Genomic DNA, 56931 nt, shown 5'->3' on the forward strand with positions numbered 1-56931 from the left:
GTGATGATGCCGGGATTCGACGGCCTCGAAGTCTGCCGCCGCATCCAGGCCGTGCGCCCGGTGCCCGTGCTGATGTTGACCGCTCGTGCCGATGAAACCGACATGCTGATAGGTCTCGGCGTCGGGGCCGACGATTATTTGAGCAAGCCGTTCAGCATGCGTGTCCTCGTCGCCCGTGTTCAGGCATTGCTTCGGCGCGCTGATCGTGCGGAGCACGCTGCTCGCCCAGTGGCCGACTTGCTCGAGTTCGGCGACGTCGTGATCGACCTGACCGAACGTCGAGTGCGTCGTGATACGCAGGAAGTCCACCTGACTCGCACCGAATTCGATCTCATCGCCTACCTGGCGGAGCGGCCGCGAGCGGCGATCCCGCGGGAGTCGCTGCTCGAGGAGATCTGGGGCTGGGGTGAGGGAGCGGGTAGTCGGACCGTCGACAGCCACGTCAAGGCTCTACGACGCAAGCTCGGACCTTCCGTGATCCGGACCGTTCACGGCGTCGGGTACGCCTGGGACGTGCCGCGATGAGCGGCGTCGACCGACTCTTTGCACGGTGGCCGCGGCCGCTGGACCCGATGCGATCGTTCAAAGTGAAGGTCGGCCTCCTGGTTGTCGCAGCGCTGTTGTTCGCCGCGGGCGGTTTCTGGCTGACGTCGCAACAACCATTTCGTTTTGCTCTCCTGACGGCGTTGGTTGTCGCTCTCGGAGTTACACAAGTGCTCGCACACGGAATGACGTCACCGCTTCGCGAGATGACAGCCGCGGCGAAGGCGATGGCGCGCGGCGATTATTCGCGGCGGGTACGAGCGACTTCCCGCGACGAAGTAGGCGAACTCGCCCATGCGTTCAATCGGATGGCCGAGGACCTCGGGGCCGACGACCGGTACCGCCGCGAGTTGATCGGCAACGTCTCCCACGAATTACGGACGCCCATCACCGCTTTGCAAGCCATGCTCGAAAACGTCGTCGACGGTGTCGAAGAACCGGATCCGGCGATGATGAAATCGGCGTTGCGGCAGACGGAACGACTGGGAGCGCTGGTGGCCGACCTTCTCGACCTCTCGAAACTCGAGGGCGGCGCTATGCCGTTGAAGCGCCGCCGTTTCGAGGTCGAGCCGTTCCTACGTGAGCTGTCGAGTGTGAGTGCGGGCGACATCGAGATAGACGTCAAGCCTCCGAAATTGTCCGTGGTAGCCGATCCGGATCGCCTCCATCAGGTGGTGACCAACCTGGTGGACAACGCGGTTCAGCACGGGAACGTCGACACGAAAGTTGTCATCCGAGTACGTACCGGCAGTGCAGGGGAGTTGGTGCTCGATGTCCACGACGACGGCCCCGGCATCGAGCCACAAGCCCGTGAGCGAGTGTTCGACCGCTTCATCCGCGGCGGATCGACCGACGGGGGTACCGGGCTCGGCCTCGCGATCGCGAAGTGGGCGGTCGAATTACATGACGGCAGGATCGCCGTCGTCGATGCCCAGTCGGGCTGCTGCATTCGAGTAGTGCTGCCGCAGAGCTGAATCAAAGTTTCCAACGAGATCGAGAGATCTCGCGATGGCGCATGCCTTCATCAGGCATTCGCCCGTAGTTCCGAACCCGAAATTTGAACCCGAAACATGGGAGATCACATGAGCGCTCCAATAGTCATTCCGCCGAAAGCGCCGATACCGGTTGCAAAACCCAAGCGACCCAGCCGGTTCTGGCGTCCCGATCGCACGTCGATGGCCACCCGCTCGATGCTCGTCGGCGCGAGCGGCGTTGGGGCGCTGGCGGCCCTGATCCTCGATCCAGGTTTCGTGAGTATCGCGTACGTCATCGTCGGTGTCGGCGTGGTGATCGTGTTCGGGATTCTGACGCCGCCGCGGATGTCTGCGACGCAGTGGGCCGCCGCGATGGGGATGCTCGCACTTCTGGGCGTTGCCGCCGTTCGCGGTGCGGAGTGGTTGGTGTTCCTCTGCGTCGTAGCTGCGTGGGTTCTGTTCACGTGGACTCTGATCGGCGGGCGGACGTGGACCGGAATACTTCTGGGAATGTTCGCTCCCTGGCGGGCACCCCACCGTACGGTCAACTTCGTTCGTCGTCGAAAACTTGCTACCCGCTCTGCTCCGCGGGTGCCGGCGGCGCGAGTTGTCGTCGTGAGCGCAGTGTCGATTCTTCTCCTGCTGATTTTCGGATCTTTGTTCGTGAGTGCGGATCCGGAGTTCGCGAAGATCTTCGGCGGCTTCGCTCCTGCCATCTCCGTGTCGAACCCGGGAGCACGGATCTTTGCCGGCGTCGTGATGGCGTTCGGCACGCTGGTTGCGGTGTACCTGCGTCGCAGAACGCCGACGGTGGACGCGTTTGCACCTGCGCCGGCGACGCCGTTGCCGATGTGGGAGTGGGCGGTCCCGCTCGGAGTGCTCAACGTGCTGTTCCTCGGTTTTGTTGCAGTACAGACGAAGACGCTGTTCGGGGGAGACGAGCACGTGCAGGTGACCGATGGACTGACCTACGCGGACTACGCGCGTGAGGGTTTCTGGCAGCTCATGGCGGTTACCGTGCTGACGCTGCTCGTCATCGCCGTTGCAGTGCGGTACATCGACCGCCGCGACGCTGGATCGAGGCGTCTTGCCCGTGGACTGTTGGGTGCCCTGTGTGTCTTCAGCCTGGTGATCGTGGCGTCCGCTGTGCACCGGATGTGGTTGTACGAGAATCAGTACGGTTTCACGGTGCTCCGGGTCAGCGTCTTCGCGACAGAGTTGCTTCTTGGCTTCGTGTTCGTGTTGTTGCTCGTCGCAGGTATTCGGATGTCCGGGAAGTGGCTGCCCACAGCTGTTCTCGCCACTTCGGCCGTCGCGCTGCTTGCCTTCGCGGTGTTCAACCCCGATGCGTACATCGCGCAAAAGAACGTGGAGCGGTTCGAGGGCGGCAAGAGCATAGACGTTTCCTACTTGCACGGGCTCTCCGTCGACGCGGTACCTGCCTTGGATCGTCTACCGGAACCGCAGCGTTCATGTGCCTTGAGCAGATATCGATTCGGAGTGCCGGGTACCACTGCGCCCTGGGAGTTCAACGCAGCGCGTGAGAAGGCGCGCGACATCCTGGAAGCTCGCCCGGTCGGGCCGTGCCTGCAGATGTACACGGTCGGATAGACGCAGGGCGATTGTGCAGCCGCACGGCAGATATCGCGCGCGGCTGCACAATCGGCGAGCGTCGCCTGTTCGATCAGTGCACGGCGAGTGAGATTTTCTCCCGTTCCTCCGCGGACACCACGTCGCGGGTGGAGCGTAAGTCGATCGTCACGCTGTTGAGTTTGCCGCCGTAGCGGAACGTGCCCTTGTCCGCGAACTCTTCCGCGACCGGGCTTCCCCGGTTGATGCCGACGTCGAGCTGTTCGTTCATGCTGAAGATCGCCCGAGTGGTCTTCTCGATCCGGCCCTCGGAGACCACCTCGTCGTCGACGCTCAGGGTTGCGGTTCCACCCTTGCCGATTCCGCCGCCGTCGTACTCGAAGTGGACGGACACCTCGCGCGCATCGGGTGCCAGCGGGTTGCACCCACGCACGAAGGTCCGACCACCGCCGCTGAAGTTGTAGCAGTAGACGGGGACGGAATCGAGTATGTACAAAGCGAATCCGCCGAACCGGCCACCGAGGCTGACCAGCATGCCGTCGGCGACGCTACCCAGACTTGCGGTCAGCGTGTACGAGCGGTTGAAGAACGTCGGCGCGGCTTTCTCGACCAGGCCGTTCATGTGTGGGTACAGCGTGAGGGTCTTGCGGCCCATCATCGGATGCGGGGGTCGTGATTCCGCGGTGGCGTGGCGACCGACCGTTCTGTCGTCCAGCGGCAACACCTGATATTTGGCCGCCTCGACGAGGAACTTTTCCTTGAGCCGGGCCAGGATCTCGGGATGCTCGTCCGCGAGATCGCGGGCCTGCGACCAGTCGACCGAGGTGTCGTACAGCTCCCAGCGGTCTTCGCTCATCGGTGTGAGCTCGAGGCCGTGAGTGGCCATCAGCCAGGGTGCGCGGTGGGCCGTGACTGCGGTCCAACCGTGATCGTAGATTCCGCGGTTGCCGAAGATCTCGAAATACTGTGTGGTGTGGCGCTCTTCGGCGTCGGGCTCGGCGAAGGTGTAGTTCATCGCCACGCCTTCCATCGGTTTCTGGGTGACCCCGTCGACGCTGGTCGGTGCCGGAATCCCGGCAGCTTCCAGGATTGTCGGCGTGATGTCGACGCAGTGATGCCACTGCTCCCTGATTCCTGACTTGTCGATCCCCTTGGGCCAGTGGGCGATCAGACCGTTTCGGGTACCGCCGTAGTGGGACGCAACCTGCTTGGCCCACTGGTACGGGGTGTCGAGAGCCAGAGCCCACGACGCCGGATAGTGCGGGTAGCTGGTTTCGGTCCCCAACTCGTCGTAGCGCGCCAGTACGTCGGATGTCGCACTCTTGTAACCGTTGAGGCCGGCGAGGTAATTGAACGAGCCCTCCATGCCGCCCTCGGCGGAGGCGCCGTTGTCACCCAGCATGTAGAGCACCAGAGTGTTGTCGAGTACACCCATTTCCTGCAACCGGTCGACGAGCCTGCCTACCTCGTCGTCGGTGTGCTCGAGAAATGCCGCGTACAACTCCATCAAACGGGCCGAGACCTTCTTCTGGTCGTCGTCGAGTTCGTCCCAGTGCGGGAGCCCCGGAGCCCAGGGGGCCAACTCGGTGTCAGGAGCGACGACGCCCAGTTCCTTCTGCTTTTGGAGGGTGATCTCACGTTGGCGATCCCACCCGTGATCGAATTCGCCGACGTACTTGTCCAGGTAGCGGTCCGGGACCTGGAGTGGAGCGTGGCACGCGCCGAAGGGGAGGTAGCAGAACCACGGCTTGTCCGGGTCCATCGTGTTGACGCCCTCGACCCATTCGATCGCGTGGTCGACGAGATCTTCGGACAGGTGGTAGCCCTCCTGTGGCGTCTTGGGTAAGTCGACCATCGTGAAGTCCTCGTAGAGAACCGGGGTGAACTGATCGGACTCGGCACCGAGAAAACCGTAGAACTTGTCGAAACCCTCACGGACCGGCCACCGATCGAACGGCCCGGCAGCGGTGGTCTCCCACGTCGGGGTCTGGTGCATCTTGCCGAAAGCGCCCGTCGCATAGCCGTTTCCCTGCAGGACGCGTGCGACCGTGGCGGCAGAGGCAGGGCGGGTACCGTTGTATCCCGGTGCCGCGTTGGCCATTTCGGAGATGACACCCATACCGACACTGTGGTGGTTGCGCCCGGTCAGTGTGGCGGCACGCGTCGGCGAGCACAGAGCCGTGGTGTGGAATCGGCTGTATTTCACGCCGGTTTCGGCCAAACGCTCGGCGGTGGGCGTGCGGCACGGGCCACCGAACGCGGAGGGTGCGCCGAATCCGACGTCGTCGATCATGATCAGCAGCACGTTCGGGGCCCCGGCCGGCGGGCGAAGCGGTTCCGGGCGGGTGTACGGGGGATTCTGATCGGGGTAGTACACGGCGGCCGCGACGTTCGGCGTCTCGGGAATGATCGGGATGGAATGGCGATTCACCAGCAGGCTCCTTGGCGTATGCAAAACCGGGTCGATTAAGCAGTCGTCTTAATCTGGAGCGTAACGGTCACGACTTCACTAGCAGTCTCGGTCTCGCTGACTGGGACAATCACCCCTGTGAGTGGTTAAGGAGTCCCTGCACTCCCAAACCGCGCACAGGGGGTGGGTCTTGCGGAATTAAGACAGTGACTTATATGGTCGGTATATGCCCGCCTCGTTGGATGCCAAGAACGCCATGATCGCCGTCGCCGAGCGGATGTTCGCCGAGCACGGTATTCACGAAGTGTCCATGCGGGACGTGGCGACTGCGGCCGGGCAGCGCAACAACTCTGCAGTTCAGTATCACTTCGGCGGGCGAGACGGTCTGGTGCTGGCCGTATTCCGGCATCGGATGGATCAGATCAATGCAGCGCGACTGACGTATCTCGACGACGTCGACGCCAGTGGGCGGACCGATCTGGTCCGTGCTTTGGTCGAAGCCTTCCTGTACCCGCTGGCCGATTTCATGGCGACGGTCGACGGGTCCAACTATGCGCGGTTCATCGCGAGAATTTCACCGTCAGTAGATACACAAAGTGCTGAGTTTCGCGAGGTCAGTGAAGGAATCAACGAGGTAGTCGGCAGGTTGACGCGGGCGTTGCCGCATCTGCCCCGCCGCGTCGCGGTTGAACGGATCGATCTGACGTTCAACATGAGCGTCTCTGCTCTGGCCATCTTCGAGCAGCGCCGCGAAGACGAAAACCCCGTTGTGCAGGCAGATTTCGATACGACGGTGGATCATCTGGTCGATCTCGCGGTAGGAGCACTGACCGCGCCCCAAAGCGCACACAAACGCACACGAGCAAAGCGGGTGCACGCGTCGACTGACGTGTGACCCCGCGACACGACACGACAGGACGGAGTCATTCGATGGCTACCCTTACATCATCACGAACAGTCCAAATCGGCAATCACACAATCGAATTCGGACCACGCGGAATGAGGCGAAATCCGGAAGGCGTTGAATCGCGGCCGTACGAGCGGTTCACTCTGACACCCGTCACACCGTTCATCGGTGCCGAGATCAGCGATATCGACTTGCGTGATCCGTCGGAGGAGCAGATCGAGGACGTGCGTCGGGCCCTCCTCGAATGGAAGGTCGTGTTCTTTCGGGACCAGCCGATTTCGAGCTTGAATCATCGTGACTTCGCGGCCCATTGGGGTGAACTGGAGGTTCATCCACTTCTCCCGCAGGGAGAGGTCCCGGCAGTCGTCAGATTCGAACGCGGAGAGGACAGTCCAGGAACGGAGAACATCTGGCACGTCGACGTCACCTGGACGAAGACGCCGCCGCTCGGTTCAGTACTTCGGGCGATCGACGTACCGCCTGCCGGTGGTGACACGCTCTGGGCCGATATGGGTAACGCCTTCGACTGCCTCCCCGACGAGATCAAGGACTTGATCGACGGCAAGGACGCCATCCACGATTTTGTGCCGTCCTTCGGACGCGGCATGAGCCCGGAGAAGTTGGAGCAGATGAAGGAGCAGTACCCGCCGGTTCTGCATCCGATGGTGCGTAAGCATCCGGAGACCGGGCGTAAGACTCTGTTCGTCAACAGCCTCTTCACCACCCACATTCCGGATATGGATCCTGTCGAAGGCAACGATCTGCTCAACCTGCTGTTCGCGCAGGTCAAGGTCCCGGACTTCCAGTGCCGCTTCAAGTGGGCGCCGAATTCCATTGCCTTCTGGGACAACCGGGCCACCCAGCACTACGCTGCGAGCGACTACTTCCCGCATCGCCGGGTCATGGAGCGGGTGGCCATCCTGGGGGACGTGCCCTTCTGATCTACTCCTGCGGAATGCGGATGATGCACCGGAAGCCGACGTGGCAGGTCGAGGACTCCTCGGATTCGCCCTGCCGCGCGGCGGGGCGATATCGCAAGCAGTAGTTCGGTGCACACAGATGTGAGCCGCCTTTGATCACCCGTCGTGCGTAGGGTTCGCCGGCCAAGGCCTCGGTGGCGAACTCCGCGCGGGGATTGCGAGGAATGCAGCACGACGAGGCCGGCGCGACGTTCTTGGAACTGTGGGCGTGGTCGGACGTGTAATGATCGGCCGTCCATTCCCACACGTTCCCGGCCATGTCGAGCAGTCCGTAGCCGTTGGGCCGGAACTTTCCGACCGGAGCGGTGCGCTCGTACCCGTCCTCGAGCAGGTTCTCCCAGGGGAACTGGCCCTGCCATACGTTGCCACCGGGCCGCCCGCCCGGAGAGTCGTGATCGCCCCACACGTAGGCCTGGCGATCGAGTCCGCCGCGGGCGGCAAACTCCCACTCGGCCTCGGTCGGGAGTTCCTTGCCGGCCCACGCGGCGTAGGCCTGGGCGTCGAAGTACGACACGTGGGTGACGGGGTGCCGTTCACGTCCCCCGATGTTGCTGTCGGAGCCCTCGGGATGGCGCCAATCGGCGCCGGGAGTGAACGACCACCACCGGGTGTAGTCGTCGAGTGAAACCGGGCCGGGTGGCGAATTGAAGACCAACGATCCCGGGACGAGGAGGGCTGGATCGGCGTCGGGATAGTCGGCGGCATCCGGGGCGATTTCAGCAGTGGTGACGTGGCCGGTTGCCTTCACGAAGCGTCGGAACTCGGCGACTGTCACCGCCGTCGTGTCCATCCAGAATCCGTCGACGGTGACCTGGTGAACTGGGCGTTCTTCCGGATAGAAGTCTTCGGAGCCCATCCAGTACGTCCCACCCGGGATCAAAGACATGTTCTTCGGGGGAGTTGCCGTGGAGTGAGGCGTCGTCATGAATTCAAGAATGGCACGTTGGTCACGCCGATGTGGGGAGAGTCCCACCTGGTGCCCTCGGCAGGATTCGAACCTGCGACCCTTCCTTTAGGAGAGGAATGCTCTATCCCCTGAGCTACGAGGGCGGGGAGCGTACCGACAAGCGCTGAAAACCGTGTGCTGCCGGGGTTTTCGCTTCCCGATACTACTTTTGCATCCGCTCGACCTGTCGGCACGAAGCCTCGGGCGTCACAGCTGCGCTAGTCAGTGTAGCGGCCCGCCGACGAGGTCGCGAAGTCGACGGTATCGCCGGGTGCAAGCAGGAGCCGAACCGATCGCACTGATCGCAATGGTGGTCACCGAGGAGCAGGCACGGCATGGTGCGGGAATGACCCGCAGAATCCGCTTCAACGCCTTTGCCATGAACTGCGTCGCCCACCAATCGCCAGGTCTGTGGCGTCACCCGGAGGACCAGTCGTCCAGGTACACGGATCTGAGGTACTGGACGGAATTGGCGAAACTCCTCGAGCGTGGACGATTCGACGGGCTGTTCCTGGCCGATGTGTTGGGAACATACGACGTGTACGGCGGCAATCACGACGCAGCGCTGCGGCAGGGCGCGCAGGTACCGGTCTCGGACCCGCTACTGCTGGCGTCGGCGATGGCGGCCGTGACCGAGCACTTGGGCTTCGGTATCACCGCAGGTACAGCTTTCGAGCATCCGTACCCGTTTGCTCGGCGCTTGAGCACCCTCGACCACCTGACGAACGGGCGAATCGGGTGGAACGTGGTCACCGGATACCTCCCGTCGGCTGCACGGAACATGGGCGAGGACGACCAACTCCAGCACGACGATCGCTACGACCACGCGGACGAGTACCTCGAAGTTCTCTACAAGTTGTGGGAAACGTCGTGGGAAGACGACGCGGTGGTGCGTGACAGAACTACCGGGGTCTACACGGACCCCGCCAAAGTTCACCCGATCGAGCACGAAGGCAAGCACTTCACGGTTCCGGGCATCCACATCTCCGAACCTTCTCCGCAGCGGACGCCGGTCATCTTCCAGGCCGGCGCGTCGCCACGCGGGGTTCGGTTCGCCGCGGAGAATGCGGAGGCGATCTTTGTGGGTGCACCGACAAAGGCGATTCTCAAAGACACCGTTGCCCGAATCCGAAACGAACTGACGAAGGTCGGGCGCGATCCGTACTCGGCCCGCATCTACACACTGTTGACGATCATCACCGACCGAACCCCCGAGTTGGCCCAGGCGAAGCTCGAGGACTACCGCAGCTACGCGAGTAGAGAAGGTGCACTCGTTTTCACCTCGGGGTGGATGGGAATTGATCTCTCCGGATACCGGGCGGACGAGCCGATCGGGAACGTCGAGAGCAACGCCATTCAATCCGCGGTCGCATCGTTTCGTCAGGCCGACGAGAAGGGCGGCGAATGGACGGTGGGAGACATCGCGGAGTGGGCGGGTATCGGCGGGCTCGGCCCGATCGTTGTCGGTTCCGGCGCGGAGGTCGCCGACGAGTTGCAGGAGTGGGTTGCCGAGACCGACGTCGACGGCTTCAATCTCGCGTACGCGGTGACTCCTGGAACCTTCGAAGACATTGTGGAGCATGTGATTCCGGAGCTGACGAGGAGGGGTGCCTACCAGAGCGACTACGAAGCGGGGACGCTGCGCAACAAATTGTTCGGGCGAGGGGACAGGCTGCCGCTCGAACACCGAGGCCGGAGCTTCGACCGGATCCGCACTGCCGGCTGAGTGGGGATCTCAGGACCAGCCGGACCCCGGCACGTGCACCGAGGTGGTGAGGTCGATCGCCTCGATGTCCGAAGACCTCAGTTCCTCACCACACGCACTACAACCCAGCCTTGCTTCGAACCGCTTTCCACACGCCTTGTGATGGAGAACGATGTCCGGACCGTCCGCGGATCTGAACCAGCGCTGACCCCACGAGATCATGCACATCACGACGGGGAAGTACGCGGTTCCCTTGTCGGTGAGTCGATACTCCGACCACTGTGGGCGATCCGGAAGCGGCCGCGTTTCCATCACACCGATCTCGGTGAGGTGCTTCAACCGATCGGCGACGATTGCCGGCGGCGCACCGGTGATCTCGGCGAACTCTCCGTAACGACGGGCACCTCGGAAAGCTGCCCCGATGATCGCTGCCGACCAGCGATTGCCGACGAGTTCCATCGTGTGAGCCAGGATTTCCGGTCGGCGTTCGGACTTGGTGGAGCGGCGCCTCGACGTTGCTTCGGGCACACTGCGTGAGAAGTCCCCACTCGGCCCCATTTGGGAGTCCAGGGATCGCACGTCGACGTCCTCGCCGCACTCCTTGCAACGCAGGATCGGAGTGAAGTCGTTTCCGCAGGTGCTGTGCCGTAGTGGCGGTAGTGGCGCGGTTTCATTCGGTGCCCACTGCTTCTCCCACGACCACATGGTGATGAGGACCGGCCAGATCGACTGGCCTTTGCGAGTGACCGAGTATTCGTGCCTCGGCGGGTTCTGCTGGTACTCCCGGCGCTCGAGCATTCCGCCGGCCGTCAGGACTGCCAACCGTGAGGACAGCACGGAGTTGGAGATTCCCCCGAGAGCCAGCCAGTCGTTGTATCGACGCGACCCCAAAAGGGCGAACCGCAGAATCCAGAGGTTCCACTCGTCTCCCAGTAGCCCGAGCGTGACCGCCAGTGCGTTGGGTCCGCCCGCAGGCAACTCGGTGACGCCCACCGACGGCGTGGGTGTCGGAGATCCGGCCGACGCCGAAGATCCGGTTGCATTCACTCGTACCACCCCGAAATCATAGGCCGCGAACCCTGCGGCACCGCGAGACCGTACCGAGTGGTCTGCAGAAAGAGTCGGGAATCACTCGATACGGGCAATGAGTAACGCTTCCTGGGTGATCTGGCAGATCTGGAGTCCGGACTGATCGAAGACCGCGGCATTCACGACTGCTCTGCCGGCATGAGCAGTGGGTGTCGAATGCTCGAAGAGGAGCCACTCGTCCGCTCGCACGGGACGCTGAAACCACATCGTGTGATCGAGGGACACGCCCGTCCAATCCGTATCGAGCGAGTGCTCCTGCCCGATGTCGTAGCCGTGCGGAGTCAGCGCGGTTGCCATCAGCATCAGATCACTGGCATAGGCGAGAGCAGCGACGTGAATCAGCGGATCGTCGCTCAGTCGCTGAGCCGAACGCATCCAGATGTTGCGCGGAGGCGCCGCCGAATGCGTCGTGGGGGACTGCGAATCGAGGGGGGACACACGAATCTCGATGGCGGAGAACTCCTCCCACACCTCACCCAGCCCACCGTCTGCCTCGGCCAACTCCTGCAACGTCACGCACTCAGCGGGCGGGAGTGCGGCGGGTACGGCGCGACTGTGAGTGATGCCCTCGTCGATCGAGGAAGCAGAGACCGTCGAACGGCAGACGAGTCGTCCGTCCTGGTGGACGTCGACGCCTCTGGTGGACAGGCGTTTTCCGTCCCGAAGGCGATCTACCGAGAACTCGGTCGCGCGATTCGTCGACCCCGGGCGAAGGAAGTGCGTGTGGACGGAACTGATCGCTTTGCCGTCGGTAACCGTGTGCCCGGCTGCGAGAATCGACTGGGCGACCAGTTGGCCGCCGAACAACTGAGGTAGCCGAACACCGTCGTTCGACCCTTGCCACCGGTCCGGGCCGGTCGATTCCAGATCGAAGACGTCAGCGAGACCACTCGTGGGGGCGCTCACGACGCGTGGTTTCGTGCCGGACGGGGTGGACGGGGAAAGAAGCCACTGGTCCGGGCGACGTAGTCGTCGTAGGCCTGCCCCTTGCTCTTGCGCATGCCGCGTTCGAGAAGGGCCTTACCGCTGTAGCTCACCAGCAGTTTGATCATGACGATCGGCGAGACGATCGTGATCAGCGCCAATGGATCACCAAGTGCGAGGATGAACAGTCCGACCCAGACACATGCGTCACCGAAGTAGTTGGGATGCCGGGTCCAGGCCCAGAGTCCACGATCCATCACCATTCCTGAATTGGCCGGATCTGCCTTGAAGCGGGAAAGTTGGTAGTCACCAACCGATTCGAAGACGAAGCCGACGGTCCAGACTGCGATGCCGATCGCGCCGAGGACTCCGAGGGCGCGAAACTCGTACATCGCGAACTGGACCGGCAGCGACACCACGAGAATGAGAACGCCCTGGAGGCCGTAGATTTTGCGAATCAGGAACGGAACCAGCGGTCCCTGTTGATGTTTGAGCAGGGCAGTGTAGCGCTTGTCCTGCCCGTGCCCACGGTTTCGGAAACCGATGTAGAGGCCGAGTCGCATTCCCCACACCACGGTCAGTGCCAGCACCACGAGGCGACGCAGATCGTTGCCGTCCGATCCGATGGACGTCAGGTACGAGACGACGGCGACGACGGCGAAGCCAGGCCCCCAACAGATGTCGATGATCGAGTGATTGTTCATCCGGATGGCTACGGCCATCACGACTGCGATGAAGACGAGTACGGCGAGTGCGCTCACACCGAAGTTCAGTGCAAGGTCGCCCAATGGGATGTCGGTCATGCGCGCGCTTTCTGATTGTGGTGGTCGAGCAGTTCGGAAGCGAAGTCCGCGAAGGCTTCCTGTGCGCTCGGATAGGTGTGAGGAGTGCCGAGCCGGCTGGTCACGAGCAGTGCGTCGAGCGCTTTGGCATCGAGTTCTGTGGTGGTGGGCAAGAATTCGGTCGAGCCCTCGACGGCGTCGGCCGAACGCACTCCGTTACCTGCGGTGACGATCACCTGCCCGTTGGTCGTGGACTCGGGATCGACGAGAGCAGTGACCACCGGGGCTACCAGGTCGGCCCCCATGATGTCGATGAATCGTGGGTCCATTCCGGACTCGGTCATCTGCGTAGTGGCGTAGGGCAGTACGACATTGGTGAACACATTGCGACTCGCGCCTTCGCCGGCCGCGGTGCGGCCCAGTGCGATGACGGCACCCTTACTGGCGGCGTAGGCGGATACGGTGGGTTCGCCGTGCAGTCCTGCGGTCGAGGCAATCATCACGATGCGCCCGAATCCGGCTTCGCGCATCACTCGGGAGGCTTCAGCGGCAACCAGCGCGGTCCCGACGACGTTTGTCGTGATGACGGTGCTGAGGTTCTCGGCGGTGGTGCGATGGAGCATCTGTGGACCGCTGACCGCGGCACTGGTGATGCAGAAATCGAGTCGTCCGAACCGAGTGAGAGCGTCGTCCACCAACTTTCGACCGACCTCGGGGTCGGTGACGTCGTCGTGGTTGGCGACGGCGTGGCCACCGGCTTCGAGGATTTCGTCGACAACCTGATCTGCAGGACCCCGGCCGCTCGCGTCGACGGTGCGATTTCGATTGTTGACGATCACCGTGACCCCTCGGCTCGCGAGATGCAGTGCGACGGAACGGCCGAGGCCCTTACCCCCTCCCGTGACGACGGCAACGCGGCTCGAGAGTGAACTGGCGGTCACGAGCCGATCCGTTCGACGAGCACCGCGACTCCGACACCGGCGGCGCCGCTGACCGCGGCCACACCGTAGCGTCCGTCGCTCCGTACCAGTTCGTCGACACACGCGCCGACGAGAATTGCTCCGGTGGCGCCGAATGCATGGCCCATCGCCATCGTGCCTCCGTTGGGGTTCATGCGGTCCGGCCCGGCGTCAAGATCGCGGCGGAACCGTAGGCAGAGCGCGGAGAAGGCCTCTGCGAACTCGAACACGTCGATGTCCTGTGGACGAAGCCCGGCTCGAGCGATGACTGCCTCCACGGCGCTCTGGCCCGCCGTGAGCATGAGAACCGGATTCACCGAAGTCGAGGCGGATCCGATGATCCGTGCGCGAGGGGTCAGGCCGGCTCTGGCCGCGGCTTTCTCGGATCCGAGGAGTAGTAGTGCTGCGCCGTCGGCCATGGCGGGAGAGGATCCGACGGTGTGCAGGTGTTCGATCTTGCCGACCTCAGGGTAGGCGGCGAGCGCGAGTGCATCCTGACCGGCGGCGCCGAGCCCTTCGAAGGCCGGAGGCAGCGCGGCGAGTCCCTCTGCCGTCGTCTCTGCCCTGACCAGTTCGTCGTGCGCGATTCCGGCTTCACCATTTCTGCCGGGAACGGGCACAACGGACCGCTCGAATGCGCCGTTGCGCCAGGCCTCGGCAGCCTTGTGCTGGGTTTCGACGCCGTACGCATCCAACTCGTCGCGGGAGTACCCCTCGATCGTGGCATTCAAGTCGGCGGCAACACCCATATGGATGGAGCCGATCTGCGCGATGGTTGCCGGGTCGGTCCACAGCGGTCCGCGATCACTGAACATCGGAGTGCGGGAGACGCTTTCGACGCCACCGGCCACGACGAGGGAGACGTCGTCGCTGCGAATGCGGGCTGCGCTCTGGCCGACTGCGTCGACGCCGGATGCGCAGAAACGATTGAGGGTCGCGCCGGGAACGGAATCGCCCCAACCGGCAAGGAGTGCGGCAGTTCTCGCGATGTTCGCGCCCTGCTCGTCCACCTGCGATGCGCAACCGAGAACGACGTCGTCGATCTGTTCTGCGGCGAGGTTCGTTCGACCCTGCAAAGCCTTGGCCAGGTGGACGACAAGATCGACTGGGCTGTGTTCGTGGAGGGCACCTCGCGTCGATGCTCGGCCGCGCGGTGTGCGCACGTAGTCGAGGACAAAAGCATCAGTCATTTTCAACCCTTCAATTAGTAGAGTTACTCTGCTAGTTGTAGTACGGTTGCGATGAAATTACAACCGCCGATGCACGGGTATCTCGGTGACGTCACCGATGCCGGATCGGCAAGGGGAGAGGTCATGACTGTTTCGAACATTTGGATTCTCGGCGGGTACCAATCCGACTTCGCACGGAACTTCGCCCGTGAGGAACTCGATTTCGCGAACCTTGCCGAAGAGGTGGTGAACCACACCCTGGCCGCGGCGAAGGTTCCTGCCGCCGACATCGAGGTGATCCACGTCGGTAATGCCTTCGGTCAATTGTTTGCCGGCCAAGGTCAGCTGGGTGCGATGCCCGCCACCGTGCATCCAGATCTATGGGGTGTGCCCTCGTCCCGGCACGAGGCGGCGTGCGCATCGGGCAGTATCGCCGTACTCGCCGCGATGGCAGACCTGCGCGCCGGCAACTACGACGCGGCTCTGGTGATGGGTATCGAACTGGAGAAGACGGTTCCGGGTGATGACGCGGCCGGACATCTGGGCGCTGCAGCCTGGGTCGGACACGAAGGTCAGGAAGCAAAATTCATGTGGCCGTACATGTTCGATCGTGTGTCGAAGGAGTACGGGCGGCGCTACGGGATCGACGAATCTCATCTTCGCGCGATCTCGCAGATCAATTTCGCGAACGCGAAGAACAACCCCAATGCACAGACACGCGGTTGGGCGGTACCCGATCTGCTCGGGAATGCAGGCGGCGACGACGCCACCAATCCTGTTGTGGAAGGTGGTGTTCGACGATTCGATTGCAGCCAGGTGACCGACGGTGGCGCCGGGGTTGTGCTGGTGACGGACAAGTACCTCCGTGAGCACCCGGGTGCTGCGGCGACTCCGCTGGCCCAGATCGCGGGCTGGGGTCACCGGACTGTTGGTTTAGGTCTCGAGCAGAAGCTGGCCCGCGACGCCGATAATCCCTACGTGATGCCACACGTTCGGGATGCGGTGATGGGTGCCTTCTCCCGGGCCGGAGTCGACCTGGCCGGGATAGACGGGATCGAAACACATGATTGTTTCACGGCGAGTGAGTATCTCGCGATCGACCACATCGGTCTGACCGCGCCCGGCGAGTCGTGGAAAGCCATCGAGAGTGGTGACATCGCAATGGGCGGCAAGCTACCGATCAACCCCAGCGGCGGTCTGATCGGCGGTGGTCATCCGGTGGGTGCCAGTGGTGTTCGAATGCTTCTCGACGCGGCCCATCAGGTGACGGGAACGGCCGGCGGTTTCCAAGTCGAGGGTGCGAGCCGCTTTGCGACGCTCAACTTCGGTGGAAGCACGGCCACCACCGTCAGTTTTGTCGTCGACGCAGTTTCCTGAAAGTGCAGCCCAGCCTTTCCCCATCAGTCGAAAAGAGAATTCCATGGACGTCGAAATCGTAGGCAAGTTGTTGTCCACCCTTCCCGCCGATGACGATCACCCGTATCGCACCGGCCCGTGGCAACCCCAGACCACCGAGTTCAAAGCGGACAACCTCGAAGTCGTATTCGGTGAGGTTCCGAAAGACCTCGACGGTGTCTACCTGCGCAACACCGAGAATCCGCTCCATCCCTCGATGAAGGCTTATCATCCCTTCGACGGCGACGGAATGATTCACATCGTGGGCTTTCGTGACGGAGAGTCGTTCTACCGCAATCGATTCGTACGGACTGACGGGTTGGCGGCCGAGCAGGATGCCGGCGGCGCCTTGTGGGCCGGACTCGCCGAGTCTCCCAAACTCAGTCGCCCCGAGGGCGGCAAGGGTGCGCGCACTCGGATGAAGGACGCGTCCAGCACCGACGTCGTCGTTCACCGGGGGACTGCTCTCACCAGCTTCTACCAGTGCGGAGATCTGTATCGTCTCGATCCGATGTCGGCGGAGACACTCGGAAAGGAAAGCTGGAACGGCAAGTTCCCCTTCGAATGGGGTGTGTCCGCGCATCCGAAGGTGGACGACAAGACCGGAGAAATGCTGTTCTTCAACTACAGCAAGGAAGCGCCGTACATGCACTACGGCGTCGTGGACTCGGCCAACGAGTTGGTCCACTACGTCGACGTCCCGCTTCCCGGTCCGCGGTTGCCACACGACATGGCCTTCACGGAGAACTACGCGATCCTCAACGACTGCCCCTTGTTCTGGGATCCGGTTCTACTGGAGAAGGGCGCGCACGTCGCGAATTTCCATCCCGATATCCCGCTCCGTCTCGGAGTCATCCCACGCCGCGGAAACACCGCTGACATCAAGTGGTTCGAGGCCGATCCGACCTACGTCCTGCACTTCGTGAACGCCTACGAAGAGGGGGACGAGATTGTTCTGGACGGTTTCTACCAGGGTGATCCGGAGCCGTCGGACAACGGTATGGGCAATCAGTGGGAGCGCGCCTTCCGTTTCCTCGCTCTCGATCGCATGCAGACGCGGCTTCACCGCTGGCGTTTGAACCTGGTCACCGGAGCCACGCGTGAAGAGCAACTCAGTGACTCGATCACCGAATTCGGCATGATGAACGGCAATTTCGCGGGTGAGAAGTACCGATACGCCTATGCGGCTTCTGGTAAGCCGTCGTGGTTCCTGTTCGACGGCTTGGTCAAACACGACCTGCTGACGGGGAACGAGGAACGATTCTCCTTCGGTGACGGCGTGTATGGAAGCGAGACCTCGATGGCACCACGCGTGGGTGGTACCGCCGAAGACGACGGCTATCTCATCACGTTGACCACCGACATGAACGAGGACGCGTCCTTCTGCCTGATCTTCGACGCTGCCCGCGTCGGAGACGGACCATTGTGCAAACTTCGCCTTCCCGAACGGATTTCGAGTGGCACCCACTCGACGTGGGCGCCGGGTGCCGAGCTCCGACGCTGGCAGAGTGCCGACACCGCAGCCGAAGCGGTCGGACTGTGACGGGCACGCACGACGCGGGCACGTGGGAGATCCTGCGGCAGGTGGTGATCGGTGCACGAGACCTGGACAAGACCGGTCAACAATTACGTGAAGCGTTGAATCTGGCACCAGGATTCGCAGATCCACTGCTCGAAGACATCGGTTTGGCCGACGAGACCTTGGCCGTCGGGCCGCAGGCATTTCTCGAGATCGTCGCACCGCTCGACGAGACGGTCTCGCTGGCGAGATGGATCCGCAAGGGCGGAGGGGAGGGCGGCTATGCACTCTCGATCCAGGTTTCGAACATCGAGCCCTATCTGGAACGTGCAGCTGCGGCCGATGTTCGGACGGTGGCCGATCTGGAGGCCTACGGTCACCGGATCGTCCAACTTCATCCCGGTGATCTCGGACTGCTCGTAGAACTCGACGAGATTCCCGACGCCGACGAGTGGTTCTGGGACCAGACGGAGAAGGAGGTTTCCCTCGATCCACGGGTCGACGACATTCTCGGCGTCGACGTGTCCTCTCCCGATCCGGCCAAGACGGCGGCGCTGTGGGCCGAAGTGTTCGGCAAGAAACTGGATTCGGCGCAATCACTCTCGATTGCGCTGGGGTCGCGCGCCGTGTCGTTCGTTCCGGGCGAGCGGTCGATGCTCAGTGCGGTCGATCTGGCGGCGTCGATCGGAGCGAACACCGTCGAGCCCGGCCTGATCGTCGGCGGCGTCGAATTCCGGATTCACCCAGGCTGAGCCAGCTTCACATCGAACGACAGAAATCGGGGCCGATCGCTCAAAGCGACCGGCCCCGAATTCTTGTCATGGACTCAAGCGAAGTCCTGTCGCAGACGAGTCTTGAGAAGCTTCCCACTCGCGTTGCGTGGCAGTTCCTCGATGAACTGAACTGCACTGGGGCACTTGAAGTGCGCCAGTCGCTCGCGTGACCACTCGATGATCTCAGCTTCGGTGACAGCCGAATCGCCCGAACGAACGACCACCGCAATGGGAGTCTCACCCCACCGATCGGAGTGAACGCCGACTACCGCGACCTCCCGGATGCCGGGGTGGCCGGAGAGAACGCTCTCCACCTCGGCGGGATAGACGTTCTCACCGCCGGAGACGATCATGTCCTTGAGGCGGTCGTGGAGGTAGAGATACCCGTCCTCGTCGAACGATCCGCCGTCTGCTGTTCGGAGCCAGTCGCCGTCCAACATGGTGGCCGCAGTGGCTACCTCGTTGCGCCAGTAGCGCCTCATGACGTGAGCGCCGCCGATGACCACCTCGCCGCGGGTACCGACCGGGACGTCTTCGAGCGTCACGGGATCGACGATGCGGATGGGTACGCCGAACATCGGTTGCCCGACGGACTTCAACCGATGCGCGGTCGACTCGTCGGTCGCCCGATGATCTTCGGGGGTCAGCATGGTGACGCCGCCAGTCGACTCGGTGAGTCCGTAGGCCTGCAGGAAACTGCATCCGAAAACCTTGGTGGCGTCCTGTAACAGGGGTAGCGGCATGGGCGCCGCTCCGTAGACCAGGAACTGCAGGGCACTCCAATCCGCCTCGCGTACAGCAGGAAGGGAGGTGAGGACGCTGATCACCGCGGGAACAGCGACCGCATGAGTCACCCGGTACTCCTGCATCAGCGCCACCAGCTCCAGCGGACCGGCGATGGTCTTGAGAAGTAGAGCGCCACCGCCGAGCGTCGTGACGAGAGCGAGACCCAGCCCCGCCACATGGAAGAACGGGACCGGGCACATGGCCACGGAATCGGTGTCGAGATCGAGCAGGTGATACATGGTCGCGAGGGCGCGGCCGAGGTTCGCGCCGGTGAGTTCGATTCCCTTGGGGTGGCCGGTGGTTCCCGACGAGTAGAAGATCAGCGCGGTATCGTCGGGAAGGCGTGACACTCCTGGGTCGTCGTCCCCTGCACCGGAGAGCCAGTCGTTCCACGAGACCGAGTTTGCGGAACCGTCCACCGTGACGACGGTCCGGACGCTACCGACCGCCGCGGCGACGTCGGAGAGGCCCTCATCGCCTGCTCCGAGTACGACGACGGTCGGCTCGCTGTTGCTCAGGATGTAGTCGACCTCGCCCGGTGCCAGCCGATTGTTGACGGCCGTCAGAATCGAGCCCATCTTCGAAGATCCGTACAGGACGGAGAGGAAAGACGGTGCATTGGCGCCGATGTACGCCACCCGGTCACCTGTTCGAACACCATCGCGCAGAAGTGCATTCGCGACACGATTTGCTTCGATGTCCAGCTCGCGGAAACTGGTACGGCCGTCATCGGAGATGACGGCGGTGCTCTCCGGACTGGCAATCGCCCGGCTGCGCAGCAAGTCTTCGAGATTCTGCACGGGGCGACCATCGGGTAGGAGCGCGTTCACAGAAGGTTCGCGGGTGGCGGGTTCACGGGTGGCAGTCGAACCTACGGCCGTCGGCTGAGTGGTCATGCTGAATGCTCCAATCTGAAGGGGGCAAAGACAGGGGGTTCGAAAATGCCGGTGGGAGCAGCGAGTACATGCTCGACGGCGCGTAGTGCCGGGCCCGCAGTGATGAACTGACCGGCGGTTGTCCGGCTGTTCGGATCTTGTGGTTCGACGAGATTGACGGTCATCACGATCTCGGGTTTGCCGTACAGGTGGACTTCCCACTGATCGCGCCCCGCGTATTCCTCACGATCGGGTTCCATGGTCCAGATGATGGCCAGAGTGAGGAACTGCTTTCCGTCGACCATTGCGTGCCAGCGCCATTCGGTGGTTCCGACGGTTCCGGCGGCGATGCGTCCAGCGGCCACGTCGAGATCCGTTCGCGCCGCAACGACCCTGTGATCGGATACGACCTCGTCGTAGGTGATCCCCAGACGTTCGCACATGAACGCGATGGTCTCCAGATACAGCGACGCGTACAGCGAGGGCAACGGCCCGGTTCCGTCCAGTTCCTCCGGGGGCGAGCCCATTCCCATGACGGTGAACGCGAAGTCGGGGTCAGGCATGCCGCGAGCGTCGAGCACCTCGTCGATCGTGATGCGGTCCAGTTCGATCGATGTTCCCGTCAGAGCCAACGCCAATCGCTCACCGATGACGCCCGGGCTCACTCCGACGCCGAAGAGCGTCGAATCGCCTTCCTTACATGCTTGGGCGAACATGTGCTCGCGCTCGGTGCCGTGTGCGCGGGGGAAGTGCTGCCCGGCCGTCGTGATCACGTTGATCCCGGCGCGCAGCAGACGGCACAAATCGTCGTCGTGGCGTTCGTACGGAATCTGCAAACGCGGACTGTGGATGAGAACCTGGGGGCGCGAGCGGATGATCTCGTCCACGTCGCGTGTGGCGATCACGCCCGTCGGCGCGCGTCTGGCTATGTCGCCGGCATCGCGCCCGACCTTGGCATCGCTGTAGACGTACAGGCCGACCAACTCGAGGTCGGGACGATCGATGATTCCGCGGAGCGCGGTCTTGCCGATGGCGCCGGTCGCCCACTGGGCAACACGAATCGGATCGCTCATGATCGAGTGGTCAGTTCGCCGGCGAAGAGGAGCTTGCCCAGTCCGCGTTCGTACCGAATCGGGTCTCGAGCCAGACGCGCACGGGCGTCGATTGCCATGAAATCGGTGTCGCACGTCCACTCGCCGCGTTGCATGGCGGCGAGTCCGGTCGCGGCGATGTCGAGGGGATTTTCCTTGTGGCCCTGCACGTGTGAAGCCATGCGGGTGTCGACACTGCCGACGATCAACGAGGTGACGGTGATGCCGTGCGGTTCGAGTTCGGCACGGGCGATGCCGCCGAGCGACAGAGCAGCCGCCTTGGCCGGTGAATAGCCGCCCATGAAGGCGGTTGGTGCGATTGCGGCGACTGACAAGACGTTGACTATCGATCCACCGCCGCGGGCGGCGAGGACCGGCGCGAAGGCTCGGATCATCGTCAGCGGTCCGAAGTAGTTGACCTCCATCTCGGCGCGAGCGGCCTCTCGGTCGTCGGCCTCGATCAGCCGATTCCCGGTGAACAGCCCGGCGTTGTTGACGACGACCGTGGTGTCACCGCACGCCGCGGCGGCAGTGTCGACGAGTCCTGGATCGGTGACGTCGAGTTCGACGATGTGCGCACCGGTGGCTCGGAGCTCGGCCGGCACCTCGTCGGGATTTCTCACCCCCGCATAGATTTTGGCTGCGCCCATCAACTTCGCCTGTTGGACGAAGGCCAACCCGAGGCCTCGATTGGCGCCGGTGACGAGGACGGTCGCACCCTCGACCGGAGTTCCGCGAAAGGTTGTCATGAGTTCTCCTGTGTCTGTCGGGTGTAGATGAGGTCGTCGGGGAATTTCTTGCTCTTCTTCAATGACGTTTCAGGCGCGAGCATCCCGAAGATCCAGCCTTCGGCTGTGGCCATGTCGTGGTTCCAGTCCCACCGCAGTGCGCGGTGGCGGATTCCCCACCTGCCGTCCTCGAAACCGAAGCGGTCGATCAGGCGCGCCGCGGTGAGTGTGTCGGCTATGCCGTCCGAGGTCTTGATTCGCGCGAAGGCAAGCACGTAGGACTCGACGTGTGCTGTATCCCCGTCGAGTTCGACCAAGACGTTGGTCATTGCGTGGGTGGTCAGTGACCGTGGGTGGGTGATGGCCCCGGCGATGTGGTCGATGTAGTCGTCGGCGGTGCCGGTGAAGACACCCCCGTGGTCTTCGGTTGCGCTGGGCAGATAACACCGCCTGGCGTCCTCGACGTCGCCGCGGTCTGCGGCTCGGAGGAAACGAGCCAGAACCTCGTAGATTTCCTGCTTGGCGACGAGAGCGTCGACCGGGCTGTAGTCCCTGACGTCTGGGCCCCCGCAGCTGTCGACTGCGTGAATGTTGTTGGACCTCACGATGATGTCCCTTCTCGGCTCCGGATCGGGGGCCGCACGTTGACGGAGTGCCTCTGTTTACTGTAGTAATCTCTATCACACTGTTAATTGAAGTGTCACGAGGAGGTGAAACCAATGCTTGGAAACACACCACCCGCACAACCTGGGAATGCACCGGTCGTACTCACGCTTTCCGATGTGTCGATCGAATTCGGCGGAGTCACGGCTCTCGACGCCGTCGGATTCGACGTCCGCGCGGGACAGATCTGCGGACTCATCGGGCCGAACGGCGCTGGTAAGACCACGCTGTTCAACTGCATCACAAGGATTTACGAACCGAGTCGCGGTGTCATCACCTGGCAAGGAACCGACCTGTTGGGATTGCGTCCCTACGCGTTGGCATCTGCAGGAATCGCTCGAACTTTTCAGAATCTCGCGCTGTTCGGCGGCATGAGTGTCTTCGACAACACCATGGTCGGTGGATCGTCGCGAGGTCGCTTCGGGCTCGCGAGTGGGCTTCTCGGCCTGCCTCCGGCGCGTGCCCGAGTCCGAGAACTTCGAGAGAAGGCCTGGTACCTGCTCGAACGTCTCGAACTCGTCGACGTCGCGAACGCACCCGCGTCCGGTCTACCGTTCGGAACTCTCAAGCGTGTCGAACTGGCACGGGCATTGATGTCCGAGCCCTCGCTGCTTCTGCTGGACGAACCTGCCGGCGGGCTCACGCACAGTGAAGTCAAAGAACTGGGAGAACTGATCGTCTCGCTCCGCGACGACTTCGGCTTCGGCGCGCTTCTGGTCGAACACCACATGGGATTGGTGCTCGGGATCTCCGATCACGTTGTCGCCCTGAACTTCGGCCACAAAATTGCCCAGGGAACCCCGGCGGAGATCCAGCAGGACGACGCCGTGATCAACGCATATCTGGGGCGTGCGGCATGACCCTGCTGAGCGTCGACGATCTGCATGCCGGTTACGGGCGAGGCAATGTACTGCACGGGATTTCGCTCGACGTGGAACCCGGCGGGGTCGCTGTCGTTCTCGGCGCGAACGGTGCAGGCAAGACCACCATGATGCGCGCGCTTGCCGGATTGATCCCGCATCAGGGAACGATCACCTTCAACGGTTCGCCGTTGGGATCCAAACCTGAACGCGCCGTGGCCGCCGGCGTCAGCCTTGTCCCACAGGGCCGCGGAACTCTCGGCCAACTGTCGGTGCGTGACAACCTGCTCGTCGGCGCGGCCCTTCGTAAGGACAAGGCGGAGATCGAAGCCGACATCGAGCGGTGGTGTGAGACATTCCCCGTGCTCGCGCGGCGGTCCACCCAGTTGGCCGGTTCGCTGTCAGGCGGTGAACAGCAGATGCTCGCGGTCGCACGGGCATTGATGAGCCGTCCCACCCTTCTTTTGTGCGACGAACCGAGCCTGGGTCTGGCGCCCATCGTCATTGCCGAATTGTTCGACACGCTCGGTGCGATCAACCGCAGCGACGGAACTGCACTGCTGATCGTGGAACAGAACGCCGATCTCGCGATGAAACTCGCGTCGAAGGTCTTCCTGCTCGACGTAGGCACCATCGTCGCTGCCGGAACGCCCGAGGAATTTCGTTCCGACGACGTCGTGCGCAGCGCTTACCTCGGGTACCAGGAGTAAACGGTGACACTCTTTCTCGAACGACTCATCTCCGGATTGACCAACGGGTCGATCTACGCAATTCTCGCGCTGGCACTAGTGGTGGTGTTTCGCGCCACCGGCACGATCAACTTCGCTCAGGGCGAGTTGGCCCTGTTCACAACCTTTGTCGCCTGGTGGCTGACGACGATGTCCTGGCCGATCTGGTCGGCGATCGGAGCGGCCCTGGCATTGGGGTTCCTGCTCGGAGCATTGATGGAGCGTCTGCTCATCCGGCCGGTTCAGCGTCGAAGCGACATGGCAGTGCTGATCGTGGCACTGGGATTGTTCACCGGGCTCAACTCGTTGGCCGGAATGCTCTGGGGGAGCGATACCAAGATAATGCCGAGCCCGTTCCCCAACGGTCCGACCGACTACATCTCGGTGGGCGGTGCGCGCGTGTACGGCGACGCACTGGGCGTACTGGTGGCGCTCGTTGTCCTACTTGTGTTGATGTCCTTGCTCTTTCGCAAGACGAGAGTCGGTCTGCACATGCGTGCCGTCGCGGACAATGCCGAATCTGCCACTCTCGCCGGAGTTCCGACCAGCCGGATACTCGCAATCGGTTGGGGAGTAGCAGCAGCCATCGGTGCCCTGGCCGGTGTCCTGGTCACTCCGCTCTCGCCGCAACAACTCGGTCTCACGACCATGTTCCCGATCTTCATCGCAGCATCCGCCGCAGCGCTGTTCGGCGGCCTGGACAGTCTCGTCGGCGCCGTGGTCGGCGGGTTGACGATCGGTGTCCTGGAATCGATGCTCAGCGGCTACATTTCGGTCATCGGCGGTTCGCTGCAGCAGACATCCGCCCTGTTGATCATCGTGGTGATCCTCTTCGTCAGACCCAATGGACTGTTCGGTACCAAGAAACTGGAGCGGGTATGACGACGCTTGCCGAGAGAAATGAACCCACCGTCGCCGAAAAGGCAGTCAGGCGACCGCGGGTAGTGGTCGCCGGATCGACGTCGTACCGGATACTCCAGTTGGTTCTGCTGGTGGCTGCCGTGTGTGCGTTGCTTCTCGCGTCACAGAGCGCGCCGTTTCGCGTGGGGCAGTTCACGAGCGTCTTCATCATCGCGATTGCCATTGCGGGACTCAATATCGTCAGCGGATACACCGGACTTCTGTCGATCGGCCATTCTGCCTTCTTCGGCCTGGGCGCGTACACGACCGGCGTTCTGATCGTCGATCGCGGATACTCGCCGTTGACCACGATCCCGATGGCGGTCGTATTGTGTTTTGTACTAGGGCTTCTCGTCGGTCTTCCCTCGTTGCGGATCAAGGGGCTGTATCTCGCTCTCGTGACACTCGCCGTCGCTGTTGCATTTCCCGAGGTGATCCGCAAGACCGGGGATCTGACCGGTGGTGCCGCCGGAATGGTGGTTCGCGCAAATCTGCTCGTTCCGCCGAAATGGACGGGTCTGACCCGAGCCGACACCTACCTCTGGATCTTTTGGGTGTCGGTGGTGACTCTGGCGATCGTCATGCTCCTGATTCGCAATCTCGTCAAGAGTCGATTCGGTCTGGCTATGGTCGCGGTGCGTGACAACGAGATCGCGGCGAGCGCAAATGGCATCAACGTCGCGCGGGTCAAGATTCTCGCTTTCGGGCTTTCCGGCGCGATCACGGGCCTGGCAGGTTCACTGTTCACGATGTACATCGGCGCGCTCTCACCCGAATCCTTCTCGCTGATGAAGTCGATCGAGTTCATCACCGGACTGGTGTTGGGCGGAATCGCAACCCAATTCGGCCCGATCGTTGGGGCAACGGCAGTGGTGTTCTTGCCGTACTACACCGGAAGCGTCACCGACGGCCCCGTGTCGGGAGTGGTGTTCGGCGCGGTGCTGATCGCGATCGTGTTCTTGATGCCGGACGGAATCGTCGGACGGATCAACAGCGTGCTCCGACGGTTCGTCCTCGTGGTTCCCGCAGATCATCCCAAGTATCGCGAGGGTGAACCTCGCACCTGAGCGCCGTCTCCCTCGCCCACTCTCGTTTCCCTCAACTCACAGCAAGGAACTGGACGATATGAAAAGGCAGACCACGATTCCCGCAGTCATCGCCGCTGCGGCACTACTCCTTTCGGCCTGCGGAGGTAGCTCCGACGCAGAGAGCAACACGTCGACATCGGCCGGAGCAGTATCGGTCGACGACTGCAGTGATCCCAGCGGTGCCGCAGCGCCGATCACCGACAAACTCACGGTGGGATGGAGTGGGCCGACGTCAGGCCCGCTCGCCGATGCCGTCGGCAACGTGATCGAAGGAATGCGAGCACGGTTCGAGGTGGAGAACGCGGCCGGCGGTTTCGGCGGCGTCAAGCTCGACGTCGTGGTCAAGGACGATGCATTCTCCCCGGAGCGCGCCAAAGCCAACGTCGGAGAGTTCATTCAGAAGGACAAGGTCGACGTTCTGGGTACCTTCGGGGCCGGACAGTTGAACGCCATCGCGGACGATCAGACCACTGCCTGCGTGCCGCTGCTCTTCGCGCAGGCAGGCATGCCCGAGTTCCGGGTCATCGAAGACTTCCCGTGGACCACGGAGTATCTACCGGATCCGGGCGTCGAGATGGAGGTAGTGGTCGAGAGCTTGAAGAAGAAGTATCCGAACGGCGCCAAGGTCGCACTGGCCACGAACCAGACCGAGTCCGGACAGGGAATCGCCAACGGCTTCAAGTCCGCGATCGAAGGAACCAACTTCGAGATCGCGGCGGAGGAGGCGCTGACCGACCCCAAGACGGCGGCTTCGACTCTCAAGGCCAGCGGCGCCGAGGTTTTGGTGGTCGCCGGTGTCACTACCGACTGCCTCGCGATCACTCAGGCGATCGGACGTGTCGGATGGAAGCCCGACACCGTGATTCAGCCGTCGAACTGCGTCGACGGTGCGACCCTGTATGCACCCGCCGGTGATGCTGCCGACGGGCAGCAGGTGATGGTGTGGCTCAAGGATCCCAACAACGCTCTCTACAAGGACGACGCGGCGGTGCGCGACTATCTCGCCGGTGCAGCGGCTCACGGTGCAGATTCCCCGACCAACAGCTACACCGTGAACGGCTGGGCCATCGGTGACCTGTTGGTGGACAACTTCACTCGGGCCTCTCAGTCATCCGACGGACTCTCACGTGCCACCATCATGAGTGCCGCGCGAACGCAGGACTACCACCCGCCGATGTTCATCGACGGAATCAAGTTCACGATGACCGCGGATCATGCGTTGGGAATCCTGGCCTTTCAGCCGTTCGAGTGGAATGCCGCTACTCAGGCGTTCGAGAAGCAGGGCGACGTGATCGACATTTCCGGCCGTTACGAGAACTGAATCGAGTGCGCGAATGAACAAGACACACAGGGGATTGCATCCTCGCGTCAAGGTGGACGAATACACCTCGAAAGGGTGGTGGTCCGACGAGACGATCGATCACGTGTTCCGGGCGCAGGTGCGGGCCCGAGGGGACGAGCTTGCCGTAGTTGATCCGGCGAACCGCAGCGAGTTGTCCGGCGGAGATCCACGACGCCTCAGTTGGAACCAACTGGAGAGCGAAGTCATCTCGCTCGCTGCGCGCTTCACCGAGGCAGGCTTGGCCCGGGGAGACGTTCTGGGCGTTCAGATGCCTAACACCGTCGAACTGGTCGAGGTCTACCTTGCAGCGTGGTCGCTGGGGATCGTGGTCTCACCCTTGCCCATGCAGTACCGCGAACGTGAAGTGGAAGGAATGGCCAATCAGGCGGCGTTTGCAGCATTTGTCACCGTGCCCAGCTTCGGGGACAGATTCCCGGCTACGGAGATCGCTGCAATCAGATCCCGAATTGCCTCTCTGAGATCGGTATTCGTCTACGCTCCCGAATCAGAGCTTCCGGCTGAGCTTCCTACCGGCGTCGTGGGGCTGAGTCCTCGGGCAGCCACCGAATCGCAGCGAAGTGCTCTGGACAGACGAAACACCGAAGATCCGAACGACCCCAACGACGCGATGACGATCTGTTGGACCTCCGGAACCGAAAGCGAACCGAAGGGGGTCCCACGTTCGCACTACGAGTGGCTGGCCATCTGCTGGGCCACGATCGATGCTCCCGACATCGTCGTCGACGACGTCCTGCTTAACCCGTTCCCGATGGTCAACATGGCCGGAATCAACGGAATGTTCCTGCCCTGGCTCCGCACGGGATGTGTACTGGTACAGCACCACCCGTTCGACCTTCGAGTGTTCCTCGGACAGATCGAGGCCGAGCGGGTGACATACACGGTAGCGCCGCCTGCTCTGTTGTGGATGCTGCTCGCCGACGAGTCGATGCTCGCGGCGGTCGATCTGTCGAGCTTGACGCGGATCGGTTCGGGTTCGGTGCCACTGCAACCTCCGATGGTGCGGGGATGGCAGGAGCGATATGGAATCGGAGTCATCAACTTCTTCGGGTCCAATGAAGGCATCAGTCTGCTCTCCTCGCCTGCAGACATGCCGGATCCGGACGACCGCGCACGGTACTTCCCTCGTTTCGGTGTCGAGAACTTTCGCTGGAGCACCAGGATCTCGGACTGGATGGACGTTCGCTTGGTCGACGTGGTCACCGGCGAGGACATCACCGAAGTCGGACACCCGGGTGAGTTGCGAATCAGCGGACCGACAGTCTTTGCCGGCTATCTCGGCGATCGGCCGTCACCGTTCGACGAGCGCGGATTCCTGTGCACCGGAGATATCTTCGAGATTGCCGGTGATCACGGACAATTCCTACGCTACCTGGATCGAGGCAAGGACCTGGTGATCCGCGGTGGAATGAACATCGCTCCAGCCGAATTGGAGGGTTTGATCGCCGAGCATCCGGCCGTCGCGGACGTGGCCGTCATCGGCGACCCCGACGAAGTGCTCGGTGAGCGCGTCGCAGCAGTGGTGACACTTCGACCCGAGACGGAACTCGAACTCGATGCTCTGGTTGCGTTCCTGAAGGACAAGCGCATCGCGTCGTACAAACTTCCCGAGCGGCTGGAGATTCGGAAAGAACTGCCGCGCAATTCGACCGGAAAGATCCTCAAGCGCGAGCTTCGACAGAAGAGTGTGGCATGAGTGTGATGAACGACAGTGACAAGCTTGCGTTGGCGCGTGAGATGTTCCAGGCGTGGGACGTCATGGACTGGGCACGCGTCGTCGACCTGTTCGCCGAAGACGGTGTGCTCCACAGCGTGATGCAGGAACCGCTTGTCGGCAAGGAGGCTGTAGCGGGCCGAATTGCATTGCTGGCAAGCAAGTGTGAACGGATCACCCTGAAGATCGAGTCGCTCGGCGTGATCGACGGCAGGGTTTTTGTACAGCGAGTGGACGATTTCCACTTCGACGGGACCCACGGCGTCGTTCCTGTTGTCGGAATCCTCAGCATGGCAGACGGGCTGGTCACAGAGTGGCTCGAATACTACGACCGTCCGACACTCTTGAAGGGAATGGGTCTTGTCTCCGATTTCGAATAGCGGGATTTCGAATAGCGGGATTTCGAATAGCCGACTGCCGACGATCGATATCTCCCTGGGCTTGTGGCAGGACCGTCCGCCGCGGGAGGTGACCACTACTGCACGCCTCGCCGACAAACTGGGGTTCGGCCGAGTGTGGGTGGGGGAGATGGCGACGTACGACGCCTTTGCTCTGGCGACGTCAGTCGGCGCCGGCTTCGAGCACTCCGAGTTGGTGGTCGGTCCGCTCGCGGTGACGGTTCGTGATCCGGCGATGATCGCGATCGGGGCGGCGTCGGTAGCCGACCTGACCGGGCGTCACGTGTCGATAGCGTTGGGCACGTCCAGCACTGTCGTGGTCGAAAAATGGCATGGGCGAAGCAGATCGGGGGCCGCACGTGCACTCGCGGAGTCAGCCTGCGCTGTGCGAGCGCTGATGGACGGCGAGCGGGGCGAAGTCGCCGGAACGGTGATGCGGACCAGTGGATACCGACTGCGACTTCAGCCGCCGGGTGGGCGGTTGATCGTTGCAGCTTTCGGAGACAAGGCCCTTCGCGCCGCGGTGGAGTTGGGCGACGAACTGGTGCTCAATCTGGTCAGCCCGGAGCAAGCGGGGCGCCTGATCGCACGGTGCAAGGAAATCGCGGCTGAAATGGGAACGCCGATGCCCCAGGTGTCGGTTTGGGCGCCGGCGGCCGTGGCAACCGAAGGCCCAACTCAGATGTCGATCGATCAGCTCAGACGTGGGCTTGTGCCGTATCTCGCTGCCCCCGGGTACTCGGACATGTTCGTGCGAGCAGGGTTTGCATCCGTGATCGAGGAAGCCAGGGCCGGGACCGCGCCTCGAGAGATCTTGAGTCAGGTCTCGGACGCGATGGTCGCGACAGTGGGAATCGTGGGAACCGCGGCCGATGCGCGCGAGCAACTCGAGGCGTATCGAGCGGTGGGTGTGGACACCGTCGTTGCCGTGCCTTCATCCACTGATTCGGATCCGGCCGGGCAAGTGACGATGGAACTTCTTGCCGAGATGGTATGACGAATCCCCGACGAACTTACTCTCAGGTAAGTTCGTCGGGGATATGTCGAATCGAAGGAGTTGCCGTGAGTGATCGTGTTCGTGTCGAGGTAGTGCAGTCGGTGGCGTACGTGACGCTGAACCGGCCGGAGAAACTCAACGGTCTCGATCTGGACATGCTCGACGCGCTGGTGGACGCGGCTCGAACGATCAGAACTGATCGTTCGATCCGGGGCGTGGTTCTGCAAGGCGCGGGCGACGCATTCTCGGCCGGATTGGACTTCGCTTCTGCCGGTAAGCAGCCGAGACGGATGGCCAAGGCGTTCGCGAAATTTCCCGGTCAGAAGACCAACCTCTTTCAACGTGCGTGCTGGGTGTGGCGCGAATTGCCCGTGCCGGTCATCGCGGTCGTTCACGGCCACTGCTTCGGCGGGGGACTGCAATTGGCGCTCGCCGCAGACTTTCGATTCACCACCCCTGATTGCACGTTCTCGGTGATGGAGGCGAAGTGGGGATTGATCCCCGACATGACCGGAACGGTCACGATGCGCGAACTCGCGGCGATGGACGTCGTGAAACGCCTCGCCATGACTGCTGAACTGTTCGATGGAAATCAGGCTCTCGAGTGGGGGTTCGTGAGCGGAGTCAGTGACAATCCGATCAAACCGGCACAGGAACTGTTGTCGCAGATCATGACTCGCTCGCCGGACGCCGTCGCAGCGACGAAGACGTTGCTGCACAAGACCTGGAACCGATCGCCACGCGGTGCGTTCTGGATCGAATCGCGGATCCAACTGGCGCTGATGCGAGGCAAGAACCACAAGATCGTACGCTCCGCGAATACTGCGAAGACGTTGCCGGAGTTCGCCATTCGAAAGTTCGGCTGACAAACTCCGGCATCGCGACGCCGTGGGGCGTTCTCATTCAGGTCGATTACACCATCAGATCTCGTCCAGACCGGTCCTTGATGAGCATCGTGGCGACGAACGACACTGCGGCCAACAGGGCGAGATAGATCGAGATGGCAAGAGTGCCACCGGTCTTGCCGAGGAGCCATTGGGCGACGGTGGGAGCAAAGGCGCCGCCGAAAATGGTGCCGACAGCGTAAGAGATCGACGCGCCGCTGTAGCGGATCGAAGCTGGGAACAGTTCGGCGAACAATGCCGGTTGAGGTCCGTACGACAGTCCGAGTCCGACCGAGAACAGGATCATCGCCACGTAGATCCAGCCGAGATTGCCGGTGTCGATGAGGAGGAAGAACGGCACCGCGAAGAGGATCATTGCGAGGTTGCCGACGTTCATCACCGTGGTGCGGCCGCGCCGATCCGACCAGTAAGCGCCGATCATGGTGAAAACGCCCCACGTGACTGCACTTGCGAGCGTGGCAATCAGTAGTTCGGTCTTACCCAGGCCGTAGGTCTTGGTTGCGTACGCGACGATGAATCCGCCGATCACCATGTAGCCGTTGCCGTTTGTGCCGATGAAGGAGAGGGCCGCGAGTACGACCTGCTTCGGGTGTTTCTTGAACAGAGTTCGGATAGGCGTGTTGCTCTCGGTGCGGCGTTCCTTGAGTTCGGCGAACACGGGTGACTCGCTGACCTTGCTTCGAATGTAGAAGCCGACGCCGATCAACACGACGCTGAGCAGGAACGGCACTCGCCATCCCCAGGTGGTGAACTGTTCGTCCGTGAGGGTAAACGTGCACAGTGCCAAAACGCCGGTGGCGAGCAACATTCCGAGCGGTACGCCCATCTGGACGAACGCTCCGAAGAATCCTCGACGCTTGGTGGGTGCGTGTTCGACGGCAAGAAGAGCAGCCCCACCCCATTCGCCGCCCGTCGAGAATCCCTGCACGATTCGGAGAAGGATCAACAGGATCGGCGCCCAGATGCCGATCGAGGCATACGTCGGCAGCACGCCGATGAGAACGGTCGCGGCCCCCATCATCGCCAACGTCGCGACCAGGACACGTTTACGGCCGAGTCTGTCGCCGAGATATCCGGCCACGATGGCGCCGAGAGGACGGAAGACAAAGCTGATGCCGACCGTGACGTAGGAGACGATCTGGCCTGCCGAGCCCATCGGCTTGAAGAACAGGTCGGCAAAGATCAGGGCTGCGGCTTGGGCGTAGATGAAGAAGTCGTACCACTCGACGGTGGTGCCGACCATCGACGCCATCGCGGCGCGGTCGTACTCCTTCGCGGCGGGCTTGGTGCCAGTTCTGGTTGTGGTCATCGAGCTACTTTCTGCCAGTCACGTGGTTCACCGGCGCGGTGAACTGCGAAGTCGGAACAGGGGTGAAACGCTGTTCGATCTGCGACGTTGCCGGTGTGCTCGGTGCATGCTTTTGGCTGACTCGGAGCGTTCCTGCGCGATCTCATTGTCGATATTGGCAACCGAATGATCGGTAGGTAATGAATTATGCAGAAGTGTGAGCGTCAACACAAGGGGTGCCGGAAAGGTCTGATTATCTGGTTCAGAGCATGCGAGAAATCAGTTGCTCAGGTGTGGAGCGACGCGGCGATCCGCAGATCGATTTCCCTTGCGCTGAGCAGATGGTCGAGGACGAGAACCGCACAACCGAGGATCCCGGATTGTGCGCCGTGGCTGACCGAAGCGATCTGAAGCTTTCGGGTGGCAAGCGCCGTTGCGTTGCCGTAGACGGACTCCCGAAGTCCGGCGAGGAAGAGCTCGTCTGCCTCGGCCATGTCGCCGCCGATGATCAGGACCTCGGGATTGAGGAGGTTGACCGCGCCGGAAATGACGTCGCCGATAAGTCGGCCGCTGCTTCTGATGAGCCGGCGGGCTTCGCTGTCGCCGTCCAGGGCGAGGCGGACAACGTCACGCACGTGCCCGACGCTTCGACCCTGATCTCGGAGGGCGTGCACGAGAGCCCAACCGCTGGCGACGGTTTCGACGCAGCCGACGTCGCCGCAGCGACACTTCATGCCCCGCGCTGCAGCGGTTTTGGTATGCCCGATCTCGCCGGACGCTCCGAGTGAACCGCGTTGGAGGATTCCGCCCATGACGATTCCTGCGCCGAGGCCGGTTGACGCCTTGATCATCAGGAGGTTGGGCGCGCTCTCGCGTCGTTCGCTCAATTCGGCCAGGGCCATCACGTTGGCATCGTTGTCGGCAAACAGTGGCGCCGTGGTCACCGATGCCAGATAGGGGGCAAGAGCGACGCCGTCCCATCCGGCCATCATCGGAGAGTCGAGGCTCGCTCCCGCGGCGACGTCGACCGTTCCGGGAATGCTCAGTCCGATTCCGATGACCTCGGTAGACGCGCGGTGGACCTGGGCCAGTAGTGACGAAAGATGCTCGGCAATTTCGGGCATCAGTTCGTCGGGGCCGACCCCGACCGACTTGTCGATGTCTTCTGCCGCGAGGATCGTGCCCGCCAGGTCGGTGACGGCAAGTTGTGCCCGCGATCGACCGATTGCCACGACGAGAACCACGCCGGACGAGTTCGCGAAGGTGAGAGTGGACGGCGGCCGGCCGCCCGTCGACGGGCCCTCGTCGTCATCGGCGATCAAACCAAGCGATTGAAGTGCTGCAACCCTGGCCGATACCGCCGTCCTGGACAGGCCGGTGAGCTTCCCGATCTCGCTGCGCGTGGTCGCGGAACCGCTGCGTATCAGCGTGAATACCTCTCCCGCGGTAGCCGGAGTCGTGGACGGTCGGGTCATTGTCCTATTCAAGCATTCCTCGTCGGTAACTTCAGCGTGCGAAAGTTCGCATACTTTGTCCACAAAAAGACGTAAGTAGGTCTTGTGAAAAAGCAGAAGTAGGCATAGTCTGTGTCTTGACTCACTGCCACGGGCGTCCGAGGAGACGAGTCGCAGTTTCTGTGAAGCAGGGCGCACAAACAGGGGAGAACCTGATGAGCCGCACCGATACACAAGAGATCGTCGAGTTCGCACGTAAGTGGCAGCAGTTCGACGGTGGACCTGACGAAGAGATCTTTGTAACCTTCGGCCTCGCCCCGGACGAGTATTTCCGCAGGCTGCAGGCAATTCTCGACGACGGCGTCGTAGCGCTGACTCCGCCGGTCACCGGCGAACTCGCAACGGTCTGTGCACATCGACTCGGCCAATCGGCCAGGCGTCGATAAGCCCGACCCGGCGTCAGCCCAGAGTCACCCGAATCCGTTTCACCCGAGTAAGGAATTGAGGTCGCCATCATGCACAAGCACCTTCCGATGCCGTACCCGACCGCCGAAGTGTGGGACTGGCAGCTGCAGGGAGCGTGCCGTGGGCACGATTCCGCGGTCTACTTCCACCCGGACGGCGAGCGTGGACACGCTCGCGAGAACCGTGAACGCAACGCCAAGAAGGTCTGCGCGACGTGCCCCGTGCTCCAGCAGTGCCGCGAACACGCACTCTCCGTCCACGAGCCGTACGGCATCTGGGGTGGAATGACGGAGACCGAGCGCGCAGAATATGTGCGATCGCTGCGTAAGCGCAGCAACCGGATGCCCGCGGTCGCCAACGCGAGCTGACGGTCCTTCGGAAAGGACGCCAGTGTGACCCTCGTAGCCGGTATCGATTCGTCTACCCAGTCGTGCAAAGTCATTGTCCGTGATGCCGATTCGGGAGAACTGGTACGAGAAGGACGGGCGGCCCATCCCGTCGGTACCGAGATAGATCCGACAGGCTGGCTCGAGGCGATGGACAATGCAATCGCCGCGGCGGGTGGGCTCGGCGACGTCGCAGCGGTATCCGTCGGAGCTCAACAGCACGGCATGGTGTGTCTGGACAGCGGCGGCGAGGTCGTCAGGCCGGCGCTGCTGTGGAACGACACTCGTTCGGCGAAGGCTGCGACGGATCTGGTCGAAGAACTCGGCGGATCGAAGGCGTGGGCCGACGCGGTTGGCGTAGTTCCGGTCGCCGCGGTCACGGCAAGCAAGCTTCGATGGCTCGCAGATCACGAGCCAGGCAACGCCGATCGCACTGCCGCGGTGTGTCTTCCGCATGACTGGCTGTCCTGGAAATTGGGCGGGTCCGGTTCAATCGAGGAGCTCGCCACAGACGCGGGCGACGCAAGTGGAACCGGCTATTACGCTGCCTCGACGCGCGAATACCGTACCGACTTGCTGGCGTTGGCATTTCGCGATCGCACCCCCCATGTTCCCCGAGTTGCATCGCCGAACGAAAAGATCGGAAGCACTGGCTCCGGGGGAATCATCGGACCGGGTACGGGTGACAATGCCGCAGCCGCACTGGGTTTGGGAGCAGTCCCCGGTGACGTGATCATCTCGATCGGAACATCCGGCGTCGTGTCGGCTGTATCGGCCACCCCCACACACGATCCCAGTGGAAACGTGGCAGGATTCGCGGACGCAACCGGCCTGCACCTGCCGCTGGTGTGCACTCTCAACGGCGCGCGCATTCTTGATGCGACAGCGTCCATTCTCGGTGTCGATCACGCCGAACTGTCCCGGTTGGCGCTGACCGCGCCCCTCGGAAACGACGGGCTGGTCATGATTCCGTACTTCGAGGGCGAGCGGACGCCCAACCGCCCCGACGCCACGGGAGCGATGCACGGTTTCCGGCTGCAGAACTCGACGCCGGCGCATTTCGCGCGCGCCGCAGTCGAAGGGCTCCTGTGCGGCTTGGCCGACGGCGTCGACGATCTGGTTCGTCAGGGCGTCGAGGTGAAGCGAGTTCTCCTCGTCGGAGGCGGAGCGAAGTCTCGCGCTCTCTGTGAGATTGCGCCGGCAATTCTCGGAGTGCCGGTCGTAATCCCTGCTCCGGGTGAGTACGTCGCCGAAGGGGCATGCAGGCAAGCAGCATGGGCACTGTCCGGGGACACGCGGCCGCCGGTGTGGCCGAAACCGGAAGAGCGACGATTCGACGCCGAACCAGCTCCCCACGTGCGCGAGCGCTACGCGTCGTTGCGCGAACTCACCGAAGGCGTCTGAGCGCTCCCTACAGAAGCCCGAACTTCCGCACTGCGTCGAGTAGCGCGTGTGGGCGTTCGGTCGTCGGCAGGGGATCGACGAGTGCGAACTGGCAACCGACGTCTCGGGCCGCGCCGTCGGCGACATCACTGTCTCCGATCATCAGGGTCTGCGCCGCATCCACATCCAGCTGTGCCAGGGCGTATTCGAAGATCGCGGGTTCCGGTTTGACTGCACCCACCTCGAACGACAGGACGAACTCGTCGACCCAGACGTCCCAGCCGCGGTCGACGAACGCCGGACGGATGTCGAAGGCGATGTTGCTCAAGACGGCAGTGCGTACGCCCTTCTCCGACAATGACTTAAGGACCTCACCGGTATCCGGGTACGGCGACCACTGGTCCGGATCGACCAGCAGCGCGTAGAAGGCTTCGGCCCGAACCGGATCGGGCACTCCGGACTTGCTCAACACGTCGAGGTACGCCTGACGATGCAACTTCGGATCCCGGTCGCGGTTCTCCCACGCGTAGATCCCGGCTTCGTCCATCTCGACGGTTCTGCCCACCGGCGCGGTCATCCGACGCATCAACTCGGCTTGAGCGTGCACGTCGAGCGGATCGCCTTGATGATCGACGAGGTGCTCGGTCCAATCGTCGCTCTCCTCCAAACGGAAGAGGGTTCCGGAGAAATCGAACAGCGTCGCGGCGATATGTCCGTCTTGATGGGCCGTGCTGTCAGTGTTCACCTCGACAGGTTATCGGCGTCCGCTTTCCGATGCTTGATGTGAGCCAGTGCACGCGTACTTTGAGAGAGCACATTTTCCGAGGTTCCCCCGACGGGCACGATTTCGATGCCCCGGATGAACCGTATGACGAGGGGGATCCTCCGTGTCCGACCACGCGAATACACCAGACCTGACGAAGCCGTCCGGCGAAGACCCCCACCTCTCACGTCAGCTGTCCAACCGGCATATCCAGCTGATCGCCATTGGTGGTGCCATCGGCACCGGACTGTTCATGGGATCGGGCAAGACGATCTCGCTTGCCGGGCCTTCCGTGATCTTCGTGTACATGATCATCGGCTTCATGCTCTTCTTCGTCATGCGGGCGATGGGGGAGTTGCTGCTCTCGAACATGGCGTACAAGTCGTTCTCCGACTTCGCCGCGGATCTGCTGGGCCCTTGGGCGGGATTCTTCACCGGCTGGACCTACTGGTTCTGCTGGATTGTCACCGGCATCGCGGACGTCATCGCGATTTCCGGATACTTCAAATACTGGTGGCCAGGTCTCGCGGCATGGATACCTGCTTTGCTGACGATCGCGGCGCTGCTGCTCCTCAATCTCCCGACCGTTCGCGCCTTCGGTGAAACCGAGTTCTGGTTCGCGCTGATCAAGATCGTCGCCATCGTCAGCCTGATCATCGTCGGCATCGTCATGGTCGTCTCCGGGTTCACGGCGCCGAACGGTGCCACCTCGGGTATCGACAACCTCTGGAACGACGGCGGCATGTTCCCGACCGGATTCATGGGCTTCGTGGCCGGCTTCCAGATCGCCGTGTTCGCCTTCGTGGGCATCGAACTGGTCGGCACCACCGCCGCCGAGGCGAAGGACCCGGAGAAGAACCTGCCGAAGGCCATCAACTCCATCCCCATTCGTGTCCTGCTGTTCTACGTCGTTGCACTGACCGTGATCATCGCGGTGACTCCGTGGCGCGAAATCAGCGCAGACAAGAGTCCGTTCGTCGCCATGTTCACACTCGCCGGCCTCGGCATCGCTGCATCTGTCATCAACTTCGTCGTGCTGACCTCCGCTGCGTCTTCGGCCAACTCGGGTATCTACTCCACCTCGCGCATGGTGTTCGGCCTTGCACAGGAGGGCGACGCACCGCGGGCACTCGGCAAGCTGAACTCGCGCAAGGTCCCCGCGAACGCCCTGATGTTCTCCTGCATCTTCTTGCTGGCGTCGCTGATCCTGCTGTTCTCGGGCGATTCCGTGATCGAGGCCTTCACCGTCGTCACGACCATCTCGGCGCTGCTGTTCATGTTCGTGTGGACGATCATCCTGGCGAGTTACATGGTGTACCGGAAGCGTCGTCCGCACCTGCACGAGGCGTCGAAGTTCAAGATGCCCGGCGGCATCGTGATGTGCTGGGTCGTGCTCGCGTTCTTCGTCTTCATCCTCTGGGCGCTGACAACCAAGGACGACACCCTGCAGGCACTTGTCGTCACACCGATCTGGTTCGTGGTTCTGGGTATCGCGTGGGCGATCATTCGTCGCCGACCCGCTCACCGGGCACGATACGACGCATTCAAGTCAGAACTGGACGCCAGCCGACAGAACGGCGAGAAATAGTTTTGGTCAAGATCGGGTAACGGTGGCGGCCGCCTTGATCAAACTGTTACATTCTTCGGCAGACAGAGGAGCGGGCTTCATCAGAAGGACGCTGCACGCCGACGACTGACGGAGTACACACTGTGGGAAACCACCACCGCACGGGCAATGACGATGTTGTCTTCGAGATCGATCCCGAGGCAGCAAGCGGCCGCCACCGCACCCCGTCGGCTGGCCCTGGTGCCGGTGTCAAGGCGGGTGTCGTAGCTGCGGCTACCGGTGCACTCCTCGTCGGTGCAGGCCAGATGGGTGCAGGAACCGCTGCTGCGGCGCCGGCAACTCAGACCATCGCCGGCATCGAAATCCCGCAGGGTCTGCTCCCCGAGGGCGTTGTCGTTCCGGCTGAATTGGCGGCACTTCCCGCTCTCGACATTCCCGAGCTTCCCGATTTTGCTGCCGATCTCAACACGCAGGCACAGCAGTTCCTCGCGGGGATCAACCCCGGCACCTCCGCTCGCACCGTGCAGCCGGTGTCCGGAACGCTGACCTCCACCTTCGGTTCGCGCTGGGGAGCACACCACGGCGGCCTCGACATCGCGGCTCCGATCGGTACGCCGATTCTGGCTGCAGCAGACGGCCAGGTCATCGACGCCGGCCCGGCGTCAGGTTTCGGCCTCTGGGTTCGCGTGCAGCACGACGACGGCACGGTCACCACGTACGGCCATGTCAACGACTACCAGGTCAACGTCGGCCAGCGCGTCAATGCTGGCCAGCAGATCGCCACAGTGGGTAACCGTGGACAGTCCACCGGCCCGCACCTGCACTTCGAGGTTGCCGAGAACGGCGCAAAGGTCGATCCCGCAGCGTGGCTGCAGGCTCGCGGCGTGGCTGTCACCTGGGTAGACAACTCGTAAAGAGAAACTTTCGGAGAACTGCGGTGGCGTCGGGAAATTCTTCCTGGTGCCACCGCAGTTCTCGTTTGTCGGTGACACCGGCCGGATAGCCTTCAGTGACGTTGATCGTCGAAGGGGGAATGCGCGATGGGTGCAGAAGTCACGGCGCGAGAATTCACGCGGGCGGACCGTAGGCTCTTTCGCAAGAAAGTGCGGTCTTGCGTCGACGCCATGAAGCAGATGCTCGACGGTGGTGACTTCCGAGACGCCGTCGACAAGCCGGCGCCGCTGCTGGGCATGGAGATCGAATTCAACCTGGTGAACGGGGACATGGCTCCTGCGATGTCCAACCGTGAAGTGCTCGAATCCATCGACGACGCTGCGGTTTTCCAAACCGAGCTCGGACAGTTCAACGTCGAGATGAACGTTGAACCCGGCCCACTCACCGGTGATGCAACTTTCGAATTGGAAAAGAAACTGCGCGCCTCCCTCGACGTCGCAGACGCGCGAATCCATGCGCACGACGCTGAGATGGTGATGATCGGGATGCTGCCGACTCTGCAACTCGAGCATCTCGATCGAGAGTGGATCACCGCGAACCCGCGCTATGAATTGCTCAACGAGCAAATTTTCACCGCTCGAGGCGAGGACATCGAACTCGACGTCGAAGGTGTCGCGCTACCTGGCAGCGACGTGGAAATTCTTCGGGCCGATACCAATTCGGTAGTCCCGGAGGCGGCATGTACGTCCATGCAGTTGCATCTCCGCGTTGCGCCGGAAGAGTTTGCCGCGCATTGGAATGCCGCGCAGTGTCTGGCCGGCATACAGGTGGCGTTGGCGGCCAATTCTCCTTTCCTGGCAGGCAAGGCGCTCTGGCACGAATCGCGCATCCCGATCTTCGAGCAGGCCACGGACACAAGAACTTTCGAGCTGAAGAACCAAGGTGTGCGGCCGCGGGTGTGGTTCGGTGAGCGGTGGATCCACTCGGTGCTCGACTTGTTCGAAGAGAACTCGCGGTACTTCCCGGCCCTGCTGCCTGACGTGTCGGACACCGATCCACTGGAAGTGCTCGCGGCGGGCGGAGTTCCGGAGTTGAGCGAGCTTCAGATGCACAACGGCACGGTCTATCGCTGGAATCGTCCGGTGTACGACTGCTCGGATGGCAAGCCGCACTTGCGCATCGAGAATCGAGTGCTGCCGGCCGGACCGACTGTCGTCGACATCATGGCCAATGCGGCCTTCTATTACGGCACAGTTCGGGCGCTGGTGAACGCGGAGCGGCCACTGTGGTCGCACATGTCGTTCCATGCGGCAGAAGAGAACCTGCACATCGGCGCCAAGTACGGACTCGACGCAACTTTGTACTGGCCGGAGATCGGTTGGGTCGGTGCCGACGAGTTGGTCCTGCGAAGGCTGCTGCCGTTGGCGGACGAGGGTTTGGCGGACTTCGGATTGTCCGCCGCGGCCCGCGATCGGTATCTCGGCGTCATCGAGGGGCGGTGCCTGAATCGGCAGACCGGTGCCGCCTGGCAACGAGAGCACGTGGCGCGCGCGGAGGCCTCGGGCGCGGACCGCTCGACTGCGCTCACCGGAATGCTCCGCGGTTACGTCGAGAACATGCGGGCGGGAGATCCCGTTCACACCTGGTCCTGATTGCTCTGCTAATTCTCCTATCCGTCAACAGTTTCGGGGACCTAAGTCCCCGAAATGAAGAGGGGGCGACCCCAAAAAAGCCGGACAAGTGGGATGGTTAGAGTGAAAGTGGCTCGGTTACTTCTTCAGGAAGGTGGGCACATGAGTTCACGCGAACATAACAGTGTTGTTGTCGGAGTCGAGGGTTCGGACACTGCGTCCACTGCGCTCCGCGAGGCCGCGAAAATCGCCGCCCAGCGCGAATTGCGACTCGACATCATCCATGCTCTCGACTTCGCGCCTTACGGTTTCGGCGGACCGTACGTCGACGCGGGTGGGGTGTACGAATGGGTCGAAGAGGCGGGAAAAGCGATCTTGGCAGAGGCGGAACAATTCGCCCGTGAGATCGATCCGAAACTCGAAGTTCACACCGAAATCGCCATCGGCAGCGCAACTCAGTGGTTGATCGAGAGTTCGGCGCAGGCCAGGCGGGTCGTTGTCGGAGCGTCCGCTTCGGGCAAGGCGGCGACGGCAGTTCTCGGTAATACAGCGGTCGGTGTTGCCAGTCACGGCAAGTGCCCGGTCATCGTCGTGCGGGACCGCGACGGCGCAGTGCCTTCGGAGGGACCCGTCGTGGTCGGCGTCGACGGCAGTGCGCTCAGCGCGCAAGCAGTGGGCGCGGCATTCGAGGAAGCAGCGTTCCGCGGCGCCGAGTTGGTGGCGCTGCACGTGTGGAGTGACCTCGGCAGCGCGGCATTCGAAGACCCGAGGGCAGCTGCGCTTGCCCCGCAGTCTCTTGAAGAGGAAGAGCACGCAGTACTCAGCGAGAGCTTGGCCGGTTGGTCCGAGCAGTACCCGGACGTGAAGGTCCGGCGCGAGGTATACCTCGACAACCCACGAGGACGGCTGCTCGACTGGTCGGCAAAAGCGCAGCTTGTTGTAGTCGGCAGCCGTGGCCGTGGTGGATTCCGTGGCATGCTCCTCGGCTCGACCAGCAATACTCTGATCGCTTCGGCCAAGTGCCCCGTCATGGTGGTTCGCCCCGAAGAATCCTGACCTCTCCAAGTTCTCCCGCTACCCCGTTCGTTTCGGTCATCGAATACGAACGGGGTAGTCACATGAATGCGGACTCATGTTCCGTAGTGTTCGATGTGAGTTAGGTGTTCGATGGGAGTACCAAGGCTGTGTGCGCGTCGCACACGGCGGCAATCGTCTGGATTGGGGTTACAACGTGCGTATCGGTATGGGTTTGAACTACAGCGGCGGGTTCGCCGAAACCGTCGAAGAGGTCGGTGACCTGGAGAAGGCGGGCCTGGACATCGCCTTCGTTCCGGAAGCGTATTCCTTCGACGCGGTCAGCCAGCTCGGTTACCTGGCGGCCAAGACGTCGACCATCGAACTCGCTTCGGGAATCTTCCAGATCTACACCCGTACGCCCTCGTTGACCGCCATGACGGCAGCGGGCCTGGACTTCGTCTCCAACGGTCGCTTCGTTATGGGCCTGGGTGCTTCCGGACCGCAGGTGATCGAGGGATTCCACGGCGTCAAGTACGACGCTCCGTTGGGACGCACGCGTGAGGTCGTCGAGATCTGCCGTCAGGTGTGGCGCCGCGAGAAGGTCGAATACCAGGGCAAGTACTACCAGGTTCCGCTCCCCGCCGAGAAGGGCACCGGACTGGGCAAGCCGCTCAAGCTGATCAATCATCCTGTGCGTGAGCGCATCCCGATCCTGATCGCTTCGCTCGGACCCAAGAACGTCGAACTGACGGCTGAGATCGCCGAAGGCTGGGAACCCATCTTCTTCCATCCGGAAAAGGCAGCAAGCGTATGGGGCGAGCCGATTGCGAAGGGCAAGGCCAAGCGCGATCCGAGCCTCGGCGAGCTTCAGGTGTACGCGTCGCCGGCCCTGGCCATCGGTGACGACGTCGACCACATGCTCGACTGGGTACGCCCGAGCCTTGCGCTCTACATCGGCGGCATGGGCGCCAAGGGCAAGAACTTCTACAACGACCTCGCGGTGCGATACGGCTACGAAGAGGCCGCCGAGAAGATTCAGGATCTCTACCTCGCGGGCAAGAAGGACGAGGCCGCAGCAGCGGTCCCGGACGAGCTGGTTCGCGCCGTGTCGTTGATCGGTCCCGAGAGCTACGTCAAGGAACGCGTCGCAGCCTTCGCCGAAGCTGGCGTCACGACGCTCAACGTCACGCCGTTGGCGGCCGATCGCAACGGCCGTGTTCAGCTGATCGAGAAGTTCCGCAAGATTTGTGACTGACCCTGCTGTGCGCCTTTATTAACCGCCGGCGGTTAATAAAGGCGCACAGCAGATCGGGTGATTCGGGATCTCTTGCGCACGAAACCCGATCTTGGGCGCTTGTTGACAGGACTTTTTTCACTTCTGACCGGTCGGGTTCTTCGCCTAACGTGGATCGAGTAGCCAGGATTTGCGTGCGAATCCGGCACCGGTGGCCTCGTTGACGCCCGAAAGGGATGTTGGCGGGGCCGTTGCCGCAGTCCACCCGAACTCGGAATGTCCGATTCGGGACTCGCGTCGGCTGATGAATCCTTTTTGCCGTCATTGGGCAATAGTGTGAGGGCGAAGAGATTCTCTGGTCGATCGTGGAGGGACGAACATGAGTGCAACCAAACCCGTAGTCGTGGCAGTGGACGGCTCGGAATCGGCGTCGTCGGCTGTCGTCTGGGCCGCTCGAACGGCGGTGGCGCTCGGTCGTCCGCTGCATATCGCGACGGTGGTGCACATCCCCGCTTTCTACTACTCCGAGCCGTACCTCGCCGAGAGCTTCAAGGACGAACTTCGCCGCACTGCCACCGCTCGTCTGGACAGCGCGCAGATCCTCGCGCGCCAAAGCATCGACGACGACCTCCAGATCGTCACCGAACTACTCGACGGCAGCGTCTCCGATCGCCTGATCGAATTGTCCAAGGGCGCGTACATCATTGCGCTCGGGCCCCGCGGGCATGGTGAATTCACCGGATTGGTCGTCGGTTCCGCGACGGTGTCGGTCGTCTCGCACGGCGAATCTCCGGTGGCGGTAGTCCGGGGCCGGACGCTTGATGGTCGACCGCCGACCGAAGGTCCTGTCGTCGTCGGCGTCGATGGATCCGAAAGCAGCATCGAGGCAGTCGAGCATGCTTTCGAACAGGCATCCGCTCGGGGTGCAACATTGATCGCCGTCAACGTGTGGAGCGATGTGAGCGTGCAGCCCTCCCTCGGCGCCACCCCCGACGATCCACTGTGGAGCAGCATCCAGACAGGTGAGGAAGTTGTTCTTGCCGAGCAATTGGCTGGTTTCACCGAGCGCTACCCGGACGTCGTCGTCGAGAGAGTCGTCGCGCGTGACCGTCCGGTCCGAGTGCTGAGCGAATACGCGGAGACGGCGCAATTGATCGTCGTCGGCAGTCGCGGGCGCGGCGGATTCGCGGGAATGCTCCTCGGATCGACCAGTCGGGCACTGCTCCATACTGCGGATTGCCCGGTTCTCATCGTCCGGCACGTCAACAAGTGAAGAGAATGCATTCAATGACTTTTGAGTCCACCGTCTCCGGTACCGTTCGACGTGAGATGTCTTTTGGAGGGGTTCGATGACAACGCGGATATTCCTGGTCGACGATCACGAGATCGTCAGACGCGGATTGTTCGACCTACTCGGTGGGGTCGAAGACTTCGTGGTGGTGGGTGAGGCCGCATCCGTGGGAGAAGCATTGGCTGCGGTACCGCAGCCAATGCCGACGTCGCGGTTCTGGACGTACGGCTGCCGGACGGCAACGGCGTCGAACTGTGCCGCGAACTGCGCTCGATGCTGCCCAACCTGCGCTGCCTGATGCTCACGTCGTACGCGGACGACGAGGCACTACTCGACGCGATCATGGCGGGCGCTTCGGGATTTGTCCTCAAACAGATTCTCGGAACCGATCTGGTCGCTGCGGTCCGCACAGTCGGGCGCGGCGGTTCACTGCTCGACAGTCGGGCGACGGAGGCGCTGATGCAGCGGATCCGTAGCGACCGCACAGCTGATCCGTTGGCCGAACTTTCCGATCAGGAGCGAGCAGTCTTCGACCTCATCGGAGAGGGACTCACCAACCGGGAGATCGGCGCGCGATTGTTCCTCGCGGAGAAGACAGTCAAGAACTACGTGACGCGTCTGCTCTCGAAGCTGGGCATGCAGCGTCGTACTCAGGCTGCGGTGCTGGCCACCGAAATCCGCAGCGGCAGTCGATAGGTCTACCGACCGGACTTCGGTCGATTCGAGTTGGTGCGCCCGAGCGGTACTCGCCAGAGCAGGCGTGCACCGCTCGGATCGTGGTTGACGATCGTGCACGTACCGCCGCAATGTTCGGCACGGCGCTCGAGATTGTGAAGTCCACTCTTGTGGAAGTCGGAGGGGAGTCCGACGCCGTCGTCTTCGATCGTGATCGCAAATTCGACGTCCGCGGTGACTGCGATGGTGATGTGGTGTGCGTGTGCATGCCGAAGGACGTTGCTCAGCCCCTCACGCAGCACAGCTTCGGCGTGCTGGTGGATCCCGGGATTCACCAGAGTGTCGATGGCGCCGGAGAATTGGACGCTGGGGGTCACGGCGGACTGTGCGGTGGCGTCGCCGATGACATCGAGGAGGCGTCGGCGCAGGCTCGACGAATCGGTGGCTGTGGGAGTCTGCAGATCGAAGATGGTTGTCCGAATCTCGCGGACTGTCTTGTCGAGCTGTTCGAGGGATCGTTTGACAATCGCGCGCGCCGACTCCGGGAGGGTCTCGTCTGGAAGCGTGCTCTGCAGGCTCATTCCGCTCGCGAACAGTCGCTGGATGACGTTGTCGTGCAGATCTCGTGCGATGCGGTCGCGGTCCGCGAGAACCGATAACAGGCGTTGCGCCTTTTGTTTCTCGTCGAACTCGATTGCAACGGAGCCGAGTTCGGCCATCGACTCGATTCGGGTCAGTTCGTCGTGATCCCAGTGCGTGTTGGTCGAGTTCGACGCCACGATGACCGCGCCGACTACACCCGAGGCGACGCACATCGGTGCCACGACCGCACTTCCGGCCGACGGCACCAGTTCGGTGAGTGCACCTAAAGTGGTGAGTACCTGTAGCTTTCGAGTGCTCCGCACCACGTCGAACGGATAGGTCGTCGCTGGAATTCTGACTCCACGTGACGTGGTTCTGGCGCTGGCTGCAGCGTGAACCTGTGCGTATCCGTTCTCGCAGATCACCACGATCACGTCGTCGACGCCGGTCAGGTCCCGAACGCGACTGGCAAGAAGTTGCAGGCCGTCCTCGAGCGAGTCACCGGCCAGCAATCGCGAGCGAATGGCAGATGTTGCGGTGAGCCATCTTTCACGAGTTCGTGACTGCTCGAACAGTCGAGCATTTTCCACAGCGATGCCGGCTGCGATGGCGAGGGCCTCGAGAATGACCTCGTCTTCTTGGGTGAACTCGGCTTTTCCGCGCTTCTCAGTCAGGTAGATGCTTCCGAACACCTTTCCTCGCATCATGATCGGCGCCCCGAGGAAACTCTCCATCGGCGGATGATTTGCGGGGAATCCCACCGATTCGGGATGGTCGCCGAGATGCGCCACACGCAAAGTCTGCGGGTGATTCATCAGAACACCCAGAACGCCATGACCTTCGGGGAAATGTCCCATGGTCGCGCGTTGGGACCCGGAGATTCCCTCGTACACGAATTCCGAGAGTCCGCCCCCCGGCGCCGCAACCCCCAGGGCGCCGTAGCGGCAATCCAGAACCGTTGTCGCAGAGGTGATGATCCGTTGGAGAGTCAGGTCGAGATCCAGACCTGAACCGACCACCAGGACCGCCTCGAGTAGACGGTGGAGTGTCGGTATGTCTGCATTGGAATCGCCCAGGCGGTCGAGCAACTCGCCGAACGTGCGTGCCGGACTGTGACCCGATGCTTCGACCATGGTCGAAGCATATCGCCTCGCGGAACGTCAGCCCTCCTGACGGCGACCTTCCCACCACGACGACCAGTGATGCTTGATTTCGTCGAACTCGTCATCGCTCAGGTCGTAGGTGGTCAGCAGGATGGACATGCCTCCGTCTGGCCGCTGCGGAGTCACCGACTGGGTCGCGACAGAGAGTAGACCAGGACCGAGATCTTCGACTGTCAACCCGAATTGGTGATCGGTGACGTAGTCGACGACGCCTTCGAAATAGTCGCCGGGAGCGATTGTCGCCGCGTATCGACTTCCCGCTTCCAAACCGATTTCGGTGAGCCCGAGGACGGTTGCCGCATTCTCGCCAGGGAGCAGCAGGCCGTCGAGATAGATGGTTCTTCGCTCAGCGAGTCCGTGGTGCTCCACTGCGAATCTGAGCAACTGGAGGAACGTCGTCCATCCCTCGGTGATGTCGTCGTACCAGTCGTCGTCGGCAGATTTGGCCGGCCGATCGATGCGGACGACCGTCTTGCCGTCTTGTTCGAGAAGTGAGAAGCGGTCACCGTTTCCGAGTTTCAGCGTCAGTGCTTCGGGATCGGCCTCAGCGGTGGAGTAGATCTGGGTGATTTCGTCGTCGAGACCGTCGTACTCCCAGCCGAACCAACGACGAATCAGCGACGGGTCGCGCAGGGCGGGCCACAGAACGGACGGGGCTGCGACGATGGACACTTCGATCACGGTTTCGCTCACCCGGAAGACGGTACCGACTTCAACCCTTCATGGCGACGGTGAGCAGAAATGCAACGTCTTCGAGCGCTTCGACGCTGTGGCGGTCGGCCGGCACGGTGAGGAAATCACCGGTGGATCCTTTCCACTGGTCGCTCCCACACACAAGATTCAGCTTCCCGCTCAGGACCAACAGTGTGGCTTCGCCCGGACTGTCGTGTTCGGCGAGGCTCTTGCCGGCGCTCAGCGCGATCACCGTCTGTCGCAGGCTGCGCTGGTGGCCGCCGTAGACGGTTTGTGAACTGCGACCGCTGGTCGCCGAGCCCGCCAGTTTCAACTGTTGGCGAGCGAGAGCGGTCAGTGACTTCTTGTCCATCGAAGACCTCTCGGAAGCGGTGAATGTCGTTCTTGGAGTATGACCGACTCACTCGCGAGGTGCCTCGTTATCGGCGGAAGTCGGTCAGCGCGTGTATTCCAGCCAGCGGAAGCGCAGCCCGCTCTTCTCCGAGGTCTGCCAGGGCTCGTCGGACTTCAGGTTCCATTCGGGGCCGATCTCGGGAGCAAAGGCATCACCGGCGATGTCGAGGTCGACCTCGGTCACCAGGAGATGCGTCGCGAATGGCAGTGCAGCCGAATAAATTTGCCCGCCTCCGACGACAAATACGTCACCGTCCGGCAACGCCAAGGCGTCGTCCAGTCTGTGGACTACCTCGGCGCCTTCGGCTTGCCATTGCGGATCGCGCGTGACGACGATGTTCCGACGCCCGCTGAACGGCCGGAACTTCAGCGGAATGGAGTCCCAGGTGCGCCGTCCCATGATCACCGGATGTCCCATGGTGACGCGTTTGAAGTAAGCCATGTCCTCGGACACGCGCCACGGGATCGTGTTGTCGACGCCGATGACGCCGTCGTGGGCCTGCGCCCAGATGAGGGTGACTGTGCGATCGGTCATCGTCAGACCGCTACCGGCGCTTTGATCGCGGGGTGGTGCTGATAATCGACGATCTCGACGTCCTCGAAGGTGTAGTCGAAAATGGAGTCGCGTTTGTTCAGCTTCAAGGTCGGCAACGGAAGGGGCTCGCGACCGAGCTGCTCGGTGACCTGGTCGACGTGGTTGTCGTAGATGTGGCAGTCACCGCCGGTCCAGACGAACTCGCCGACATCGAGTCCGGCCTGCTGGGCCATCATGTGGGTGAGCAGCGCGTAGCTGGCGATGTTGAACGGAACGCCGAGGAACATGTCGGCGCTGCGCTGGTACAGCTGGCAGGAGAGCTTGCCGTCGGCGACGTAGAACTGGAAGAACGCGTGGCATGGAGCCAGCGCCATCTGCGGAATGTCGGCGACGTTCCACGCCGAGACGATGATTCGCCGCGAATCGGGGTTGGAGCGCAGGGTCTCGACGGTCTGCGTGATCTGGTCGATGTGCTCGCCCGAAGGGGTGGGCCAGCTACGCCACTGGACGCCGTAGACGGGGCCGAGTTCGCCGTTCTCGTCGGCCCACTCGTCCCAGATGGAGACGCCGTGCTCGTGCAGCCACGCCACGTTGGAGTCGCCGCGCAGGAACCACAGGAGCTCGTTGACGATCGACTTGAGGTGGACCTTCTTGGTGGTGACGAGCGGAAAGCCGTCGGCAAGATCGAAACGCATCTGGTGACCGAAGATGCTGCGGGTGCCGGTTCCGGTTCGATCGGATTTGGCGGTACCCGTCTCCATGACGAGCCGGAGGAGGTCTTCGTAAGCAGTGGAGACAGTCACGGGAATCAGTCTAGGGCCTGCCTTGCCGTGCGCCTTTATTAACCTCCCGCGGTTAATAAAGGCGCACGGCAATATAGCCTCGGCACATGCGCGAACTCTTGGTGATCGGTATCGGTGCGGGTGATCCCGACCAGGTGACGGTTCAGGCGATCAAGGCCATGAACAGGGCCGATACGTTCTTCATCATCGGAAAGGGTGACGAGAAGCAGGCTCTGGTCGACTTGCGAACCGGCATCCTCGACGAGCACGTTCACCTCGACTACAAGGTGGTCGAGATCACGGACCCGCCGCGGGACCGAACCCCGACCGATTACGAGGGGGTTGTCGAGGACTGGCACGAGCGTCGGGCCGCGAAATTCGAAGCGGAATTCGCGGCCGAACCTGGCGTCGGAGCGATTCTCGTCTGGGGTGATCCCTCCCTCTACGACAGCACTCTGCGGATCGTCGAGCGCGTGCTCGCTCGCGGGAGAGTGACGTTCGACTACTCCGTCATCCCGGGAATCACCAGCGTGCAGTCGTTGGCTGCACAGCACCGGATCGTCCTCAACCGAATCGGCGAACCCATCCACATCACGACCGGCCGCAAACTGGCCGAGGGATTACCCGACGGCGTGGACAACGCCGTCGTCATGCTCGACGCGCATTGCACCTTCACTCAGGTGGCCGAAGACCATGCCGAAATCTGGTGGGGGGCATACCTCGGAACCGCGGACGAGGAGTTGATTTCCGGCAACCTGCGCGACGTCGAAGATCGGATCGTCGCGCGCCGGGCGGAGCTGCGCGAGAAGCACGGTTGGATCATGGACACGTACCTCGTTCGGCGCTGACACCGACCGCGGATTTGCGGCCTCGATCCTGCGCTCTTGATCCCGAACGACGGTCTGCGCACCTATGATCTGCGCATGACATCGTTCGGGCAGGACCGACTGCAGTCGATTCTGCCCGCTCCGCGTGGCCGTGAAAAATCAGCTGTGAAGTCGGCTTTCGACCTTCTCGTTCAGTGGTATCGGCGTCCTGATCAGTTCGACAGTTTCAATCGATACCTCGCCACGAAGGGCCTGGAGCTAGCCGTCCGATTGCTGGTCATCGGTTCCCTGACGACGGTCATCGTTGCGATGACTCTGCTGCGCTTCAGCGACGCGGGCGTGCACAACCACGTCACCAGCGTCGTCAACGCCGTCATCATCGGAGTCACGGTCGCGGTGATCGTGCTCTTCTGCCTTCTGCCCGAAATCACGCGTCGGTGGTCGTACTTTTTTGTCGCCTACTGCGAGGTCGGCGTATTTGTCGGTGTGTTCTTGAACGACGACCCCTTCATCGGGTTGATCCAGTGCGTGCTCTTGATACTGATCGGTGGTTACATCGCGTATTTTCACAACGCGAGACTCCAGGCGATTCACATCGCCCTGTCCATCGTGGTTCTGGCAGTGGTCGGCCGAAAGGTCGCGGTCTACGCGGATCCTGCGTTGGCCACCGCACTGTGTCTGATCATCGCCACCGGGATCGTGGTCATCCCGTTCGCCTGCCAGTTCGTCCTCTCACTTCTCGGCTCCGACGCGGACAGTTCGGATGTGGATCCGTTGACCGGCCTTCTGAATCGGCGCGGGCTGCAGCGAGCTGTTGTCGAAATGGGGGCAACGGGGCATGCGTCGAGCAAGTCGTCGTATGTCGTCGCGATCGTCGATGTCGATTCGTTCAAGAGCGTCAACGACTCGCGGGGGCACGAAGAAGGCGATCTCGTACTTCGTCAGATTGCTGATCGACTGCGGTGGTGCGGCGGTGAGAAGGCGCTCTTCGCCAGATTCGGTGGGGACGAGTTCGTCTTGGTGGACACGATCGACGTCGGTGCAGCGCCCGCATTCGAGGACAATCTGCGAAGGCACTTGCGAATCGACGATCGTGATCCGGCGGTGACGACCAGCGTCGGAGTCGCGATCACCTCTGCCGAATGGTCTTCGATCATTTCCGACGAGGAGTTGACGGAACTGTTTCGAGTAGCAGACGCCTCGATGTACCGCGCGAAGGCCGCCGGCGGCGATCGGGTTGTGATGTGGGACGGCAAAGAGTGAGAATTGTCTGATTGCGGGGAGTTGACTGGATTACCCTGACCTTATGGAATCTGCCGAGAGTGTGGAGCGTTCGGACGCCGTCGCGTCTCAACGGCCGCTCTCGGGTCCCGCATTCCGGCTGATCTCTTCTCAACTTGTCGATTGGTATCGGCGTCCGGACCAATTCGACACCTTCAATCGCTATCTCGCGGACAAAGGGTTGACCGTCGCCTCGCGGTTTCTTGTCGTCTGCTCGTTGGTGCTGGTCACCGTGATCATGTTCTTGACTCGCTTCAGTCCACAGGGACCGACCACTCCGCACGCGCGCACCGCGAACGCAGTCATCATCGTCATAACCGTGATGATGGCTGTCGCCCTCTCGACGAGGCGCAACCTCTCCCGTTCCTGGTCATACGCCTTTGTGCTCTATTCGGAAGTGGGAATAGCGGCCGCAATGCTGTTGTATTCCAATCCACTTGCGGCACTGGCACATGCCGTGATGTTCTCGGTGATCGGCGGATACATCGCGTTCTTCCACAATGCTCGAATACAGAGCCTGCACATGTTGTGGGTATTCGTCGTAGTCATCGGCATTGTGACGCGCATTTCCGTTGTCGAGAACTATTCGGATGTTCCGGTTCTGGTCGCTTTGACAGTTCTCGTCGGCGCGGCGATCTACGTGATCCCCTTTGCCTGTCAGTTCATCTTCTCCATTCTCGGCACCGATGCGTTGAATTCGCAGTTGGACCCACTGACCGGACTTCTCAACCGGAGGGGACTGGCCGACGAGGTGCGACTGTTACTGGAGCGGTCGTACGCGAATTCGGCGCTTGTCGTTGTCGCCGCTGTCGACATCGATCGATTCAAGACCATCAACGACGAGTACGGGCACACAGTCGGGGACGCTGTGATCGAGAAGGTCGGATCGAGACTGGTCGAATGCGCCGGCCCGGCGGCCTTGATCGCACGGATCGGCGGCGACGAGTTCATCATCGTCGATTCGGGCGATCAACGCTCGGTCGATCGACTCGAACAAGAACTTCAGCGATCAACGGTCGCTGCTCCCGACCATTCCGAGGTCGCCCTGAGCGTCGGAATCGCGAAGGTCGCAGGTCCTTTCGAATCGCCGGACGATGCACTCATCGCCTATCCCACTTTGCTGCGACGTGCAGATCGCGCGATGTACGCAGCGAAGGCGCGCGGTGGACACTCGGTGGTTCTGCTGACCGAAACGGACTGAGCACACGGTGAGTGTCCGTGGTCGGCGTTAGTCTGATGCCATGCCTGAACTACCCGAGGTGGAAGCGCTGGCAGGGTTCCTTCGTCAGCACGCGGTCGGCGCAGTAGTGGGACGCGTCGATATCGCTGCATTGAGTGTGCTCAAGACCTTCGATCCGCCGATCACGGCTTTGCAAGGGCGTGACGTCACGGGCGCCGCCCGCTTCGGGAAGCATCTGGCTCTGGATTGCGACGGGTTGTGGTTGGTCACGCATCTCTCCCGTGCCGGTTGGATGCGGTGGCTCGATAATCCGTCGCCAACGCCGCCGAAGCCGGGGAAGGGGCCGTTGGCGCTGCGCGTTCATTTCTTCACACCTGAAGGGTTGACGCCGGCGTTCGATCTCACCGAAGCCGGCACCAAGAAGCGCCTCGCCGTGTGGGTGGTGAACGATCCGCAGGAGGTTCCGGGCATCGCCCGGTTGGGGCCGGACGCGATGGCTGTGACAGAAGCTGAGTTCGCAGAGATTCTGGGCGGGACGTCGGCGCGGATCAAGAACTCGATAGTCGATCAGTCGTTGATCGCCGGCATCGGGAACGCCTACTCGGACGAGATCCTCCACACCGCGAAACTATCGCCATTCGCGACCTCGTCGCGGCTGACGCCGGAGCAGATTTCGACGCTGTATGCCGTGATGCGGTCCACGCTGGCCGACGCGATCGAGCGTTCGGAAGGTCAGGACGCGGCGCGGCTCAAAGGTGAGAAACGCTCGGGGATGCGAGTACATGCTCGCACCGGACTTCCCTGTCCGGTGTGCGGTGACGTCGTACGCGAGGTGTCGTTCGCGGAGCGTTCTTTTCAATACTGTGCGACGTGCCAGACAGGCGGTAAGCCGTTGGCGGACAGGCGAATGTCGAAACTGCTCAAGTAGCGAACTGCGCCGCGAGTAGTTCGACGAATTCACGGGCCAGCGCCGACGAATGGGTGGGTTCGGTAATTGCGTGGACGATCCGATGCGGGGCATCGGTGATCGGAATACAGACCAGTTCGGGATGTAGGGCGCTCATGGACTGGGGGAGCAAACCGACACCCAGGCCGTTGGCGGTCAGTGAACAGATCAGGTCCACCGAGTTGGCTTCGAGCGTTTTTCCGCGTGGGACCTGTGATTCGGCGAAGGCTTGGTCGGTTTGGACACGGGCCTCGCTGCCGGAGGCGAAGTCCACGAGAGTGTGATCCCGTAGGTTTTCGAGTCTGATCGACGAGGCCTGGGCAAAGGGATGGTCGGGAGCAACAAACGCTGCGGTGGGTTCACTCCACAACGGTGCGGCGGCAAAGCTCTTGGGTAAGCGACCTGCGGCCAATCCGACGATGCCGACGTCGATTGCGCCGGACCGGACTCCTTCGATAACTACTTCACTGCCGTACGGTCGCGCGGTGATGTTGATTGCAGGGTGGCGGCGTGTCAGATCTGCCAGCGCACGACCGACGTCGACGCGCCCCGCCGAGGTGATGGTGCCGACCGTCAGCCGCACTTGCTCGTTGCTCCGTGCCGAGACATCACTGACCAGTCTCGACACGGCGCCGAGCACCTCACGGGAGCGGGCGACGAAAACCTCCCCGGCAGCAGTCAGGCCGACGTTTCGACTGTTGCGGTTGAACAATTCGACTCCCAGTTCCTTTTCGAGGTCTCTGATCTGGGCACTCAACGCGGACTGTGAAACGTGCAACCGCGCGGAAGCACGGCTGAAGTGTCTGTCTTCCGCGACTGCCAGGGCGTAGCGGATGTGACGTAGTTCCATTGCACCAATCTATCGCTTCTGGAGATAGATCATGCATATCTATCTATTGGACGCACGTCGGTGTGGGCGGTCATGCTTGACGACATGATTTCAAGCGACGCGCGTCCGAGGCTCGGACTACCGATAGTGCTGCTGATGGCTGCAGCGACGGGTCTGTGCGCGGGCGGTAACTACTTCAATCAGCCACTTCTCGATTCCATTTCGGATCACTTGAACGTCTCGGCCTCCGCAGCGGCCGCGACGGTGACCATCGCACAGGTCGCGTATGCACTCGGATTGATACTTCTGGTTCCGGTAGGCGACATGGTCGACCGACGCAAGCTGACGGTAGGGCTCATGCTGCTGGCGGCTACCGGTCAAGCGGTCAGCGGATTTGCGCCCAACTTTGCCACGCTTGCCGTGGGAATCGCAGTGGCAGGGGTCTTTTCGGTTGCTGCCCAGGTGCTGATTCCGTTTGCCGCCTCACTGGCCGAACCTGAGCGGTCCGGTCGGGTGGTCGGAACGATCATGAGTGGACTGCTGATCGGAATCCTGTTGGCGCGCAGTGTTGCCGGCGTGCTCTCCGGACTGGGAGGTTGGTCGACGGTCTACAAGGTTGCGGCGGTTCTGATGGTGGTGATGGCCGTGGCATTGTGGCGATCTCTGCCTTCCGATTCCGCCGATCGACCGAAGGCAAGCTACGGCGCAACGCTCGTGTCGGTAGGGAAGTTGGCTGCGACCTTGCCGCGCCTGAGAACTCGATCGGCCATGGGCGGGCTGGCTTTTGCTGCCGTCAGCACCGTCTTCACGACAATGGCCTTTCTTCTCTCCGGCGAATTCGGCTACAGCGATACTCAAATCGGCCTGGTCGGACTACTCGGCGTGGCGGGAGCGTTGATGGCGACCGTGGCGGGCAGACTGGCCGATCGGGGATTGGGTCAGGTGGCAACGGGCGGAGCTATCGCGATTCTGTTGGTCTCGTGGCTTCCGTTTGCCTCCGGTGCCACGCATATAGTGTGGTTTCTTGTTGCCATCGTTCTTGCCGACCTCGCGCTGCAGGGAGTGCACGTCAGCAACCAGAACGTGATCTACGCCCTTGTCCCCGAAGCGCGTTCGCGTGTGAACTCGGTGTACATGACCACCTACTTCGTGGGTGCCGCGGTGGGCTCGGCTGTGGGGTCGATGGTGTGGAAGTCGTACGGCTGGAACGGAGTATGCATCGCCGGGTTGGTCTTCTCCGTTGCAACGGCGTTGGTGTGGATGCACGATCGCCGGCTGGAAAAGGCTGAACTGCGAATCCCGGAATCCCTTGTCTCGGTGGGATAGGCACCCGCACCTTCTCGGATCCCCGCACCTGTCAGATTTCGGTGCCTGTCAGATTTCGGTACCGTCCACCAGGATCTTGCCGACGCGTTCGGGATAGAACGACACGTGGTTGTCGATCCCGGACGCTTCGGCGGTAGTGAACGGATAGAACCACGCCAGATCCTCGATCGGTGCGAGTTCGGTTGTGCCGGTGAAGGACAGATACGACGCAGTGCCCTTGTACGGGCAGGCCGTGGTGGTCGGGGACGGCACAAAGTACTCGCTGCGAACGTCGATTCTCGGAATGTAGTACCGCGTGGGCAGTCCGGTTTCGAACAGCAGTCTGGGTCGTGTCGTCTCGGCGACCAGTACGTCGCCGACAAAAACCTGGACGTGTCGGGACGAGGGGAGTGCGTCGATACGTACGTATGGATCGCGGGCGTGGACAAAGACCTGTTGATCCTCCTCGTACCAGGCGTCCATGCGATCCCAATAGAACGCGACGTACTCACTCAGGTCCAGGGAACCGTCGAACTGTTCGGGGTAGGACCAGACGGCGTCCTCGGCCCGGCGATCCCCGATCTCGATCGTCCAATAGGTGGCGTCACC

The 56931-nt window shown here is 62.2% G+C and carries 53 protein-coding genes, 1 tRNA gene and 1 pseudogene (2 of these 55 only partly in view); 33 read left to right on the forward strand and 22 right to left on the reverse strand.

The genetic code is table 11. The features are described 5' to 3' along the window. The 3 genes from CPI83_RS07695 to CPI83_RS07705 form a co-directional block, all read left to right on the forward strand. Positions 1 to 525, forward strand: the 3' portion of a protein-coding gene (locus CPI83_RS07695) for a response regulator transcription factor (protein WP_020908708.1). It extends 162 nt beyond the left edge of the window; only the last 525 of its 687 coding nucleotides appear in the window; its start codon lies beyond the left edge, outside the window; it ends in the stop codon at positions 523 to 525. Then, positions 522 to 1517 carry a HAMP domain-containing sensor histidine kinase gene (locus CPI83_RS07700; RefSeq protein ID WP_029255973.1) on the forward strand — a complete coding sequence of 332 codons (996 nt, stop codon included), beginning with the start codon at positions 522 to 524 and terminating at the stop codon, positions 1515 to 1517. The genes CPI83_RS07695 and CPI83_RS07700 overlap by 4 nt, the downstream gene beginning before the upstream one ends. A 108-nt stretch (positions 1518 to 1625) precedes the next feature. Then, complete coding sequence (locus CPI83_RS07705) at positions 1626 to 3128, forward strand: DUF4173 domain-containing protein (RefSeq protein WP_232816881.1); 1503 nt, start codon at positions 1626 to 1628, stop codon at positions 3126 to 3128. A gap of 73 nt (positions 3129 to 3201) precedes the next feature. Here the strand turns inward: CPI83_RS07705 and CPI83_RS07710 are convergent, their stop codons facing one another. Beyond that, entirely contained in the window at positions 3202 to 5538 is a 2337-nt protein-coding gene (locus CPI83_RS07710) for an arylsulfatase (protein ID WP_097387037.1), read from the reverse strand. Positions 5539 to 5743: 205 nt separating this feature from the next. On the opposite strand from CPI83_RS07710, the gene CPI83_RS07715 reads away from it, so the two are divergent. Further along, positions 5744 to 6412, forward strand: coding sequence for a TetR family transcriptional regulator (locus tag CPI83_RS07715; RefSeq protein ID WP_021332258.1), 669 nt, complete (start codon positions 5744 to 5746; stop codon positions 6410 to 6412). A 35-nt stretch (positions 6413 to 6447) separates the two neighbouring features. Further along, positions 6448 to 7365, forward strand: a complete 918-nt coding sequence (locus CPI83_RS07720) for a TauD/TfdA family dioxygenase (protein ID WP_020970412.1) — start codon at positions 6448 to 6450, stop codon at positions 7363 to 7365. A 1-nt stretch (position 7366) separates the two neighbouring features. Here the strand turns inward: CPI83_RS07720 and CPI83_RS07725 are convergent, their stop codons facing one another. Together CPI83_RS07725 and CPI83_RS07730 are read right to left on the reverse strand one after the other, a co-directional pair. Then, a complete protein-coding gene (locus CPI83_RS07725; protein WP_069146427.1) occupies positions 7367 to 8329 on the reverse strand; it encodes a formylglycine-generating enzyme family protein in 963 nt (320 codons plus the stop codon). A gap of 49 nt (positions 8330 to 8378) precedes the next feature. Continuing rightward, positions 8379 to 8454 (reverse strand) — tRNA-Arg (locus CPI83_RS07730). Positions 8455 to 8696: 242 nt separating this feature from the next. Between CPI83_RS07730 and CPI83_RS07735 the strand changes: the two genes are divergently transcribed. Further along, positions 8697 to 10076 (forward strand): LLM class flavin-dependent oxidoreductase, encoded by a 1380-nt coding sequence (locus CPI83_RS07735; RefSeq protein ID WP_198586365.1) that lies wholly within the window; start codon positions 8697 to 8699, stop codon positions 10074 to 10076. A 9-nt stretch (positions 10077 to 10085) separates the two neighbouring features. Here the strand turns inward: CPI83_RS07735 and CPI83_RS07740 are convergent, their stop codons facing one another. From CPI83_RS07740 to CPI83_RS07760, 5 genes are all read right to left on the reverse strand, one after another. Continuing rightward, entirely contained in the window at positions 10086 to 11102 is a 1017-nt protein-coding gene (locus tag CPI83_RS07740; RefSeq protein WP_021345229.1) for a helix-turn-helix domain-containing protein, read from the reverse strand. 81 nt (positions 11103 to 11183) lie between these two features. Next, positions 11184 to 12050, reverse strand: coding sequence for an acyl-CoA thioesterase domain-containing protein (locus CPI83_RS07745; RefSeq protein WP_020908689.1), 867 nt, complete (start codon positions 12048 to 12050; stop codon positions 11184 to 11186). Then, positions 12047 to 12871, reverse strand: coding sequence for a DUF1295 domain-containing protein (locus tag CPI83_RS07750; protein ID WP_019744815.1), 825 nt, complete (start codon positions 12869 to 12871; stop codon positions 12047 to 12049). Before CPI83_RS07750 ends, CPI83_RS07745 begins: the two co-directional genes overlap by 4 nt. Further along, positions 12868 to 13791 carry an SDR family NAD(P)-dependent oxidoreductase gene (locus tag CPI83_RS07755; protein ID WP_097387039.1) on the reverse strand — a complete coding sequence of 308 codons (924 nt, stop codon included), beginning with the start codon at positions 13789 to 13791 and terminating at the stop codon, positions 12868 to 12870. Before CPI83_RS07755 ends, CPI83_RS07750 begins: the two co-directional genes overlap by 4 nt. Next, on the reverse strand, positions 13788 to 14999 hold the full coding sequence (locus CPI83_RS07760) for an acetyl-CoA C-acyltransferase (RefSeq protein WP_097387040.1): 1212 nt from the start codon (positions 14997 to 14999) through the stop codon (positions 13788 to 13790). The genes CPI83_RS07755 and CPI83_RS07760 overlap by 4 nt, the downstream gene beginning before the upstream one ends. A gap of 69 nt (positions 15000 to 15068) precedes the next feature. Between CPI83_RS07760 and CPI83_RS07765 the strand changes: the two genes are divergently transcribed. From CPI83_RS07765 to CPI83_RS07775, 3 genes are read left to right on the forward strand one after another with little or no spacing between them, the layout of a single operon-like run. Continuing rightward, positions 15069 to 16355, forward strand: coding sequence for an acetyl-CoA acetyltransferase (locus CPI83_RS07765; RefSeq protein WP_097387041.1), 1287 nt, complete (start codon positions 15069 to 15071; stop codon positions 16353 to 16355). Between the two features lie 43 nt (positions 16356 to 16398). Then, positions 16399 to 17916, forward strand: coding sequence for a carotenoid oxygenase family protein (locus tag CPI83_RS07770; RefSeq protein ID WP_019744811.1), 1518 nt, complete (start codon positions 16399 to 16401; stop codon positions 17914 to 17916). After that, positions 17913 to 18644 (forward strand): hypothetical protein, encoded by a 732-nt coding sequence (locus CPI83_RS07775; protein ID WP_019744810.1) that lies wholly within the window; start codon positions 17913 to 17915, stop codon positions 18642 to 18644. The genes CPI83_RS07770 and CPI83_RS07775 overlap by 4 nt, the downstream gene beginning before the upstream one ends. A gap of 74 nt (positions 18645 to 18718) precedes the next feature. Here CPI83_RS07775 and CPI83_RS07780 read toward each other — a convergent pair whose 3' ends face one another. From CPI83_RS07780 to CPI83_RS07795, 4 genes are read right to left on the reverse strand one after another with little or no spacing between them, the layout of a single operon-like run. After that, positions 18719 to 20347, reverse strand: a complete 1629-nt coding sequence (locus CPI83_RS07780) for an AMP-binding protein (protein WP_097387042.1) — start codon at positions 20345 to 20347, stop codon at positions 18719 to 18721. Further along, positions 20344 to 21399 carry a dihydrodipicolinate reductase gene (locus tag CPI83_RS07785; protein ID WP_097387043.1) on the reverse strand — a complete coding sequence of 352 codons (1056 nt, stop codon included), beginning with the start codon at positions 21397 to 21399 and terminating at the stop codon, positions 20344 to 20346. Before CPI83_RS07785 ends, CPI83_RS07780 begins: the two co-directional genes overlap by 4 nt. Continuing rightward, positions 21396 to 22166, reverse strand: a complete 771-nt coding sequence (locus tag CPI83_RS07790) for an SDR family oxidoreductase (protein WP_020908685.1) — start codon at positions 22164 to 22166, stop codon at positions 21396 to 21398. Before CPI83_RS07790 ends, CPI83_RS07785 begins: the two co-directional genes overlap by 4 nt. After that, positions 22163 to 22750, reverse strand: a complete 588-nt coding sequence (locus CPI83_RS07795; protein ID WP_097387044.1) for a nuclear transport factor 2 family protein — start codon at positions 22748 to 22750, stop codon at positions 22163 to 22165. The genes CPI83_RS07790 and CPI83_RS07795 overlap by 4 nt, the downstream gene beginning before the upstream one ends. Before the next feature lie 114 nt (positions 22751 to 22864). Here CPI83_RS07795 and CPI83_RS07800 point away from each other — a divergent pair, with 114 nt between their 5' ends. The 9 genes from CPI83_RS07800 to CPI83_RS07840 all read left to right on the forward strand — a co-directional run bounded on the left by CPI83_RS07800 (position 22865) and on the right by CPI83_RS07840 (position 31719). Next, positions 22865 to 23668 carry an ABC transporter ATP-binding protein gene (locus CPI83_RS07800; RefSeq protein ID WP_020970389.1) on the forward strand — a complete coding sequence of 268 codons (804 nt, stop codon included), beginning with the start codon at positions 22865 to 22867 and terminating at the stop codon, positions 23666 to 23668. Beyond that, complete coding sequence (locus CPI83_RS07805; RefSeq protein ID WP_020970388.1) at positions 23665 to 24378, forward strand: ABC transporter ATP-binding protein; 714 nt, start codon at positions 23665 to 23667, stop codon at positions 24376 to 24378. The genes CPI83_RS07800 and CPI83_RS07805 overlap by 4 nt, the downstream gene beginning before the upstream one ends. A 3-nt stretch (positions 24379 to 24381) precedes the next feature. After that, a complete protein-coding gene (locus CPI83_RS07810) occupies positions 24382 to 25278 on the forward strand; it encodes a branched-chain amino acid ABC transporter permease (protein WP_019744803.1) in 897 nt (298 codons plus the stop codon). Then, complete coding sequence (locus CPI83_RS07815; protein WP_019744802.1) at positions 25275 to 26363, forward strand: branched-chain amino acid ABC transporter permease; 1089 nt, start codon at positions 25275 to 25277, stop codon at positions 26361 to 26363. The genes CPI83_RS07810 and CPI83_RS07815 overlap by 4 nt, the downstream gene beginning before the upstream one ends. A 58-nt stretch (positions 26364 to 26421) precedes the next feature. After that, the gene (locus CPI83_RS07820) at positions 26422 to 27705 is read left to right on the forward strand and encodes an ABC transporter substrate-binding protein (RefSeq protein ID WP_097387045.1); all 1284 of its coding nucleotides are present in this window, start codon (positions 26422 to 26424) and stop codon (positions 27703 to 27705) included. Positions 27706 to 27718: 13 nt separating this feature from the next. Next, positions 27719 to 29440 carry a class I adenylate-forming enzyme family protein gene (locus CPI83_RS07825; protein WP_070385534.1) on the forward strand — a complete coding sequence of 574 codons (1722 nt, stop codon included), beginning with the start codon at positions 27719 to 27721 and terminating at the stop codon, positions 29438 to 29440. Continuing rightward, positions 29437 to 29838: a nuclear transport factor 2 family protein gene (locus CPI83_RS07830; RefSeq protein ID WP_019744799.1), complete on the forward strand. Its 402-nt coding sequence runs from the start codon at positions 29437 to 29439 to the stop codon at positions 29836 to 29838. Before CPI83_RS07825 ends, CPI83_RS07830 begins: the two co-directional genes overlap by 4 nt. A 61-nt stretch (positions 29839 to 29899) precedes the next feature. Beyond that, positions 29900 to 30853 (forward strand): LLM class F420-dependent oxidoreductase, encoded by a 954-nt coding sequence (locus tag CPI83_RS07835; protein ID WP_229756539.1) that lies wholly within the window; start codon positions 29900 to 29902, stop codon positions 30851 to 30853. Positions 30854 to 30918: 65 nt separating this feature from the next. Further along, positions 30919 to 31719, forward strand: a complete 801-nt coding sequence (locus tag CPI83_RS07840; RefSeq protein ID WP_037133488.1) for a crotonase/enoyl-CoA hydratase family protein — start codon at positions 30919 to 30921, stop codon at positions 31717 to 31719. A 46-nt stretch (positions 31720 to 31765) separates the two neighbouring features. Here the strand turns inward: CPI83_RS07840 and CPI83_RS07845 are convergent, their stop codons facing one another. Then, entirely contained in the window at positions 31766 to 33067 is a 1302-nt protein-coding gene (locus CPI83_RS07845) for an MFS transporter (protein ID WP_092763081.1), read from the reverse strand. A gap of 266 nt (positions 33068 to 33333) precedes the next feature. After that, the gene (locus CPI83_RS07850; protein WP_019744795.1) at positions 33334 to 34521 is read right to left on the reverse strand and encodes an ROK family transcriptional regulator; all 1188 of its coding nucleotides are present in this window, start codon (positions 34519 to 34521) and stop codon (positions 33334 to 33336) included. Between the two features lie 194 nt (positions 34522 to 34715). Between CPI83_RS07850 and CPI83_RS07855 the strand changes: the two genes are divergently transcribed. The 3 genes from CPI83_RS07855 to xylB all read left to right on the forward strand — a co-directional run bounded on the left by CPI83_RS07855 (position 34716) and on the right by xylB (position 36755). Next, positions 34716 to 34946 carry a DUF3263 domain-containing protein gene (locus CPI83_RS07855; RefSeq protein ID WP_020970382.1) on the forward strand — a complete coding sequence of 77 codons (231 nt, stop codon included), beginning with the start codon at positions 34716 to 34718 and terminating at the stop codon, positions 34944 to 34946. A 69-nt stretch (positions 34947 to 35015) separates the two neighbouring features. Beyond that, positions 35016 to 35333: a WhiB family transcriptional regulator gene (locus CPI83_RS07860; protein ID WP_003946343.1), complete on the forward strand. Its 318-nt coding sequence runs from the start codon at positions 35016 to 35018 to the stop codon at positions 35331 to 35333. A gap of 24 nt (positions 35334 to 35357) precedes the next feature. Then, entirely contained in the window at positions 35358 to 36755 is a 1398-nt protein-coding gene (gene xylB / locus CPI83_RS07865) for a xylulokinase (RefSeq protein WP_097387046.1), read from the forward strand. Between the two features lie 7 nt (positions 36756 to 36762). Here the strand turns inward: xylB and CPI83_RS07870 are convergent, their stop codons facing one another. Continuing rightward, entirely contained in the window at positions 36763 to 37479 is a 717-nt protein-coding gene (locus CPI83_RS07870) for an HAD-IA family hydrolase (protein ID WP_020908678.1), read from the reverse strand. A 142-nt stretch (positions 37480 to 37621) separates the two neighbouring features. Between CPI83_RS07870 and cycA the strand changes: the two genes are divergently transcribed. The 7 genes and pseudogenes from cycA to CPI83_RS07905 all read left to right on the forward strand — a co-directional run bounded on the left by cycA (position 37622) and on the right by CPI83_RS07905 (position 45827). Continuing rightward, positions 37622 to 39085, forward strand: coding sequence for a D-serine/D-alanine/glycine transporter (gene cycA, locus CPI83_RS07875; protein ID WP_019744791.1), 1464 nt, complete (start codon positions 37622 to 37624; stop codon positions 39083 to 39085). A 122-nt stretch (positions 39086 to 39207) separates the two neighbouring features. After that, positions 39208 to 39978, forward strand: coding sequence for a M23 family metallopeptidase (locus tag CPI83_RS07880; RefSeq protein ID WP_003946431.1), 771 nt, complete (start codon positions 39208 to 39210; stop codon positions 39976 to 39978). 126 nt (positions 39979 to 40104) lie between these two features. Further along, complete coding sequence (locus tag CPI83_RS07885) at positions 40105 to 41610, forward strand: glutamate-cysteine ligase family protein (RefSeq protein ID WP_097387047.1); 1506 nt, start codon at positions 40105 to 40107, stop codon at positions 41608 to 41610. 141 nt (positions 41611 to 41751) lie between these two features. Beyond that, on the forward strand, positions 41752 to 42645 hold the full coding sequence (locus CPI83_RS07890; protein ID WP_020970378.1) for a universal stress protein: 894 nt from the start codon (positions 41752 to 41754) through the stop codon (positions 42643 to 42645). Positions 42646 to 42820: 175 nt separating this feature from the next. Continuing rightward, the gene (locus CPI83_RS07895) at positions 42821 to 43861 is read left to right on the forward strand and encodes an LLM class F420-dependent oxidoreductase (protein WP_007727670.1); all 1041 of its coding nucleotides are present in this window, start codon (positions 42821 to 42823) and stop codon (positions 43859 to 43861) included. Between the two features lie 358 nt (positions 43862 to 44219). Continuing rightward, entirely contained in the window at positions 44220 to 45113 is an 894-nt protein-coding gene (locus CPI83_RS07900) for a universal stress protein (RefSeq protein WP_029255952.1), read from the forward strand. Between the two features lie 76 nt (positions 45114 to 45189). After that, a pseudogene (locus CPI83_RS07905) lies at positions 45190 to 45827 on the forward strand (response regulator transcription factor). 2 nt (positions 45828 to 45829) lie between these two features. On the opposite strand, the gene CPI83_RS07910 reads toward CPI83_RS07905, so the two are convergent. From CPI83_RS07910 to CPI83_RS07930, 5 genes are all read right to left on the reverse strand, one after another. Further along, the gene (locus CPI83_RS07910; RefSeq protein ID WP_021332279.1) at positions 45830 to 47521 is read right to left on the reverse strand and encodes a GAF domain-containing protein; all 1692 of its coding nucleotides are present in this window, start codon (positions 47519 to 47521) and stop codon (positions 45830 to 45832) included. A 27-nt stretch (positions 47522 to 47548) separates the two neighbouring features. Continuing rightward, entirely contained in the window at positions 47549 to 48244 is a 696-nt protein-coding gene (locus tag CPI83_RS07915) for a hypothetical protein (protein ID WP_070795877.1), read from the reverse strand. Positions 48245 to 48263: 19 nt separating this feature from the next. Next, entirely contained in the window at positions 48264 to 48596 is a 333-nt protein-coding gene (locus tag CPI83_RS07920; RefSeq protein WP_003946336.1) for a cupin domain-containing protein, read from the reverse strand. A gap of 84 nt (positions 48597 to 48680) precedes the next feature. Further along, entirely contained in the window at positions 48681 to 49172 is a 492-nt protein-coding gene (locus CPI83_RS07925) for a dihydrofolate reductase (protein ID WP_019744784.1), read from the reverse strand. A 2-nt stretch (positions 49173 to 49174) separates the two neighbouring features. Then, a complete protein-coding gene (locus CPI83_RS07930) occupies positions 49175 to 49975 on the reverse strand; it encodes a thymidylate synthase (RefSeq protein WP_003946427.1) in 801 nt (266 codons plus the stop codon). An 86-nt stretch (positions 49976 to 50061) separates the two neighbouring features. Here CPI83_RS07930 and cobF point away from each other — a divergent pair, with 86 nt between their 5' ends. The 4 genes from cobF to CPI83_RS07950 all read left to right on the forward strand — a co-directional run bounded on the left by cobF (position 50062) and on the right by CPI83_RS07950 (position 54170). Then, complete coding sequence (cobF, locus tag CPI83_RS07935; RefSeq protein ID WP_021332282.1) at positions 50062 to 50802, forward strand: precorrin-6A synthase (deacetylating); 741 nt, start codon at positions 50062 to 50064, stop codon at positions 50800 to 50802. Positions 50803 to 50877: 75 nt separating this feature from the next. Continuing rightward, the gene (locus tag CPI83_RS07940) at positions 50878 to 52044 is read left to right on the forward strand and encodes a GGDEF domain-containing protein (protein ID WP_229756541.1); all 1167 of its coding nucleotides are present in this window, start codon (positions 50878 to 50880) and stop codon (positions 52042 to 52044) included. Positions 52045 to 52087: 43 nt separating this feature from the next. After that, complete coding sequence (locus tag CPI83_RS07945) at positions 52088 to 53263, forward strand: GGDEF domain-containing protein (RefSeq protein ID WP_097387049.1); 1176 nt, start codon at positions 52088 to 52090, stop codon at positions 53261 to 53263. Between the two features lie 40 nt (positions 53264 to 53303). Next, a complete protein-coding gene (locus tag CPI83_RS07950) occupies positions 53304 to 54170 on the forward strand; it encodes a DNA-formamidopyrimidine glycosylase family protein (RefSeq protein WP_019744780.1) in 867 nt (288 codons plus the stop codon). Here CPI83_RS07950 and CPI83_RS07955 read toward each other — a convergent pair. Next, on the reverse strand, positions 54163 to 55038 hold the full coding sequence (locus CPI83_RS07955) for a LysR family transcriptional regulator (RefSeq protein WP_097387050.1): 876 nt from the start codon (positions 55036 to 55038) through the stop codon (positions 54163 to 54165). The two genes, CPI83_RS07950 and CPI83_RS07955, sit on opposite strands and share 8 nt — an antisense overlap. Before the next feature lie 72 nt (positions 55039 to 55110). Here CPI83_RS07955 and CPI83_RS07960 point away from each other — a divergent pair, with 72 nt between their 5' ends. Beyond that, positions 55111 to 56343, forward strand: coding sequence for an MFS transporter (locus CPI83_RS07960; RefSeq protein WP_097387051.1), 1233 nt, complete (start codon positions 55111 to 55113; stop codon positions 56341 to 56343). Between the two features lie 48 nt (positions 56344 to 56391). Here CPI83_RS07960 and CPI83_RS07965 read toward each other — a convergent pair whose 3' ends face one another. Continuing rightward, on the reverse strand, positions 56392 to 56931 hold the 3' portion of the coding sequence (locus tag CPI83_RS07965) for a DUF427 domain-containing protein (protein WP_029255945.1). Its footprint extends 240 nt past the window's final position; the window shows 540 of its 780 coding nt (coding positions 241-780); its start codon lies beyond the right edge, outside the window; it ends in the stop codon at positions 56392 to 56394.

Origin of the sequence: Rhodococcus sp. H-CA8f, from assembly GCF_002501585.1 — a bacterium.
GTDB classification, from domain to species: Bacteria; Actinomycetota; Actinomycetes; order Mycobacteriales; family Mycobacteriaceae; genus Rhodococcus_F; species Rhodococcus_F erythropolis.

Excerpts from the sequence above, each read along its gene's own strand:
- CPI83_RS07700 (WP_029255973.1), top strand. The coding sequence starts at position 522 with ATGAGCGGCGTCGACCGACTCTTTGCACGGTGGCCGCGGCCGCTGGAC.
- CPI83_RS07705 (WP_232816881.1), top strand. The coding sequence starts at position 1,626 with ATGAGCGCTCCAATAGTCATTCCGCCGAAAGCGCCGATACCGGTTGCA.
- CPI83_RS07715 (WP_021332258.1), top strand. The coding sequence starts at position 5,744 with ATGCCCGCCTCGTTGGATGCCAAGAACGCCATGATCGCCGTCGCCGAG.
- CPI83_RS07720 (WP_020970412.1), top strand. The coding sequence starts at position 6,448 with ATGGCTACCCTTACATCATCACGAACAGTCCAAATCGGCAATCACACA.
- CPI83_RS07725 (WP_069146427.1), bottom strand. The coding sequence starts at position 8,329 with ATGACGACGCCTCACTCCACGGCAACTCCCCCGAAGAACATGTCTTTG.
- CPI83_RS07735 (WP_198586365.1), top strand. The coding sequence starts at position 8,697 with ATGACCCGCAGAATCCGCTTCAACGCCTTTGCCATGAACTGCGTCGCC.
- CPI83_RS07750 (WP_019744815.1), bottom strand. The coding sequence starts at position 12,871 with ATGACCGACATCCCATTGGGCGACCTTGCACTGAACTTCGGTGTGAGC.
- CPI83_RS07760 (WP_097387040.1), bottom strand. The coding sequence starts at position 14,999 with ATGACTGATGCTTTTGTCCTCGACTACGTGCGCACACCGCGCGGCCGA.
- CPI83_RS07765 (WP_097387041.1), top strand. The coding sequence starts at position 15,069 with ATGCACGGGTATCTCGGTGACGTCACCGATGCCGGATCGGCAAGGGGA.
- CPI83_RS07770 (WP_019744811.1), top strand. The coding sequence starts at position 16,399 with ATGGACGTCGAAATCGTAGGCAAGTTGTTGTCCACCCTTCCCGCCGAT.
- CPI83_RS07780 (WP_097387042.1), bottom strand. The coding sequence starts at position 20,347 with ATGACCACTCAGCCGACGGCCGTAGGTTCGACTGCCACCCGTGAACCC.
- CPI83_RS07785 (WP_097387043.1), bottom strand. The coding sequence starts at position 21,399 with ATGAGCGATCCGATTCGTGTTGCCCAGTGGGCGACCGGCGCCATCGGC.
- CPI83_RS07790 (WP_020908685.1), bottom strand. The coding sequence starts at position 22,166 with ATGACAACCTTTCGCGGAACTCCGGTCGAGGGTGCGACCGTCCTCGTC.
- CPI83_RS07800 (WP_020970389.1), top strand. The coding sequence starts at position 22,865 with ATGCTTGGAAACACACCACCCGCACAACCTGGGAATGCACCGGTCGTA.
- CPI83_RS07805 (WP_020970388.1), top strand. The coding sequence starts at position 23,665 with ATGACCCTGCTGAGCGTCGACGATCTGCATGCCGGTTACGGGCGAGGC.
- CPI83_RS07815 (WP_019744802.1), top strand. The coding sequence starts at position 25,275 with ATGACGACGCTTGCCGAGAGAAATGAACCCACCGTCGCCGAAAAGGCA.
- CPI83_RS07820 (WP_097387045.1), top strand. The coding sequence starts at position 26,422 with ATGAAAAGGCAGACCACGATTCCCGCAGTCATCGCCGCTGCGGCACTA.
- CPI83_RS07825 (WP_070385534.1), top strand. The coding sequence starts at position 27,719 with ATGAACAAGACACACAGGGGATTGCATCCTCGCGTCAAGGTGGACGAA.
- CPI83_RS07830 (WP_019744799.1), top strand. The coding sequence starts at position 29,437 with ATGAGTGTGATGAACGACAGTGACAAGCTTGCGTTGGCGCGTGAGATG.
- CPI83_RS07845 (WP_092763081.1), bottom strand. The coding sequence starts at position 33,067 with ATGACCACAACCAGAACTGGCACCAAGCCCGCCGCGAAGGAGTACGAC.
- CPI83_RS07850 (WP_019744795.1), bottom strand. The coding sequence starts at position 34,521 with ATGACCCGACCGTCCACGACTCCGGCTACCGCGGGAGAGGTATTCACG.
- CPI83_RS07855 (WP_020970382.1), top strand. The coding sequence starts at position 34,716 with ATGAGCCGCACCGATACACAAGAGATCGTCGAGTTCGCACGTAAGTGG.
- CPI83_RS07860 (WP_003946343.1), top strand. The coding sequence starts at position 35,016 with ATGCACAAGCACCTTCCGATGCCGTACCCGACCGCCGAAGTGTGGGAC.
- CPI83_RS07885 (WP_097387047.1), top strand. The coding sequence starts at position 40,105 with ATGGGTGCAGAAGTCACGGCGCGAGAATTCACGCGGGCGGACCGTAGG.
- CPI83_RS07890 (WP_020970378.1), top strand. The coding sequence starts at position 41,752 with ATGAGTTCACGCGAACATAACAGTGTTGTTGTCGGAGTCGAGGGTTCG.
- CPI83_RS07900 (WP_029255952.1), top strand. The coding sequence starts at position 44,220 with ATGAGTGCAACCAAACCCGTAGTCGTGGCAGTGGACGGCTCGGAATCG.
- CPI83_RS07910 (WP_021332279.1), bottom strand. The coding sequence starts at position 47,521 with ATGGTCGAAGCATCGGGTCACAGTCCGGCACGCACGTTCGGCGAGTTG.
- CPI83_RS07920 (WP_003946336.1), bottom strand. The coding sequence starts at position 48,596 with ATGGACAAGAAGTCACTGACCGCTCTCGCTCGCCAACAGTTGAAACTG.
- CPI83_RS07925 (WP_019744784.1), bottom strand. The coding sequence starts at position 49,172 with ATGACCGATCGCACAGTCACCCTCATCTGGGCGCAGGCCCACGACGGC.
- cobF (WP_021332282.1), top strand. The coding sequence starts at position 50,062 with ATGCGCGAACTCTTGGTGATCGGTATCGGTGCGGGTGATCCCGACCAG.
- CPI83_RS07940 (WP_229756541.1), top strand. The coding sequence starts at position 50,878 with ATGACATCGTTCGGGCAGGACCGACTGCAGTCGATTCTGCCCGCTCCG.
- CPI83_RS07945 (WP_097387049.1), top strand. The coding sequence starts at position 52,088 with ATGGAATCTGCCGAGAGTGTGGAGCGTTCGGACGCCGTCGCGTCTCAA.
- CPI83_RS07950 (WP_019744780.1), top strand. The coding sequence starts at position 53,304 with ATGCCTGAACTACCCGAGGTGGAAGCGCTGGCAGGGTTCCTTCGTCAG.
- CPI83_RS07955 (WP_097387050.1), bottom strand. The coding sequence starts at position 55,038 with ATGGAACTACGTCACATCCGCTACGCCCTGGCAGTCGCGGAAGACAGA.
- CPI83_RS07960 (WP_097387051.1), top strand. The coding sequence starts at position 55,111 with ATGCTTGACGACATGATTTCAAGCGACGCGCGTCCGAGGCTCGGACTA.